The sequence below is a fragment of the Lederbergia ruris genome, assembly GCF_018332955.1.
In the GTDB taxonomy this organism is placed as follows: domain Bacteria; phylum Bacillota; class Bacilli; order Bacillales; family Bacillaceae_C; genus Lederbergia; species Lederbergia ruris.
In genome coordinates, this window is the sequence record NZ_BORB01000032.1 from 1 (window position 1) to 54,730 (window position 54,730).

At 40.1% G+C, this 54,730-nt stretch carries 69 protein-coding genes, 1 rRNA gene and 1 other annotated feature; of the genes, 1 reads left to right on the plus strand and 69 read right to left on the minus strand.

The window, feature by feature from the left end:
* Positions 1–117: 117 nt before the first annotated feature.
* Entirely contained in the window at positions 118–492 is a 375-nt protein-coding gene (locus tag KI363_RS15755) for a tyrosine-type recombinase/integrase (protein WP_281414139.1), read from the plus strand.
* Positions 493–700: 208 nt separating this feature from the next.
* Here the strand turns inward: KI363_RS15755 and KI363_RS15760 are convergent, their stop codons facing one another.
* From KI363_RS15760 to rrf, 69 genes are all read right to left on the minus strand, one after another.
* Positions 701–970: a hypothetical protein gene (locus tag KI363_RS15760; protein ID WP_102414332.1), complete on the minus strand. Its 270-nt coding sequence runs from the start codon at positions 968–970 to the stop codon at positions 701–703.
* Between the two features lie 244 nt (positions 971–1,214).
* On the minus strand, positions 1,215–1,607 hold the full coding sequence (gene rpsI, locus KI363_RS15765; protein ID WP_158323176.1) for a 30S ribosomal protein S9: 393 nt from the start codon (positions 1,605–1,607) through the stop codon (positions 1,215–1,217).
* Positions 1,608–1,625: 18 nt separating this feature from the next.
* The gene (gene rplM / locus KI363_RS15770; protein WP_212966950.1) at positions 1,626–2,063 is read right to left on the minus strand and encodes a 50S ribosomal protein L13; all 438 of its coding nucleotides are present in this window, start codon (positions 2,061–2,063) and stop codon (positions 1,626–1,628) included.
* Between the two features lie 393 nt (positions 2,064–2,456).
* Positions 2,457–3,209, minus strand: a complete 753-nt coding sequence (gene truA / locus KI363_RS15775) for a tRNA pseudouridine(38-40) synthase TruA (RefSeq protein WP_212966951.1) — start codon at positions 3,207–3,209, stop codon at positions 2,457–2,459.
* Positions 3,210–3,215: 6 nt separating this feature from the next.
* On the minus strand, positions 3,216–4,013 hold the full coding sequence (locus KI363_RS15780; RefSeq protein WP_212966952.1) for an energy-coupling factor transporter transmembrane component T family protein: 798 nt from the start codon (positions 4,011–4,013) through the stop codon (positions 3,216–3,218).
* Positions 4,010–4,879 carry an energy-coupling factor ABC transporter ATP-binding protein gene (locus tag KI363_RS15785; RefSeq protein ID WP_212966953.1) on the minus strand — a complete coding sequence of 290 codons (870 nt, stop codon included), beginning with the start codon at positions 4,877–4,879 and terminating at the stop codon, positions 4,010–4,012. Before KI363_RS15785 ends, KI363_RS15780 begins: the two co-directional genes overlap by 4 nt.
* On the minus strand, positions 4,855–5,703 hold the full coding sequence (locus KI363_RS15790; protein ID WP_212966954.1) for an energy-coupling factor ABC transporter ATP-binding protein: 849 nt from the start codon (positions 5,701–5,703) through the stop codon (positions 4,855–4,857). The genes KI363_RS15785 and KI363_RS15790 overlap by 25 nt, the downstream gene beginning before the upstream one ends.
* A 362-nt stretch (positions 5,704–6,065) precedes the next feature.
* The gene (gene rplQ, locus KI363_RS15795; protein WP_158323170.1) at positions 6,066–6,428 is read right to left on the minus strand and encodes a 50S ribosomal protein L17; all 363 of its coding nucleotides are present in this window, start codon (positions 6,426–6,428) and stop codon (positions 6,066–6,068) included.
* A 71-nt stretch (positions 6,429–6,499) separates the two neighbouring features.
* Positions 6,500–7,444, minus strand: coding sequence for a DNA-directed RNA polymerase subunit alpha (locus tag KI363_RS15800; RefSeq protein ID WP_057985590.1), 945 nt, complete (start codon positions 7,442–7,444; stop codon positions 6,500–6,502).
* Positions 7,445–7,606: 162 nt separating this feature from the next.
* Complete coding sequence (gene rpsK, locus KI363_RS15805) at positions 7,607–8,002, minus strand: 30S ribosomal protein S11 (RefSeq protein WP_158323169.1); 396 nt, start codon at positions 8,000–8,002, stop codon at positions 7,607–7,609.
* Positions 8,003–8,030: 28 nt separating this feature from the next.
* Positions 8,031–8,396 carry a 30S ribosomal protein S13 gene (gene rpsM, locus KI363_RS15810; protein WP_158323168.1) on the minus strand — a complete coding sequence of 122 codons (366 nt, stop codon included), beginning with the start codon at positions 8,394–8,396 and terminating at the stop codon, positions 8,031–8,033.
* Positions 8,397–8,416: 20 nt separating this feature from the next.
* The gene (gene rpmJ / locus KI363_RS15815; protein ID WP_003156543.1) at positions 8,417–8,530 is read right to left on the minus strand and encodes a 50S ribosomal protein L36; all 114 of its coding nucleotides are present in this window, start codon (positions 8,528–8,530) and stop codon (positions 8,417–8,419) included.
* Between the two features lie 34 nt (positions 8,531–8,564).
* Positions 8,565–8,783: a translation initiation factor IF-1 gene (infA, locus tag KI363_RS15820; protein ID WP_057985584.1), complete on the minus strand. Its 219-nt coding sequence runs from the start codon at positions 8,781–8,783 to the stop codon at positions 8,565–8,567.
* Positions 8,761–9,096, minus strand: a complete 336-nt coding sequence (locus KI363_RS15825; protein ID WP_158323167.1) for a KOW domain-containing RNA-binding protein — start codon at positions 9,094–9,096, stop codon at positions 8,761–8,763. The genes infA and KI363_RS15825 overlap by 23 nt, the downstream gene beginning before the upstream one ends.
* Before the next feature lie 15 nt (positions 9,097–9,111).
* Positions 9,112–9,858, minus strand: a complete 747-nt coding sequence (map, locus tag KI363_RS15830; protein WP_158323166.1) for a type I methionyl aminopeptidase — start codon at positions 9,856–9,858, stop codon at positions 9,112–9,114.
* Entirely contained in the window at positions 9,858–10,508 is a 651-nt protein-coding gene (locus KI363_RS15835; protein ID WP_158323165.1) for an adenylate kinase, read from the minus strand. The genes map and KI363_RS15835 overlap by 1 nt, the downstream gene beginning before the upstream one ends.
* A gap of 68 nt (positions 10,509–10,576) precedes the next feature.
* The gene (secY, locus tag KI363_RS15840) at positions 10,577–11,869 is read right to left on the minus strand and encodes a preprotein translocase subunit SecY (RefSeq protein ID WP_212966955.1); all 1,293 of its coding nucleotides are present in this window, start codon (positions 11,867–11,869) and stop codon (positions 10,577–10,579) included.
* A gap of 3 nt (positions 11,870–11,872) precedes the next feature.
* On the minus strand, positions 11,873–12,313 hold the full coding sequence (gene rplO / locus KI363_RS15845; protein WP_158323163.1) for a 50S ribosomal protein L15: 441 nt from the start codon (positions 12,311–12,313) through the stop codon (positions 11,873–11,875).
* Between the two features lie 32 nt (positions 12,314–12,345).
* Positions 12,346–12,528: a 50S ribosomal protein L30 gene (gene rpmD, locus KI363_RS15850; RefSeq protein ID WP_057985572.1), complete on the minus strand. Its 183-nt coding sequence runs from the start codon at positions 12,526–12,528 to the stop codon at positions 12,346–12,348.
* 13 nt (positions 12,529–12,541) lie between these two features.
* The gene (gene rpsE / locus KI363_RS15855) at positions 12,542–13,042 is read right to left on the minus strand and encodes a 30S ribosomal protein S5 (protein ID WP_158323162.1); all 501 of its coding nucleotides are present in this window, start codon (positions 13,040–13,042) and stop codon (positions 12,542–12,544) included.
* A 21-nt stretch (positions 13,043–13,063) separates the two neighbouring features.
* Positions 13,064–13,426, minus strand: a complete 363-nt coding sequence (rplR, locus tag KI363_RS15860) for a 50S ribosomal protein L18 (RefSeq protein ID WP_158323161.1) — start codon at positions 13,424–13,426, stop codon at positions 13,064–13,066.
* A 32-nt stretch (positions 13,427–13,458) separates the two neighbouring features.
* A complete protein-coding gene (gene rplF, locus KI363_RS15865; RefSeq protein ID WP_158323160.1) occupies positions 13,459–13,995 on the minus strand; it encodes a 50S ribosomal protein L6 in 537 nt (178 codons plus the stop codon).
* Positions 13,996–14,028: 33 nt separating this feature from the next.
* Positions 14,029–14,427, minus strand: a complete 399-nt coding sequence (rpsH, locus tag KI363_RS15870) for a 30S ribosomal protein S8 (RefSeq protein WP_158323159.1) — start codon at positions 14,425–14,427, stop codon at positions 14,029–14,031.
* Between the two features lie 29 nt (positions 14,428–14,456).
* Positions 14,457–14,642 (minus strand): 30S ribosomal protein S14, encoded by a 186-nt coding sequence (gene rpsN / locus KI363_RS15875; protein ID WP_057985563.1) that lies wholly within the window; start codon positions 14,640–14,642, stop codon positions 14,457–14,459.
* Between the two features lie 24 nt (positions 14,643–14,666).
* Entirely contained in the window at positions 14,667–15,206 is a 540-nt protein-coding gene (gene rplE / locus KI363_RS15880; protein WP_158323158.1) for a 50S ribosomal protein L5, read from the minus strand.
* 23 nt (positions 15,207–15,229) lie between these two features.
* Positions 15,230–15,592: a 50S ribosomal protein L24 gene (gene rplX / locus KI363_RS15885; RefSeq protein ID WP_158323157.1), complete on the minus strand. Its 363-nt coding sequence runs from the start codon at positions 15,590–15,592 to the stop codon at positions 15,230–15,232.
* 38 nt (positions 15,593–15,630) lie between these two features.
* Complete coding sequence (gene rplN / locus KI363_RS15890) at positions 15,631–15,999, minus strand: 50S ribosomal protein L14 (RefSeq protein WP_158323156.1); 369 nt, start codon at positions 15,997–15,999, stop codon at positions 15,631–15,633.
* Between the two features lie 43 nt (positions 16,000–16,042).
* A complete protein-coding gene (gene rpsQ, locus KI363_RS15895; RefSeq protein WP_158323155.1) occupies positions 16,043–16,306 on the minus strand; it encodes a 30S ribosomal protein S17 in 264 nt (87 codons plus the stop codon).
* 25 nt (positions 16,307–16,331) lie between these two features.
* A complete protein-coding gene (rpmC, locus tag KI363_RS15900; protein ID WP_057985553.1) occupies positions 16,332–16,538 on the minus strand; it encodes a 50S ribosomal protein L29 in 207 nt (68 codons plus the stop codon).
* Positions 16,528–16,962 (minus strand): 50S ribosomal protein L16, encoded by a 435-nt coding sequence (rplP, locus tag KI363_RS15905; protein ID WP_158323154.1) that lies wholly within the window; start codon positions 16,960–16,962, stop codon positions 16,528–16,530. The genes rpmC and rplP overlap by 11 nt, the downstream gene beginning before the upstream one ends.
* Before the next feature lie 2 nt (positions 16,963–16,964).
* Positions 16,965–17,621: a 30S ribosomal protein S3 gene (gene rpsC, locus KI363_RS15910; protein ID WP_158323153.1), complete on the minus strand. Its 657-nt coding sequence runs from the start codon at positions 17,619–17,621 to the stop codon at positions 16,965–16,967.
* Positions 17,622–17,624: 3 nt separating this feature from the next.
* Positions 17,625–17,966, minus strand: coding sequence for a 50S ribosomal protein L22 (gene rplV, locus KI363_RS15915; RefSeq protein ID WP_158323152.1), 342 nt, complete (start codon positions 17,964–17,966; stop codon positions 17,625–17,627).
* Between the two features lie 18 nt (positions 17,967–17,984).
* Entirely contained in the window at positions 17,985–18,263 is a 279-nt protein-coding gene (rpsS, locus tag KI363_RS15920; RefSeq protein ID WP_158323151.1) for a 30S ribosomal protein S19, read from the minus strand.
* 60 nt (positions 18,264–18,323) lie between these two features.
* Positions 18,324–19,157 (minus strand): 50S ribosomal protein L2, encoded by an 834-nt coding sequence (rplB, locus tag KI363_RS15925; RefSeq protein ID WP_158323150.1) that lies wholly within the window; start codon positions 19,155–19,157, stop codon positions 18,324–18,326.
* A gap of 34 nt (positions 19,158–19,191) precedes the next feature.
* Positions 19,192–19,476, minus strand: a complete 285-nt coding sequence (rplW, locus tag KI363_RS15930; RefSeq protein WP_158323149.1) for a 50S ribosomal protein L23 — start codon at positions 19,474–19,476, stop codon at positions 19,192–19,194.
* The gene (rplD, locus tag KI363_RS15935; RefSeq protein ID WP_158323148.1) at positions 19,476–20,099 is read right to left on the minus strand and encodes a 50S ribosomal protein L4; all 624 of its coding nucleotides are present in this window, start codon (positions 20,097–20,099) and stop codon (positions 19,476–19,478) included. Before rplD ends, rplW begins: the two co-directional genes overlap by 1 nt.
* A gap of 27 nt (positions 20,100–20,126) precedes the next feature.
* The gene (gene rplC / locus KI363_RS15940; protein WP_212966956.1) at positions 20,127–20,756 is read right to left on the minus strand and encodes a 50S ribosomal protein L3; all 630 of its coding nucleotides are present in this window, start codon (positions 20,754–20,756) and stop codon (positions 20,127–20,129) included.
* 37 nt (positions 20,757–20,793) lie between these two features.
* On the minus strand, positions 20,794–21,102 hold the full coding sequence (rpsJ, locus tag KI363_RS15945; protein ID WP_158323146.1) for a 30S ribosomal protein S10: 309 nt from the start codon (positions 21,100–21,102) through the stop codon (positions 20,794–20,796).
* Between the two features lie 345 nt (positions 21,103–21,447).
* Entirely contained in the window at positions 21,448–22,635 is a 1,188-nt protein-coding gene (gene tuf, locus KI363_RS15950) for an elongation factor Tu (RefSeq protein WP_212966957.1), read from the minus strand.
* A gap of 126 nt (positions 22,636–22,761) precedes the next feature.
* Positions 22,762–24,840, minus strand: coding sequence for an elongation factor G (gene fusA / locus KI363_RS15955; RefSeq protein WP_158323144.1), 2,079 nt, complete (start codon positions 24,838–24,840; stop codon positions 22,762–22,764).
* A 60-nt stretch (positions 24,841–24,900) separates the two neighbouring features.
* Complete coding sequence (gene rpsG, locus KI363_RS15960) at positions 24,901–25,371, minus strand: 30S ribosomal protein S7 (RefSeq protein WP_057985529.1); 471 nt, start codon at positions 25,369–25,371, stop codon at positions 24,901–24,903.
* Between the two features lie 53 nt (positions 25,372–25,424).
* Complete coding sequence (gene rpsL, locus KI363_RS15965) at positions 25,425–25,844, minus strand: 30S ribosomal protein S12 (protein ID WP_158323143.1); 420 nt, start codon at positions 25,842–25,844, stop codon at positions 25,425–25,427.
* Positions 25,845–25,944: 100 nt separating this feature from the next.
* Positions 25,945–26,193 (minus strand): 50S ribosomal protein L7ae-like protein, encoded by a 249-nt coding sequence (locus KI363_RS15970; RefSeq protein ID WP_158323142.1) that lies wholly within the window; start codon positions 26,191–26,193, stop codon positions 25,945–25,947.
* A gap of 149 nt (positions 26,194–26,342) precedes the next feature.
* On the minus strand, positions 26,343–29,939 hold the full coding sequence (rpoC, locus tag KI363_RS15975) for a DNA-directed RNA polymerase subunit beta' (protein WP_158323141.1): 3,597 nt from the start codon (positions 29,937–29,939) through the stop codon (positions 26,343–26,345).
* A gap of 55 nt (positions 29,940–29,994) precedes the next feature.
* Entirely contained in the window at positions 29,995–33,549 is a 3,555-nt protein-coding gene (gene rpoB / locus KI363_RS15980) for a DNA-directed RNA polymerase subunit beta (protein WP_212966958.1), read from the minus strand.
* A gap of 316 nt (positions 33,550–33,865) precedes the next feature.
* Positions 33,866–34,462, minus strand: coding sequence for a class I SAM-dependent methyltransferase (locus KI363_RS15985; RefSeq protein ID WP_212966959.1), 597 nt, complete (start codon positions 34,460–34,462; stop codon positions 33,866–33,868).
* A 413-nt stretch (positions 34,463–34,875) separates the two neighbouring features.
* The gene (rplL, locus tag KI363_RS15990; protein WP_057985517.1) at positions 34,876–35,241 is read right to left on the minus strand and encodes a 50S ribosomal protein L7/L12; all 366 of its coding nucleotides are present in this window, start codon (positions 35,239–35,241) and stop codon (positions 34,876–34,878) included.
* A gap of 76 nt (positions 35,242–35,317) precedes the next feature.
* Entirely contained in the window at positions 35,318–35,818 is a 501-nt protein-coding gene (gene rplJ, locus KI363_RS15995) for a 50S ribosomal protein L10 (protein ID WP_212966960.1), read from the minus strand.
* A 40-nt stretch (positions 35,819–35,858) separates the two neighbouring features.
* Positions 35,859–36,010: a sequence feature (ribosomal protein L10 leader region), on the minus strand.
* Positions 36,011–36,061: 51 nt separating this feature from the next.
* Complete coding sequence (gene rplA / locus KI363_RS16000) at positions 36,062–36,751, minus strand: 50S ribosomal protein L1 (RefSeq protein WP_158323137.1); 690 nt, start codon at positions 36,749–36,751, stop codon at positions 36,062–36,064.
* Positions 36,752–37,182: 431 nt separating this feature from the next.
* Positions 37,183–37,608 carry a 50S ribosomal protein L11 gene (gene rplK / locus KI363_RS16005; RefSeq protein ID WP_057985510.1) on the minus strand — a complete coding sequence of 142 codons (426 nt, stop codon included), beginning with the start codon at positions 37,606–37,608 and terminating at the stop codon, positions 37,183–37,185.
* A 159-nt stretch (positions 37,609–37,767) separates the two neighbouring features.
* The gene (gene nusG, locus KI363_RS16010) at positions 37,768–38,304 is read right to left on the minus strand and encodes a transcription termination/antitermination protein NusG (protein WP_158323136.1); all 537 of its coding nucleotides are present in this window, start codon (positions 38,302–38,304) and stop codon (positions 37,768–37,770) included.
* A 225-nt stretch (positions 38,305–38,529) separates the two neighbouring features.
* Positions 38,530–38,715, minus strand: coding sequence for a preprotein translocase subunit SecE (gene secE, locus KI363_RS16015; RefSeq protein WP_158323135.1), 186 nt, complete (start codon positions 38,713–38,715; stop codon positions 38,530–38,532).
* Between the two features lie 267 nt (positions 38,716–38,982).
* Complete coding sequence (rpmG, locus tag KI363_RS16020) at positions 38,983–39,132, minus strand: 50S ribosomal protein L33 (protein ID WP_158323134.1); 150 nt, start codon at positions 39,130–39,132, stop codon at positions 38,983–38,985.
* A 78-nt stretch (positions 39,133–39,210) separates the two neighbouring features.
* Entirely contained in the window at positions 39,211–39,888 is a 678-nt protein-coding gene (gene sigH / locus KI363_RS16025) for an RNA polymerase sporulation sigma factor SigH (RefSeq protein WP_158323177.1), read from the minus strand.
* Positions 39,889–39,930: 42 nt separating this feature from the next.
* Entirely contained in the window at positions 39,931–40,440 is a 510-nt protein-coding gene (locus KI363_RS16030; RefSeq protein ID WP_158323133.1) for an NYN domain-containing protein, read from the minus strand.
* Between the two features lie 3 nt (positions 40,441–40,443).
* The gene (gene rlmB / locus KI363_RS16035) at positions 40,444–41,187 is read right to left on the minus strand and encodes a 23S rRNA (guanosine(2251)-2'-O)-methyltransferase RlmB (RefSeq protein WP_212966961.1); all 744 of its coding nucleotides are present in this window, start codon (positions 41,185–41,187) and stop codon (positions 40,444–40,446) included.
* 7 nt (positions 41,188–41,194) lie between these two features.
* The gene (locus KI363_RS16040; RefSeq protein WP_246516908.1) at positions 41,195–41,599 is read right to left on the minus strand and encodes a Mini-ribonuclease 3; all 405 of its coding nucleotides are present in this window, start codon (positions 41,597–41,599) and stop codon (positions 41,195–41,197) included.
* A gap of 5 nt (positions 41,600–41,604) precedes the next feature.
* The gene (gene cysS / locus KI363_RS16045) at positions 41,605–43,002 is read right to left on the minus strand and encodes a cysteine--tRNA ligase (RefSeq protein ID WP_212966963.1); all 1,398 of its coding nucleotides are present in this window, start codon (positions 43,000–43,002) and stop codon (positions 41,605–41,607) included.
* Entirely contained in the window at positions 42,983–43,669 is a 687-nt protein-coding gene (cysE, locus tag KI363_RS16050) for a serine O-acetyltransferase (protein ID WP_158323129.1), read from the minus strand. The genes cysS and cysE overlap by 20 nt, the downstream gene beginning before the upstream one ends.
* 513 nt (positions 43,670–44,182) lie before the next feature.
* Entirely contained in the window at positions 44,183–45,640 is a 1,458-nt protein-coding gene (gltX, locus tag KI363_RS16055; RefSeq protein WP_158323128.1) for a glutamate--tRNA ligase, read from the minus strand.
* A gap of 101 nt (positions 45,641–45,741) precedes the next feature.
* Positions 45,742–46,221 (minus strand): 2-C-methyl-D-erythritol 2,4-cyclodiphosphate synthase, encoded by a 480-nt coding sequence (gene ispF / locus KI363_RS16060; RefSeq protein WP_158323127.1) that lies wholly within the window; start codon positions 46,219–46,221, stop codon positions 45,742–45,744.
* A gap of 32 nt (positions 46,222–46,253) precedes the next feature.
* Positions 46,254–46,937, minus strand: a complete 684-nt coding sequence (ispD, locus tag KI363_RS16065) for a 2-C-methyl-D-erythritol 4-phosphate cytidylyltransferase (RefSeq protein ID WP_158323126.1) — start codon at positions 46,935–46,937, stop codon at positions 46,254–46,256.
* Between the two features lie 19 nt (positions 46,938–46,956).
* Complete coding sequence (locus KI363_RS16070) at positions 46,957–48,054, minus strand: PIN/TRAM domain-containing protein (RefSeq protein ID WP_158323125.1); 1,098 nt, start codon at positions 48,052–48,054, stop codon at positions 46,957–46,959.
* Positions 48,055–48,163: 109 nt separating this feature from the next.
* Positions 48,164–49,534 carry a DNA repair protein RadA gene (radA, locus tag KI363_RS16075; protein WP_212966964.1) on the minus strand — a complete coding sequence of 457 codons (1,371 nt, stop codon included), beginning with the start codon at positions 49,532–49,534 and terminating at the stop codon, positions 48,164–48,166.
* 91 nt (positions 49,535–49,625) lie between these two features.
* The gene (gene clpC / locus KI363_RS16080; protein ID WP_158323123.1) at positions 49,626–52,061 is read right to left on the minus strand and encodes an ATP-dependent protease ATP-binding subunit ClpC; all 2,436 of its coding nucleotides are present in this window, start codon (positions 52,059–52,061) and stop codon (positions 49,626–49,628) included.
* Between the two features lie 11 nt (positions 52,062–52,072).
* On the minus strand, positions 52,073–53,146 hold the full coding sequence (gene mcsB, locus KI363_RS16085) for a protein-arginine kinase McsB (protein ID WP_158323122.1): 1,074 nt from the start codon (positions 53,144–53,146) through the stop codon (positions 52,073–52,075).
* A complete protein-coding gene (mcsA, locus tag KI363_RS16090) occupies positions 53,143–53,691 on the minus strand; it encodes a protein-arginine kinase activator protein McsA (protein ID WP_158323121.1) in 549 nt (182 codons plus the stop codon). Before mcsA ends, mcsB begins: the two co-directional genes overlap by 4 nt.
* A 19-nt stretch (positions 53,692–53,710) precedes the next feature.
* On the minus strand, positions 53,711–54,172 hold the full coding sequence (locus KI363_RS16095; RefSeq protein ID WP_158323120.1) for a CtsR family transcriptional regulator: 462 nt from the start codon (positions 54,170–54,172) through the stop codon (positions 53,711–53,713).
* Between the two features lie 440 nt (positions 54,173–54,612).
* Positions 54,613–54,728: ribosomal RNA gene (gene rrf / locus KI363_RS16100) — 5S ribosomal RNA — on the minus strand.
* Between the last annotated feature and the right edge of the window lie 2 nt (positions 54,729–54,730).

The following is a 54,730-nucleotide window of genomic DNA, read 5'->3' on the forward strand; positions in this document are numbered from 1 at the left end:
GGTCCAACGAGGAGTTTAAAGTTATTTGGGGGAGTTGGCAAGTGGCTCATTTAATTTATGTATGGCCCTACGGGCCATACATAAATTAAATGCCAAAACCTACATTATTAGTTTGCCATAAACAGGTATTTTCGGGGTGGCTTCAAAACGGAAGCTGGGACGAATAGGGTCATACCAATTCATAAAAAAATCCATAAATTAATTGAAAATCGTATGGATCCTAATAATGAATATCTGATTACAAATTTTGTGGGAAATAAGTTGAGTTATTATGTTTATTATCACGAGAAGTTTAAGAAGATTATGCAGCAACTAGAATTAAATCATAGACCACACGATTGCAGACATACCTTCGCAACCCTTATGGATAATGCTGATGCAAATAAATTATCAATCAAACGGATCATGGGTCACGCAGCTAAAGATATCACTGATAAAGTTTATACGCATAAAGATATCAAGCAGCTTCTTATGGCAATTGATAGGCTATAAGAAAGCTGCTTTTTGTAGCTTTGAAACAAAGTTTGATCAGAAAGGCATGACAAGCCCGGATAATACCCTAAACAAGACGAATCCATTTTGAAAAAAGGATTGATCAAAATGGATTCTCTCTTTGTGAAATGATATACAATTTTTATAAAAAGGTTTGACCATTTTCCTCCTTTTGTTGTTAAACAATCGCGCCCGATTCTGGCATAGTTTACAAACTTTGCTTATGTGATTGTAAAAGCGATAGAAACTTCTTTTTTGTATATGTATATACCGTTGGAATGGAGGTGTTTTCTGTCGCTACTTCATCTTCTAACTGTATATGATTGGCATTTATCTTTCTAATAACAAACATATTGCCTTCATACTCACCTTGACGGAAATTATCCAATGCAACAAAATCGTAAATGAGATTAAATGTTTCAATATCCATCATTTCGTCTTCGATAAATTTTTCAAACATACCTCCATCTTTACTCATCATTTCACCACCTTAGTGTATTTAACAAAATGGCCCGTTTGTTGCACTATCCCAATCCATCTTATCAATGTAATTGTATCAAACTTATTTTCAAAATCACAGCTTCTTTTTCTCTAAATTATTTGTCTGCTACTTGTATGTTACGTGTATGCTACGTGTGAATTTTCCCCTGTTTTTAAAGCACCGCATATACAGTAAAAACCCCCAACCATAGGTGGTTGAGGGATTTGTAAGTGTTGATTTATTAACGTTTTGAGAACTGAGGAGCTCTACGCGCACCTTTAAGTCCATATTTCTTTCTTTCCTTCATTCTTGGATCTCTCGTAAGGAGACCTGCACGCTTAAGTGGGCTACGGAACTCAGGGTCTACTTGGAGTAGCGCACGAGCGATTCCATGACGGATCGCGCCTGCTTGTCCTGTGTAACCTCCACCATTTACGTTTACTAAGATATTATAGCTTCCAAGTGTTTCAGTTGCTGCAAGTGGTTGTTTGATCACTTCACGCAATGTTTCAAATGGAATGTAGTCTTCTACTTCACGATTGTTGATTACGATACGGCCATCACCTGGTACTAAGCGTACGCGAGCAACGGAGCTCTTACGGCGACCTGTGCCATAGTATTGAACTTGTGCCAATCTATTTCCCTCCCTTTATTATCCGCGAAGCTCGTAAGTTTGCGGTTGTTGTGCTTGATGTGGATGCTCAGCTCCAGCATACACATGTAACTTTTTGAACATTTGACGTCCTAGAGTTCCTTTTGGAAGCATACCTTTAATAGCTAGCTCCAACATTTTCTCTGGATATTTTGTACGCATTTCATATGCAGTTCTTGTTTTTAATCCACCAGCATATCCTGTATGACGGTAGTAAAGTTTATCATTTAGTTTATTGCCTGTTAGTTCGATTTTTTCAGCGTTAATTAGAATAACATGGTCACCTGTGTCCACATGCGGTGTGAAAGTTGGTTTGTGCTTACCGCGCAAGATGGACGCAACTTCAGTAGCAAGACGACCTAGTGTTTTACCTTCGGCGTCAATCACGTACCATTTACGTTCAATCTCGCTGGCTTTAGCCATATACGTAGTACGCATTCATTACCCTCCTAAATTAAAAATTCCAAGTTCGTATTTATTTTCATCATAATAAGTTTCCGGGGCTTATCATGGAATTAAAACAATACCATAGGATATCTTACCGTTTTTCAGCCGTAAAGTCAAGAAAAAAATCAATACACCTGGTTAAGTTGTTAACAAGAAAAGCGGAAGGCGGTTGTTTAGGGGCGACAAGCAAATGTTCCTGAACCTAGGAAGGGCGGTTTTTCCCTTCCTAGGTTCAGGGTTATTTGACCTCGAGCCCCTACCGCCTGTAGCTAGACACCGAAGGATGAATCGATGTTGACTTACGCAAGCAGGTACCGAAAGTTTGCTAGGCGCTGGGCGCTGGAGCTGGACCAACACACTTTCCTTTCTAGAATACAAGCCTATCTATCCATTATATTCAACTTGCCATAAGTATAACCCTTGTGGTGGCGCTGTTTTTCCTGCAAGTTGTCGATCACGGCCTTGCAAGATTCCAAGCATATCGGAAGCTTTTCTTTTTCCAGATCCAACTTCTAATAATGTTCCTACGATGATTCGCACCATATTATGCAAAAAGCCATTCCCCGTAATGGTAAAGATGACCTCATCACCCTTGTTTTCCACCTTAATCTCACTTACTGTACGTACTTTATTCAATACTTCTGCCTTTGCTGAACAGAAACTTGTAAAATCATAAGTTCCTACCAAATGATTCGCAGCAAGTTTGACTTGATCCAAATCTAGCGAAAACGGATAATGTGTCGCGAAATGATGGCGAAAGGGATCTCTCGTCTTTTGGGTATATACCCTGTATTTATATGTTTTGTGACTTGCATCAAAACGAGCATGGAAATCTGAGCTAATCTTTTCGATATCCATTATCACAAGATCATCAGATAGTAATGCATTTAATCCCTTTTTCCATTGCTCTACGGAAATCTGCAAAGGAGAATCAAAGTGAATAACTTGTCCCTTTGCATGAACACCTGCATCAGTCCGCCCTGAACCTACAATCTTCACTATCTCACTCTTGTGCATCTTTGCTAAGGCTTTTTCCAATTCCGCTTGGATCGTGCGTCCATTTGGCTGAATTTGAAATCCCGAAAAAGCCGATCCATCATATGAAATTACTGCTTTATATCGTTGTAACTCCGCCATCCAATATCACGACCTTATTAAGACCAATAGAATTGCTAATACAATCAAAACGATTTCGATTAAAGTGTCTCTAGTTTGCCATTTCAAGACGCGATATTTCGTTCTACCTTCCCCACCCCGATAGCCTCTTGCTTCCATCGCTGTCGCTAGCTCCTCAGCACGTTTAAAAGCACTAACAAACAAAGGAACGAGTAAGGGAATAAAGGCCTGTATTCTTTGTTTCAGAGTTCCGCTCGAAAAGTCGACCCCTCTTGCCATTTGTGCCTTCATAATTTTGTCTGTTTCATCCATTAAAGTCGGGATAAAACGTAAAGATATGGACATCATCAAAGCAAGTTCATGAACCGGGAAACGAATTTTCTTCAAAGGGTGAAGCAAGCTTTCCAGCCCATCCGTCAAACTAATCGGTGTTGTTGTTAATGTTAATAATGACGTCATTAGAACAAGTAAAAAGAAGCGCAAGGAAATAAAGATACCCTGTCTAAGTCCTTCCTCATGAATCTTAATAAAACCAAGCGAAAATAGTACATCTCCCTCTTTATTAAAAAAGAGTTGTAAAAAGAAGGTAAACACGATTAAAAATAAAATCATTTTTAACCCATTAAATAAAAACCTAAGATTAATTTGTGATAAGAGGAGAATCGCCAAGACTAATAGTAGTACCACTCCATAAGTCGCTATGTTATTCGCAAGAAAGATAATACATATAAAGCCAAAGACAAATAGCAACTTTGCTCGTGGGTCAAGACGATGTAACAGAGAATTGCCCGGGATGTATCGTCCAAATATCATTTTCTCCATCATGAGAGAGCACCACGTTTCTGATATTCCTTTAGAGCCTCGGCTAGCTCCTCGATCGTCAAACATGTTCTGCCTAGCTTTTGTCCTGCTCTTTGTTCAAATAAATATTGAAACTTCACAACTTCTGGTACATCTAACCCCAATTTTAGTAAAGCTTGAGGATCCGAGAAGGTTGATCTTGGATCCGCCACTTGCTCGACTCTTCCATGGTTCATAATGACAATTTCATCCGCAAACTTAGAGGCATCCTCCATACTATGAGTGACGAGGATGGTCGATAAGTCCTTTTCTTTATGCAAACGGTAAAACATATCCATAATCTCTGTTCTGCCTCTTGGATCCAATCCGGCTGTTGGTTCATCCAAAACCAGAACATCTGGCTCCATCGCAAGTACTCCTGCAATCGCGACTCTTCTCATTTGACCCCCGGATAATTCAAAGGGGGATTTCTCTAGTATTTCCTTTGAAAGTCCTACTTCTGTAATTAAAGTTCTAGCACGTTCTTTCGCCTCTTCTTCAGGCACACCAAAATTGAGTGGCCCAAAGCAGATATCTTTTTCTACGGTTTCCTCAAATAATTGATGTTCTGGAAACTGAAAAACAATCCCTACTTTTTGTCTAATCGACTTTAAATTTTTTTCTTTCTTTTCTGCATCAATGACACGATCACCAATGATGACTTGTCCCTTTGTTGGTTGAATAAGCGCATTAAGATGTTGTAGAATAGTAGATTTTCCTGAACCTGTGTGGCCGATAATCGCGACAAAGATCCCCTGGGGGATAGATAGGTTTACATCCTGAATCGCAAGTCGTTCGAACGGAGTATTGATTTGATATTTATATTCTACTTGTCGAAGTGTAATGTCCATAATTCCTCCACCAATTCCGCATCTGTCAAATATTTCTCTGGTATAGTAAAGCCTTTTTGACGTAATGTGTGTGCCATCTTAATCGAAAAGGGCAGATCCAAGCCTAAATCAATTAATTCTTTGCCGAGCTGGAAGATATCATCTGGGCTACCTTCTTTGTATACCTCTCCCTTATTCATCACAATCATTTGATCTGCTTTTGCTGCCTCTTCTAAATCATGTGTAATGGAGATGACTGTTAAATCTTGTTCTTCTTTTAAGATACGAATGGTCTCTAATACTTCCTCTCGGCCAAGTGGATCAAGCATAGAAGTCGCTTCATCTAGTATAATCACTTGAGGTCGTAAAGCGATCACTCCAGCAATCGCCACTCTTTGCTTTTGTCCGCCTGAGAGATGATGTGGCTCTTGGTCAAGAAATTCCCCCATGGAAACACGCTCCAATGCATTTTGGACCCGTTCTTTCATTTCTAAAACTGGCACTCCATTGTTCTCCAGGCCAAAAGCCACATCATCTTGAACAGTAGAACCAACAAATTGATTATCAGGATTCTGGAACACCATACCGATTTGTCTCCGAATATCCCAGACTGTTTCATCACTTAATTGGTAGTTACCGACAAGAACCTTACCAGACTCAGGAAATTGTAAACCATTTAGAATTTTAGCAAGTGTTGATTTGCCTGATCCATTATGACCAACGATCGCAAGCCATTCCCCTTTTTCTACTGAAAAGGAAACATCATTTAATGCATACCTCTCTTGGCCTTCATATTTAAAAGAAATATTTTGAATCGAGATCACTGGTTCCTTTTCTTTCCCCATTCTTTTACTCCTCTCAACTCAACTATTGAAACAAACCGTAAGTTTCCTATTTAATCCATGCTCTAAGCTCTGTTACACCAGAATATTTTCAAAAAATCTGGAAATAGAAAAAAGCCTGCACCTCACTCCAGGAAACAGGTTTCTAGGTCCCCATTCCGATTCTTGAAGCACAGGGAGGAGGCGCATGAGCTAGACAGGACAAAGACAGTTCTCTGCCTATCGTAACGCTCCTTTTTAGCTTTATTAACATACAGAAATACTTATGATTGTTTCATAAAAGCAACGGTATTGGCCTTATTGTAAAAGTAAATCATCTTAAAAAAGGGAGAGGCGATATGTCTCTCCGCTTTATTAGACGTACATTAAACTAACTCAATAATCACCATTGGAGCCCCATCGCCACGACGTGGTCCAAGTTTCATAATGCGCGTATAACCGCCTTGTCGATCTGCATAACGAGGTGCAATATCAGCAAATAGCTTTTGTACAGCATCTTGTTTTGTTTCCTCATCCGCAATTTCATGGCGGACATATGCAGCAGCTTGTCTGCGTGCATGTAGATCCCCGCGTTTGCCTAGTGTAATCATTTTTTCAGCAACAGAGCGAAGTTCTTTTGCACGTGCCTCCGTTGTTTCTACACGTTCACTAATAATTAAATCAGTCGTTAGATCACGAAGCATTGCCTTCCGTTGTGAGCTAGTGCGACCTAATTTTCTATAAGCCATCTCGTTTTCCCTCCCTTGTTGAGTTCATTCTATTAGCATAAATTAAGCTGTAAAATTGGTGTGAAGCACGATCAATCGTCTTTACGTAAGCCGAGACCTAGATCATCCAATTTTGCTTTTACTTCCTCTAAGGATTTTCTTCCTAAATTCCGAACTTTCATCATATCTTCTTCAGACTTATTGGATAATTCCTGAACAGTGTTAATCCCAGCACGCTTTAGGCAGTTATAGGAACGAACGGAAAGATCAAGCTCTTCAATGGTCATTTCTAAGACTTTCTCTTTTTGGTCCTCTTCCTTTTCAACCATGATTTCCGCGTTTTGGGCTTCATCTGTTAGATTGACAAAGATATTTAAATGTTCGGTTAAAATCTTTGCACCTAAAGAAATAGATTCTTTTGGTCCAATACTACCGTCTGTCCAAACGTCCAAAGTTAATTTATCATAGTTTGTCATTTGACCCACACGAGTGTTTTCAACTTGATAATTCACTCTGGAAACCGGAGTAAAGATTGAATCTATTGGAATTACGCCAATTGGCAAATCTTCGCGCTTATTTTGATCAGCCGGTGTATAACCGCGTCCGCGTTTTGCAGACATACGTAAACGGAAATTAGCATTTTTTCCAAGTGTCGCAATGTGTAAATCTGGATTCAGAATTTCTACATCACTATCATGTAAAATATCTGAAGCTTTGACAACACCCTCACCTTGAGCATCAATTTCCAATGTTTTTTCTTCATCAGAATAGACTTTCATTGCGAGTTTCTTAATGTTCAGGATGATAGAGGTCACATCCTCCACTACCCCTTCAATTGTAGAGAATTCGTGTTGTACACCTTCCACTTGGATTGATGTTACAGCAGCACCTGGGAGAGAAGATAGCAGGATACGACGCAAGGAGTTACCCAAAGTTGTACCATATCCACGCTCTAGTGGTTCTACAACAAATTTTCCATATTTGGCATCATCGCTGATCTCAATCGTTTCAATTTTCGGCTTTTCCATTTCGATCATTCAAATATACCCTCCTTCAAAACGTCGAAATTTCGAAAGGTATTTTCGAAATTCCCCATGTTACATTCCCGTTTGTGCAACAACTGGATGAAGAATTGATTCTACTAGTCTAAATTCATATAGTACCCCAGTATACCCAAGGAATACGCTATTTATACAGAATCAAACACGACGACGTTTTGGTGGACGGCATCCGTTATGTGGAACAGGTGTTACATCTCTAATTGCTGTTACTTCAAGTCCTGCAGCTTGCAATGCACGAATCGCAGCTTCACGTCCAGCTCCAGGGCCTTTAACTGTTACTTCAAGAGATCTCATACCATGCTCCATTGAAACCTTTGCCGCTGTTTCTGCTGCCATTTGTGCTGCAAATGGAGTAGATTTACGAGAACCTTTAAAACCAAGTGCACCAGCTGAAGACCAAGAAATAGCATTCCCTTGTGCATCTGTAATCGTAACAATTGTATTGTTAAAAGTAGAACGAATGTGAGCAATGCCTGATTCTATGTGCTTTTTCACACGACGTTTACGAGTGGTAGTTTTTGTTTTACGAGCCATGTTAATCTGTTACCTCCTTTACGATCGATTATTTTTTCTTACCTGCAACTGTTTTACGTGGGCCTTTACGCGTACGAGCGTTGTTCTTTGTATGTTGTCCACGAACAGGAAGACCACGACGATGACGAAGACCACGATAAGAACCAATTTCCATTAGACGTTTTACGTTTAAGGAAACTTCACGACGAAGATCCCCTTCTACTTTCAAACGATCGACGATATCACGGATTTTACTTAGTTCATCATCAGTTAAGTCACGAACACGCGTATCTTCAGAAACACCTGCTTCAGCTAGAACTTTAGAAGCTGTGCTTTTGCCAATTCCAAAAATGTAAGTTAATGCGATGACTACACGCTTTTCACGTGGAATGTCTACACCAGCAATACGTGCCATTATTCACTTGCACCTCCTTGTTATCCTTGTTTTTGTTTATGTTTTGGATTTTCACAAATCACCATGACCTTGCCTTTTCTGCGAATAACTTTACATTTCTCACAGATTGGTTTGACTGATGGTCTAACTTTCATTGTTTAAAACCTCCTTATGTTCGGAGTGCATGATTTATTTAAAACGGTATGTGATTCTTCCGCGTGTCAAATCATATGGGGAAAGCTCTACAGTTACTTTATCACCAGGCAATATGCGAATATAATTCATGCGGATCTTGCCCGAAACATGTGCAAGTACCGTATGGCCATTTTCCAACTCTACCTTGAACATTGCATTTGGCAGAGTATCCACGACAGTCCCTTCCACTTCAATTACATCTTCTTTCGCCATCAAATCCGTCTCCCTTCTCTACAACATCCAGAATCTCTTCTACAAAATTGGTAAGTGCCCATCGCAATTTCCCGTTTGTTACTCTACCCGCCTCTGTTAAGCTGTCTCGAACTTCTGAAGAAACATAGTCGTAAAGTGTTAGATGTTGGATATTCTTCTTCTTGGGACGATCAAATTTCCTTCGATCGCCATCAGCAATAAGAACAAATTTCTCATCAGCCGCATTTATGATAATCGCGAATTGTCCTGCATCTCGCCCCTTATTAATAAGTACAATTTGACCTATTCGGGGTGTCGAATCAGAGTCATTCAACCAAATCACCTGCACTCAAATTTTAGTTAAAATCTCATAACCTGTTTCTGTAATGGCAACTGTATGTTCAAAATGGGTACATACTTTTCCATCAACTGTGACGACAGTCCAGTTATCCGCCAAAGTTTTGACGTAACGGGTTCCTGCGTTTACCATTGGTTCAACACAAAATACCATTCCGGGTTTCAAACGAGGGCCTTTATTGGGTGGACCAAAGTGAGGGATATCTGGGTCCTCATGTAAATCTTGGCCAATTCCATGCCCAACGTATTCACGAACGATAGAATAACCTTCAGATTCTACGTATTTTTGAATGGCATGGGATATATTAGAAAGACGAACCTCTGGCTTAGCCTCATTTAAGCCCATGTATAAGGACTTTTCTGTAACATCAAGAAGTTTCTGGGTTTCATCATCAATTTCGCCAACTGCATAGGTCCAGGCTGAATCGCCATGATAACCATTATATCGAGCCCCAATATCAAGACTGATTATATCGCCCTTTTCTAACACCCGTTTTCCTGGTATGCCATGCACCAGTTCATCATTAACAGAAGTGCAAATACTACCTGGAAATCCGTTATAACCTTTAAAAGAAGGATAGGCATCATGTTCCTTAATAAACTTCTCAGCTATCGTATCCAATTCCTTCGTCGTAACTCCAGGTTGGATATATTTCTTAAGTTCTTGGAACGTAAGTGCAACAATCTTTCCAGCATCTCGCATAATATCAATTTCGCGAGGGGTTTTGCAAATAATCATTATACCAAACCTTTTAGCAAAGAATCAATATCTGCGAAAACTTGATTAATATGCTGCCTGCCATTGATATTTTTCAAATAACCTTTTGCTTGATAGAAATCAAGAAGTGGTTGTGTTTGTTGAAGATTAACCTCAAGACGATTTTGAACAGTTTCAGCATTATCATCTGCTCTTTGATACAGTTTCCCACCACAGCGGTCACAAACACCCTCTTCTGCTGGCGGGTTAAATACAAGATGATAAGTGGTTCCACAATTTTCGCAAATTCGACGCCCCGTAAGACGCTCCATCAAAATCTCTTTATCCACTTGAATGTTAATGACAAAGTCAATTTTCTTGCCGATTTCATCGAGAATCGCCTCAAGGGCTTCCGCTTGTGCAACAGTTCGTGGAAAACCATCCAAGAGAAAACCATTCTCACAGTCTGGCTTATTCAATCGCTCTTGAACAATACCAATTGTCACTTCATCTGGTACAAGTGCTCCTTGATCCATAAAGGATTTAGCTTTTAGTCCAAGCTCTGTCCCTTCATTTATTGCTGCACGGAACATATCTCCAGTAGAAATATGTGGTGTCCCATATTTTTCTACAATTTTATCGGCCTGAGTACCTTTCCCGGCACCTGGAAGGCCCATTAAAACTAAATTCATCCGTAATGCCCCCAAGCATCTAAATGGAGACAGGAACAAAGGAAGCCTTGTTCCTAAAACCATTTCGATTATTTAATGAAGCCTTTATAGTGACGCTTCACCAGCTGGGCTTCCAATTGTTTCATCGTATCAAGTGCAACTCCCACAACAATCAATAGGCTAGTTCCACCTATTTGAACTGACTCTGGTAACCCCGCAAATTTAATAAAGAAGACCGGCAATATCGAAACCGCCGCAAGGAAAATCGATCCTACAAAAGTTAATCGATATAAAACATTTGTTAGATAGGTTTGCGTGTTTCTCCCAGGACGTATCCCTGGTATATAACCACCTTGCTTCTTCAAATTTTCGGCTACTTTTTCGGGATTCACTTGAACAAATGCATAAAAATAACTAAACGCAATGATAAGTGCGAAAAAGATGGTCATTCCTATTGGCTTTGTATGATCAAAAATATACTGAATGGTTCCAGCTGTTTTTCCGGAAGAGAAAAAAGTAGCAATGGTTTGCGGCGTAACCATAAAAGCACTGGCAAAGATGACAGGAATTACGCCCGCAGCATTTACTTTTAATGGCAAATGTGTATTCTGCCCTCCCACCGGATTGCGTCCATCTACTCTTTTGGCGTATTGAATAGGAATCTTGCGCAACGCCTGTTGAACGAAGACAACTCCTACTACAATCGCAATCACAACTAACACAAGCAGTAATAAAACGGTAATACGTAAGAAGAGCTGCTCGCCTGGACTTTCAAACTGCTGTGCATAAATTTGGTTTACAGAAGTTGGAATGGCAGCAACAATCCCAGCAAAGATAATAATGGAAATTCCATTTCCTACCCCTTTTGCTGTAATTTCTTCTCCAAGCCACATAAGAAATGCCGTACCAGCTGTAAGGACGATTGCAATGATTGCATATGTCATAATACTAGGATCCTTAATTAACTGTAGACCCGTCATTCGGTTGAATCCAAACGATAACCCAATAGCTTGAATGAGTGCAAGAACAATTGTGAAATAGCGCGTAAACTGTGCAAGCTTACGTCGACCCATTTCACCTTGCTTTGACCACTCTGTAAATTTGGGTACGACATCCATTTGTAGTAATTGAACAATGATAGACGCTGTAATATAAGGCATAATTCCCATCGCAAAGATAGAGAAGTTTTGCAGAGCTCCACCACCAAAGATGTTCATGAATCCAAATAGACTTGCTTGGTCCTGAAGTTTTAATACTTCAGGGTCTACACCGGGAACCGGAATAAAAGCTCCTAGGCGAAATACAACTAACATTAGTAAGGTGAATAAAATCTTTCTACGAATATCACCTACACGCATAAAGTTGGAGATTGTCTGAAACATGAATTAGATCACCTCAGTTTTACCGCCTGCAGCTTCAATTGCGTCTTTGGCAGCAGAGGAAAATTTATTCGCTTTGACTGTGAGCTTTTTCTCGATGTTGCCATTAGCAAGAATTTTAATACCTGACTTTTCATTTCGAACGATTCCCGACTCAATAAGAAGTTCCGGAGTTACTTCCGTACCATCTTCAAAACGGTTAAGAGTATCCAAATTTACAACGGCAAACTCTTTACGGTTAATATTGGTAAAACCACGTTTTGGTAAACGCTGGAATAATGGTGTTTGACCACCTTCAAATCCCAAGCGAACCCCTCCGCCTGATCGAGAATTTTGACCTTTTTGTCCTCTACCGGAAGTTTTTCCGTTTCCAGAACCAATACCTCGACCTACACGATTACGTGTTTTACGGGAACCTTCAGCAGATTTCAATTCATGAAGTTTCATAGTTGGCACCTCCTTATCTTAAAAAAATAAGATTATTGTTCTTTAACAGAAACTAGATGGGAAACCTTATGAACCATACCACGAATGGTTTCATTATCATCATGTTCAACTGTTTGGTTAACCTTTTTTAGTCCTAATGCTTTAACCGTTTCACGTTGACTTTCTGTACGGCCAATAAGACTGCGAGTAAGGGTAATTGCTAATTTATTTGCCATTATTAATCCCCCCTTAACCTAACAGTTCTTCTACTGTTTTATTACGTAATTTCGCAACGTCCTCAGCACGTTTTAAATTTTTGATTCCCTCGATTGTAGCACGAACCATATTGATTGGTGTGCTTGAACCAAATGATTTAGACGTAATATCTGCAATCCCAGCAAGTTCAAGTACCGCACGAACAGGTCCTCCAGCAATAACTCCAGTACCTTCGCTACCTGGTTTAAGTAAGATTTGTCCGCCACCAAAACGGCCAATGATCTCGTGTGGAATTGTCGTACCAACTAGAGGTACTTCCACCATGTTTTTCTTAGCATCTTCAATGGCCTTACGAATGGCATCAGGAACTTCCTGTGCCTTTCCAGTACCAAAGCCAACATGTCCGTTTTTATCTCCTACAACAACAAGTGCAGTAAAACGGAAGCGGCGACCACCCTTAACAACTTTTGCTACACGGTTAACTGTTACAACACGTTCTTCAAGTTCAAGTTTGTTAGCATCGAATTGACGCATCTATCGTTTCCCTCCTTCTTATTAAAATTCCAAGCCGTTTTCACGGGCAGCTTCGGCTAATGCTTTGATTCTTCCGTGATATAAATATCCGCCTCGATCAAATACAACTGATTTATAGCCTTTATCAGAAGCGCGTTTTGCAATGAGTGCTCCTACTTGCTTAGCACCTTCCACATTCCCTGCAGACTTTAAATTAAGTTCTTTATCAAGGGTAGATGCACTTGCTAATGTCACGCCTTTTTCATCGTCAATCAATTGTGCATAGATGTTCTGATTAGAACGATATACGTTCAAACGCGGACGCATTTCAGTACCACTCAATTTTGATCTTACGCGGGCATGTCTTTTTTTACGTACCTTGTTTTTATCTTGTTTGGTGATCAATATGAGTCACTCCTTTCAGTACCTAAGCGGCATTATTTACCAGTTTTACCCTCTTTACGACGAACCATTTCACCTTCGTAACGAATTCCTTTACCTTTATAAGGCTCAGGTGGACGAACGGCACGAATGTTTGAAGCTAATGCACCCACATTTTCTTTATGGTAGCCTTTAATGACAATTTTAGTGTTGCTTGGAACTTCGATTTCAGTTCCTTCCTCAGGTTCGAACTCAACTGGATGTGAGTAACCGACATTCAAAACAAGTTTATTGCCTTGTTTTTGAGCACGGTAACCAACACCCACAAGCTCCAAGCCTTTTTCAAAGCCTTTAGAAACACCATCAACCATGTTCGCAACTAGAGAACGGGTTGTTCCGTGCATAGAGCGGTGTTCTTTAGAATCAGATGGACGAGTTACGTTAATAACATTGCCCTCAATATTAATACTGATATCTGAATTAAATGTATTTGTTAATTCACCTTTTGGCCCTTTAACAATTAGGGTATCTCCGTTCTGTTCAACTGTTACGCCAGAAGGAATTTCGATTGGTTTTTTCCCTATACGAGACATATTGCTGTCGCACCTCCGTTCTTCAGAAGATTATTACCATACATACGCGAGAATTTCTCCGCCTACTTGCTTCGCTCTTGCTTCTTTATCCGTTAACACGCCCTGAGACGTAGAAACTATTGCGATACCAAGACCATTAAGTACTTTCGGTACATCATTAGCCTTTACATAAACCCGTAATCCGGGCTTGCTGATTCGCTTTAGACCTGTAATTACTCGCTCATTATTTGGACCGTATTTTAAGAAAATACGAATAATACCTTGCTTATTATCTTCGATGTATTCCACATCGCGAACAAATCCTTCTTGTTTAAGGATCTCAGCGACACCTTTTTTAATATTTGAAGCTGGAACTTCCAATTTTTCATGTCGTACCATATTCGCATTGCGGATACGTGTAAGCAAATCTGCAATTGGATCAGTCATAACCATTTACATTTACCTCCTTCCCAGTATCGGTCTTACCAGCTGGCTTTCTTAACGCCAGGAATTTGACCTTTATATGCTAGTTCACGGAAACAAATACGACAAAGTTTAAATTTACGAATGACAGAATGTGGACGACCACATCTTTCACAGCGTGTGTACTCTTGAACTTTAAACTTCGGTGTACGTTTCTGTTTTACGATCATTGATTTCTTAGCCACGTTTTCGCCTCCCTTATTTAGCGATTACTTTTGGAATGGCATTCCAAATGCAGTCAATAATTCACGAGCTTCTTCATCGGTTTTCGCCGTAGTGACGATCACAATGTCCATACCGCGAACTTTGTTCACTTTATCATAATCAATTTCAGGGAAGATTAACTGTTCTCTAACACCAAGTGTATAGTTTCCGCGACCATCAAATGCTTTCTTGGAAATTCCACGGAAGTCACGTACACGTGGGAGAGATACTGAAATTAATTTATCAAAGAAATCATACATACGCTCTCCACGAAGCGTTACTTTTGCTCCAATTGGCATCCCTTCACGTAGACGGAAACCTGCGATAGAGTTTTTCGCTTTCGTTACAACTGGCTTTTGACCAGTAATAAGACCAAGTTCCTCTACAGCATTGTCAAGCACTTTTGCATTTTGAACAGCATCCCCAACACCCATGTTGATGACGATTTTTTCAATCTTAGGGACTTCCATTACAGATTTATAATTAAACTTGCTCACTAGAGCTGGTGTAATATCTTTATCAAATTTTTCCTTTAGGCGGTTCATGTCGTGTACCTCCCTTCATCTGCTTACTTTATGATCTTTTTCTCAACATCTTTATCAAGGATTTCACCGGATTTTTTAGAAACACGGACGTTTACTTGTTTTTCAACGCCATCCTTGCCTTTAATGGTTACACGTTTATAACCGATTCTTGTCGGTTCATTTGTCTTTGGATCGATTACCATAACATTAGAAACATGGATCGCAGCTTCACGAGAATCAATTCCACCTTGTGGATTTTCTTGTGATGGCTTAGAGTGCTTCTTCACAATATTTACACCTTCAACAAGCACGCGGTCTTTTTGAGGGTAAGCAGCAAGCACTGTACCAGTTTTTCCTTTGTCTTTACCTGTGATAACCATTACTTTATCGCCAGACTTAATTTGCATTGCATCGCACCTCCTTGAGTAACCGTATCATGGATTTATTAAAGAACCTCTGGAGCCAGAGAGATGATTTTCATGAAATTCCTATCGCGTAGTTCACGTGCAACTGGTCCGAAGATACGCGTTCCACGAGGTGCTTTATCATCACGAATGATGACACAGGCATTTTCATCAAACTTAATATAAGATCCATCAGGACGACGTGCGCCACTCTTAGTGCGAACAATAACAGCTTTTACAACGTCACCTTTTTTGACAACGCCACCTGGTGTTGCGTGTTTGACTGTACAGACAACAACATCACCAATATTAGCTGTTTTACGACCTGAGCCACCTAAGACCTTAATGGTAAGTACTTCACGTGCACCAGAATTGTCAGCAACTTTCATTCTAGATTCTTGTTGAATCATCTAGTTTACCTCCCTTCGGAAAGCATGTATCCGAATCATGTCATTAAATAATGATTGCTTTCTCAACAACCTCTTCCAAACGAAAGCGTTTTGTAGCTGATAGTGGACGAGTTTCCATAATCCGCACTACATCACCGATTTTCGCTTCGTTGTGTTCATCATGAGCTTTAAACTTCTTAGAATACTTCACACGTTTGCCGTACAAAGAATGTTTTTTGTAAGTTTCAACCATAACAGTAATGGTTTTATCCATTTTGTCCGAAACCACTTTTCCTGTATAAACTTTACGCTGATTGCGTTCACTCATTTTCCGCTAACCTCCTCTCCGGTTATCAATTGTTAACTTCAGCCTCTAATTCTCTTTCACGAACGACAGTTTTCAATCGAGCAATTGATTTGCGAACTTCGCGAAGGCGGGCAGTATTTTCAAGTTGCCCAGTAGCTAGTTGGAAGCGAAGGTTAAATAATTCTTCCTTCAAGGATTTTACGTTTTGTTCAATTTCGGCAGTGGTTAGATCACGGATTTCTTTAGCCTTCATTTGGTTCACCACCAATTTCTTCTCGTTTTACAAATTTCGTTTTAATCGGAAGTTTATGTGCAGCTAGTCGAAGGGCTTCTCTTGCTACTTCTTCAGGAACCCCAGCAATTTCAAACATAATCTTTCCAGGTTTTACAACAGCTACCCATCCTTCAGGTGCCCCTTTACCAGACCCCATCCGAACTTCTAAAGGTTTAGCTGTATATGGCTTGTGAGGGAAAATTTTAATCCACACTTTACCGCCACGTTTCATATAACGAGTCATCGCAATTCTCGCTGCTTCAATTTGACGGCTTGTAATCCAAGAAGCTTCTGTAGCTTGTAGACCGTAATCTCCAAATGAAACTTCTGTTCCACCTTTAGCACGGCCACGCATTTTACCGCGATGTTCACGACGATATTTCACACGTTTAGGCATTAACATGGTTATTTTCCTCCTTCCACAGATTTTTTCTTTTCTGGAAGGATCTCTCCACGATAAATCCATACTTTCACACCAAGCTTACCATAGGTAGTGTCTGCTTCAGCATGAGCATAATCTATATCAGCACGAAGTGTATGAAGTGGAACAGTTCCTTCGCTGTAATGTTCAGCACGAGCTATATCGGCTCCACCAAGACGACCCGACACCATTGTTCTAATACCATCTGCACCTGCACGCATAGTACGTTGAATAGCTTGCTTTTGCGCACGACGGAAAGATACACGGTTTTCTAATTGGCGTGCAATGTTTTCTGCCACCAATTTCGCATCAAGATCAGCCTTTTTAATTTCAATAATGTTAATATGAACTCTTTTGTTTGTAAGTTTATTTAGAGCTTTACGTAAAGCTTCTACTTCACTACCACCTTTACCGATAACCATGCCAGGCTTGGCAGTGTGGACCGTGATATTTACGCGATTTGCAGCACGTTCAATTTCAACACGTGATACAGATGCATCAGCTAGACGCTTTGTAATATATTCGCGAATTTTAATATCCTCATGCAATAACGTTGCATACTCTTTGTCGGCATACCATTTTGATTCCCAGTCACGAATAACACCGATACGCATACCGATTGGATTAACTTTTTGACCCACGTATTACCCCTCCTTCTTTTCAGATAGCACAATTGTGATATGGCTTGTGCGTTTGTTAATTTGACTTGCACGACCTTGTGCACGTGGACGAAATCTTTTCATTGTTGGTCCTTCATCAACATAAGCTTGAGAAACCAATAGATTATTAATGTCCATATCATAGTTATGTTCTGCATTTGCGATCGCAGAATTTAACAGTTTTTCCACGATTGGGGAGGCAGCTTTCGGAGTTAGTTTCAAAATCGAAACTGCTTCGCCCACTTGCTTTCCTCGAATAAGATCAACGACGAGACGTGCTTTACGAGGAGCAATTCGTACTGTTTTAGCAACGGCCTTAGCTTGCATTATGTTGCCCTCCTCTCATTAGCGTTTAGTTTTTCTATCGTCCCCGGCATGACCTCTGTAAGTGCGGGTTGGTGCAAATTCACCAAGTTTATGGCCTACCATATCTTCACTAATATAAACCGGTACATGCTTACGACCATCGTAGACTGCAATTGTGTGTCCAACAAAGCTAGGGAAAATCGTTGAACGACGAGACCAAGTTTTCACAACTTGCTTTTTGTCACCTTCATTCAATTTTTCCACTTTTGCGAGCAAATGTTCATCTGCGAATGGGCCTTTTTTTAGGCTGCGTCCCATACTAGAACCTCCCTTCGTGATTGTGCTACGGCCCTATCTTCGAACCGTAGTTCAATCTCGTTATTTTTTACGACGACGTACGATGAATTTATCTGTTGTATGATTTTTCTTACGTGTTTTATAACCAATTGTTGGTTTACCCCAAGGTGTAACAGGTGATTTACGGCCAATTGGTGTACGTCCTTCCCCACCACCATGTGGATGGTCATTCGGGTTCATAACAGATCCACGAACGTGTGGACGTTTGCCTTGCCAACGTGAGCGTCCGGCTTTTCCTACATTCACAAGCTCATGTTGTTCATTACCTACTTGACCAACAGAAGCACGGCAAGTAGCAAGAATCATTCGAACCTCACCAGAATTCAAACGAACTAAAACATATTTTGTACCTTCTTTACCTAGAACTTGAGCAGAAGTTCCTGCAGAGCGAACCAATTGTCCACCTCTACCTGGTTTCAATTCAATATTGTGTACAAAAGTACCCACTGGAATGTTAGCCAATGGAAGGGCATTTCCGACTTTAATATCTGCTTCTGGCCCAGACATTACTTCCATACCCACTTTAAGGTTTTTAGGGGCAAGTATATAACGTTTCTCCCCATCATGATAATGAATTAATGCAATGTTTGCGGAACGGTTTGGATCATATTCGATTGTAGCAACGCGTCCTGGTATACCATCTTTGATTCGTTTAAAATCAATTACACGATACTGACGCTTATGTCCACCGCCGCGATGACGAACTGTCATTCTACCTTGATTGTTACGGCCGCCTTTTCTGTTAAGAGGCTCAAGCAAAGTTTTCTCTGGTTTGTCAGTCGTAATTTCAGAGAAATCCAAACCTGTCATATTACGACGTCCGTTTGAGGTAGGTTTGTATTTTTTGATCGCCATTTTGTTCCCTCCTCTTTCTATAATTTATGCCGGATTACACTTCGAAAAATTCAATTTCATTGCTATCTTCAGTTAGAGTTACAACAGCTTTACGGCGCTTGTTTGTATAGCCAACGAAACGGCCCATGCGCTTGAATTTCCCTTTATAATTAAGGACATTAACTTTTTCAACTTTCACGTCAAAAATTTGCTCTACAGCATTTTTGATCAGTGTTTTATTCGCCTTAACGTCTACTTCAAAAGTGTACTTTTTGTCAGCCGTTTGTTCCATAGAACGTTCTGTAATGATGGGGCGCTTAATAACATCACGTACATCCATTACCCAAGCACCTCCTCTACTTTTTCAACTGCAGCTTTCGTCAAGATCAATGTTTGATGATTGCTGACATCCAATACATTCAAGTTAGATGCATCGATAACAGTTACTCCAGGAATATTTCTTCCGGATAACTCAACATTCTCATTCACAGTGTCTGTAACGACTAAAGCTTTTTTACCAACTGGAAGATTTGCTAATACTTTAACAAATTCTTTTGTTTTTGGTGTATCAAAGTTAAGTGATTCTAGTACAACAAGACTTTCCTCACGAACCTTTGTTGATAATGCCGATTTAATGGCTAAACGACGAACTTTTTTCGGAAGTTTGTAGCTGTAGCTACGTGGAACAGGACCAAATACAGTACCACCGCCACGCCATTGTGGAGAACGAATAGATCCTTGACGAGCACGACCAGTACCTTTTTGGCGCCATGGTTTTGCACCGCCGCCACGTACTTCTGAACGATTTTTTACTTTTGCAGTTCCTTGTCTTAAGGAAGCTCTTTGCATAACAATTGCTTCAAACAATACACTATTGTTTGGTTCAATTCCAAAAACAGATTCATTAAGGTCAATATCCCCAACCTTAGAGCCTGCTTGACTATATAATGTTACTTTCGGCATTCTTGTTTCCTCCTTTCTATGAATGTATTACTTCACTTTAATTCCTGTTTTCACTTCTAGTAATGCTTTCTTAGGTCCAGGTACGTTCCCTTTTACTAAGATAAGGTTACGTTCTGCATCAACCTTTACAATTGGAAGGTTTTGAATGGTAATTCTTTCTCCACCCATGCGACCAGGCAATGCCTTTTGTTTGAAAACACGTGCAGGGTCAACTGCCCCCATTGAACCAGGTCTTCTATGATAACGAGAACCGTGGGACATAGGTCCACGAGATTGGCCATGACGTTTGATAGCACCTTGGAATCCTTTCCCCTTAGAAATCCCTGATACATCTACTAGATCGCCTTCCGCGAAAATATCTACTTTGACTTCTTGACCAACTTCATACTCATTTATATTTACTCCGTTAAATTCACGGATGAAGCGCTTAGGTGCAGTGTTTGCTTTCGCAACATGTCCTTTTTCCGGTTTGTTTGAAAGAATATCACGTTTCTCTTCAAAACCAAGTTGCACAGCTTCATATCCATCTGTTTCAATCGTCTTCTTTTGAAGTACTACGTTTGGGGCAGCTTCAATGACTGTAACAGGGATCAATTCACCATTTTCAGCAAAAACCTGCGTCATACCAATCTTTCTACCCAAGATTCCTTTGGTCATAAGTCACACCTCCTGATTTTCATTTAAAGTTTATTTATTATAGTTTAATTTCAATGTCAACGCCTGACGGCAAGTCTAATCTCATTAGTGAGTCTACTGTTTGTGGAGTAGGATTATTAATATCGATTAGACGTTTATGTGTACGCATCTCAAATTGTTCACGAGAATCCTTATATTTGTGCACCGCACGAAGAATTGTGTAAACAGTTTTCTCAGTTGGCAATGGAATCGGCCCTGAGACACTTGCACCTGAACGCTTTGAAGTTTCAACAATCTTTTCAGCTGATTGATCCAAAATTCTATGATCATAAGCTTTTAATCTGATACGAATCTTTTGTTTTGCCATTACTTTCCCTCCTTTTTCGCCTATTTTTAAAATAGACTTACTCCGTGAAAATTTCCCACACACTCGCCATGGCAAAGCGGCCGGGTGTGTCAGCAACCTTCCACATCATCGCAGTCAAAGACCAACATTATTCATTATACAGAAATTGAAACCTAGATGCAATAACAATCTATATAATTTCAATAATGATTCACCTAAATGATTATACAAAGTTTTTCACTAAGAAACAAGTTCGTAAATAATGGAAGAATTTAATTGAGGTATTTTCAAGTTTTCATTGAAAAAGAAGATCTTTCAAAAAGAAAAAAGAGCAAACAGATGATTTCTGTTTGCTCCATATTTCAATTATTTTTCAATAACAGTTACAACACCAGAACCAACAGTACGTCCACCTTCACGGATTGAGAAACGAGTACCGTCTTCAATCGCAATTGGAGAAATTAATTCAACTGTCATTTCGATGTTATCGCCAGGCATAACCATTTCAGTACCTTCTGGTAGAGTAACAATGCCAGTTACGTCTGTAGTACGGAAATAGAATTGTGGGCGATAGTTAGAGAAGAATGGAGTATGACGTCCACCTTCTTCTTTTGATAGTACATACACTTCAGCTTTGAAGTTAGTATGTGGAGTGATGGATCCAGGCTTAGCCAATACTTGACCGCGTTGGATATCTTCACGAGCTACACCACGTAGTAGTGCACCGATATTGTCTCCAGCTTCAGCATAGTCAAGAAGCTTACGGAACATTTCAACACCTGTAACAGTTGTTTTACCAGCTTCTTCAGCTAGACCGATAATTTCAACTTCATCACCGACTTTAACTTGACCACGTTCTACACGGCCAGTTGCAACTGTTCCACGTCCTGTAATAGAGAAAACATCCTCAACAGGCATCATGAAAGGTTTGTCAGTGTCACGTTCTGGAGTTGGAATATATTCATCAACAGCAGCCATTAATTCATCAATTTTTTCTTCCCATTCTGGTTCTCCCTCAAGAGCTTTAAGAGCAGAACCTTTAATAACAGGAATGTCATCACCTGGGAAGTCATATTCAGAAAGAAGGTCGCGAATTTCCATTTCTACTAATTCAAGCAACTCTTCGTCATCTACCATATCGCATTTGTTCATAAATACAACGATATAAGGAACACCTACGTTACGAGATAGAAGGATATGCTCACGAGTTTGTGGCATTGGGCCATCAGCAGCAGACACAACTAGGATTGCGCCGTCCATTTGGGCAGCACCTGTAATCATGTTTTTAACATAGTCAGCGTGTCCTGGGCAGTCAACGTGTGCATAGTGACGAGTTTCAGTTTCATATTCAACGTGTGAAGTAGAGATTGTAATCCCGCGTTCGCGCTCTTCTGGAGCGTTATCGATCATATCATAACCTTTTGCTTCTGCGCCACCACGTTTTGCCATAACAGTCGTGATAGCAGCAGTAAGAGTAGTTTTACCGTGGTCAACGTGACCAATTGTACCAATATTAGCATGTGATTTGGAACGATCAAATTTTTCCTTAGCCATTAGGAAATCCTCCTTTTAATTAGAAAATAGTAAGTATGAGAGACGCTATAAAAATACGGAAAGCATTTTCTAGCGAATCTATGCATATCTATTAGTAGTTATACTTGATTGTGCAAATAAAATCAATTATTCGCCGTTATTTTTTTTCGTGATTTCTTCAGCAATGGATTTTGGCACCTCTTCATAGTGATCAAAGAACATTGTGTAAACACCACGACCTTGCGTATTAGAACGAAGGGATGTTGCATAACCAAACATCTCTGAAAGTGGAACAAAGGCCTTAACTACCTGTGCATTTCCACGTGCTTCCATTCCTTCAACGCGACCACGACGAGAAGTAATATCTCCCATGATATCACCAAGATATTCTTCCGGGATGACAACTTCTACTTTCATAAGTGGTTCAAGCAAAACTGGATCACATTTCGCTGCTGCATTTCTTAAAGCCATAGAAGCAGCAATCTTAAACGCCATTTCACTTGAGTCAACATCATGATAAGACCCATCATAAAGTTTTGCTTTAATGTCAATCAAAGGATAACCAGCAATTACACCATTATCCATTGCATCTTCAAGACCCGCTTGAACAGCAGGAATATACTCACGAGGAACTACCCCACCGACAATCGCGTTTTCAAACTCAAAGCCCTTGCCTTCTTCATTCGGACTGAACTCAATCCATACATGACCAAATTGACCACGTCCACCAGATTGACGGATAAACTTCCCTTCAACTTGTGCACTTGTGCGGAATGTTTCACGGTAAGAAACTTGCGGAGCACCCACATTAGCCTCAACCTTAAATTCACGCTTCATACGGTCAACAAGAACATCTAAGTGAAGCTCACCCATTCCAGAAATGACAACTTGACCTGTTTCAGGATTTGTTTCCGCACGGAATGTTGGATCTTCCTCTTGCAATTTAGCAAGTGCCGTACTCATTTTGTCTTGGTCAGCCTTTGATTTAGGCTCAACAGCAACACTAATAACTGGTTCTGGGAATTCCATTGATTCAAGAATAACAAGTTCCTTTTCATCACATAGAGTATCCCCAGTTGCCGTATCTTTCAACCCAACAGCCGCTGCAATGTCTCCACTATAAACAGTGTTGATTTCTTCACGGTGGTTAGCGTGCATCAAAAGGATACGTCCAACCCGCTCACGTTTGCCTTTTGTTGAGTTTTGGACATAAGATCCAGAGTTTAATTGCCCAGAATATACACGGAAGAATGTAAGTCGACCAACATATGGGTCTGTCATTACTTTAAATGCTAGTGCCGAGAATGGTTCACTATCATCCGCATGGCGAGCAATTTCTTCACCAGTATCGGGTACAATACCTTTAATCGACTCAATATCCGTTGGTGCAGGTAGATAATCAACAACGGCATCCAATACCTTTTGAACACCTTTGTTTTTAAAGGCCGTACCGCAAAGCACAGGGTAGAATTCTACCTTTAATGTTGCTACACGGATCGCAGCTTTTAATTCCTCAACGGAGATTTCTTCACCTTCGAGATATTTCATCATAAGATCTTCATCAAGTTCTGCAACAGCTTCAATTAAGCTAGTACGCAACTCTTCTGCTTGCTCTTGAAGGTCTGCAGGAATCTCTCCCTCGATTGGATCTTGTGGATCATCACTTTCATAATACCAAGCTTTCATTTCGACAAGATCAATCATACCTTTAAAAGCATCTTCCGCGCCGATAGGCAATTGAATCGGATGAGCATTAGCTTGTAGACGATCACGAATCGTACTAACTGAGTAAAGGAAGTCAGCACCGATCTTATCCATTTTATTAACAAAAACAATACGTGGTACACCATACGTTGTTGCTTGGCGCCAAACTGTTTCAGTTTGTGGTTCAACACCAGACTGAGCATCAAGAACAGTCACCGCACCATCAAGTACTCTTAGTGAACGTTCAACTTCAACGGTAAAGTCTACGTGTCCAGGAGTGTCAATGATGTTCACGCGATGCCCTTTCCATTGTGCAGTTGTTGCAGCAGATGTAATCGTAATACCGCGTTCTTGCTCTTGCTCCATCCAGTCCATTTGTGAAGCACCTTCATGTGTTTCACCAATTTTGTGAATGCGCCCTGTATAGAAAAGAATACGCTCTGTTGTGGTTGTTTTACCGGCATCAATATGAGCCATAATCCCTATATTACGTGTCTTTTCTAAGGAGAAGTCTCTAGGCATTTCGTATTTCTCCTTCCTAGGATGATTAGTTTTACTATTATATATAATAGTTGGTTTATCTTACCAACGGTAGTGAGCAAATGCTTTATTTGCTTCTGCCATTTTATGAGTTTCTTCACGTTTTTTCACAGAAGCTCCAGTATTATTAGCTGCATCCATGATTTCGTTAGCCAAACGCTCTTCCATCGTTTTTTCTCCACGAAGACGAGCATAGTTCACTAACCAACGTAGTCCAAGAGTTGAACGGCGTTCTGGGCGAACTTCAACTGGCACTTGGTAGTTAGCACCACCTACACGGCGAGCTCTAACTTCTAAAACGGGCATGATATTTTTCAAGGCTTGATCAAATACTTCCATTGGATCTTTGCCTGTACGTTCTTGAATAAGGTCAAAAGCAGAGTAGAGAATACTTTGCGCCTTTCCTTTCTTACCATCAACCATTAACTTGTTCACTAAACGAGTGACAAGCTTTGAGTTGTGGAGCGGATCTGGCAATACATCTCTTTTTGCTACAGGTCCTTTACGTGGCATATTGTTTCCTCCTTTCAATTACTTCATTCATCGCTCTAATTGGCTTATCTTTATTACTTTTTAGCTTTAGGTTTCTTTGTTCCATATTTTGAACGGCTTTGAGCACGGTTTTCAACACCAGCAGTATCTAAAGCCCCACGAACGATATGGTAACGAACACCCGGTAAGTCTTTTACACGTCCACCACGGATAAGAACAACACTGTGTTCTTGTAGGTTATGTCCGATTCCTGGAATATAAGCTGTTACCTCGATTCCATTTGTAAGACGCACACGAGCATATTTACGTAGTGCTGAGTTTGGTTTTTTCGGTGTCATAGTACCTACACGTGTACATACACCACGTTTTTGTGGTGAAGATAAATCTGTATTGATTTTCTTAAAACTGTTATAGCCTTTATTAAGAGCCGGTGAGTCAGAAGTCGTTTCCTTTGACTTTCTGCGTTTACGTACTAATTGGTTAATTGTAGGCATTGATGGTTCCTCCTTTCATAGTTTGTTAAGCCCACACATCCAGGTGGTTCTTTTTGAAGCAAAAAACAAGTTTTTGCAGTTCATCATCTGCAAAAACATCTTAAATTAAGATTGCAGCAGCTGTAGCTCCAACTTCTATACCGCACGCTTTACCAAGGTCTCTCATTGAGTCAACCATAGTAATAGGTACGTTCGCTTCTTCTGCAGCCTGAATAATAGGATGGATAATTCGCGTCTCTGCATCCGAGGCGAGTAGAACCTCTAGGACAAGCCCTGATTTAAGAGCTCTCACTGTCTGTTTTGTTCCAATGATTACATTGTCAGCCTGTGAAACTTTTTCATAAGACAATTGGCAAATCCTCCAAAGTAACAGGTTAATGTAAGTTCACCTTGAATATAGTATCATTTGCTATTTTCATTGTCAATAACAATTGATAAAAATATCGTAAAAAGTGTTCCCGCCGAGGCGATCTCGACGGGTCACCCATTTAGATCTAGTTATTCTACTGATTCGAGTTGTTCTTCTTCTGAACGTGCTGCAACGGCAATCTTACGATAACGTTGCATTCCTGTTCCAGCAGGAACTAACTTACCAATAATAACATTTTCCTTCAAACCAAGAAGTTCATCTGTCTTACCTTTAATGGCTGCATCCGTAAGAACGCGAGTCGTTTCTTGGAAGGAAGCAGCAGACAGGAATGAGTCTGTCTCCAAAGAGGCTTTCGTGATACCAAGTAAGACCGGACGCCCGATTGCAGGTTGATTTCCTTCCATAAGCGTCTTCTTATTCGCTTCTGTAAACTGATGAATATCAAGAAGTGTTCCTGGTAATACATCCGTATGCCCAGCATCTGTCACTCTAACTTTTCTAAGCATTTGACGAACCATTACTTCTACGTGCTTATCTCCAATTTCTACCCCTTGCATACGGTAGACCTTCTGAACTTCACGCAGCAAGTATTCTTGAACGGCCGTTACATCGAGAATTCGTAGAAGTTCTTTAGGATCCACTGAACCTTCTGTGAGCTCCTGGCCTCGTTTCACTTCATCATTTACCGCCACTTTAAGGCGAGATGTGTAAGGTGCATTGTATGTCCGAGTTTCAATTTTTCCTTGGATCACAATCTCCAACTGACGGTCACGGCCCTCTGAAATAGAGGTTACGACACCGCCAATTTCAGTAATGATCGATTGTCCCTTAGGATTACGGGCTTCAAATAGTTCTTGGATACGTGGAAGACCTTGGGTAATATCGTCACCTGCAACACCACCAGTGTGGAAGGTTCTCATTGTTAATTGAGTACCTGGCTCCCCGATAGATTGTGCCGCTATGATGCCGACAGCTTCCCCAACATCCACAATCGATCCAGTGGCAAGGTTACGGCCATAACATTTTTTACAAACGCCATGACGAGTATTACATGTAAAGGCAGAACGAATCCATGCTTCTTCAACGCCCGCATTTTCGATTTCTTTTGCCATATCTTCGTTAATTAATTCGTTCTCGTGCGCAAGGACTTCTCCTGTTTCCGGATGAACAATTTTGCTTCTTGCAAAACGTCCAATCAAACGTTCTTCAAGCGTCTCAATTACTTCAGTGCCGTCTTTCAACGCCGCAACACGAAGACCACGGTCTGTACCACAATCATCTTCGCGAATAATGACATCTTGCGCCACATCTACAAGACGACGCGTTAAGTAACCTGAGTCAGCTGTTTTCAAGGCTGTATCAGCTAGACCTTTACGCGCTCCGTGAGTGGAAATAAAGTATTCTAGTACAGTTAGTCCTTCACGGAAGCTTGATTTGATCGGTAACTCAATAATTCTACCAGCTGGGTTAGCCATCAACCCGCGCATACCTGCTAGCTGTGTAAAGTTGGAAGCATTACCCCTTGCACCCGAATCACTCATCATAAAGATAGGATTTAATCGTTCTAAAGAGCCCATCAATTTATCTTGAATCGTATCCTTCGCCGCACTCCAGATTGAAATCACACGATCATAACGTTCTTCTTCTGTAATCAGACCGCGTCTGAACTGTTTCATAACGTTATCTACTTTTGTTTGCGCTTCTTGCAAAATAACTTCCTTCTCGGCAAGTACAACGATATCTGCAACACCCACTGTTATACCCGCTTTAGTGGAATATTTGAAACCAAGATTCTTCATACGGTCTAACATTTTGGATGTTTCCGTCACTTGGAATCTCTTGAATATTTCAGAAATAATATTCCCTAATATCTTTTTCTTAAATGGAAGAACAAGCGGTTGTTTCTTAATATGCGCTTTTACATCTTCAGTCGTATCAATAAAGTAGCGATCAGGTGTATTGTTAACAAGATTTTCATCTGTTGGTTCATTAATAAACGGAAACGATGGTGGAAGAATTTCGTTGAAAATAATCTTACCTACCGTAGTGATAAGTAATTTTTTCCTTTGTTCATCCGTAAAAGTTTCGTTTACTAATGAGTTGGCATGAATCGCAATACGTGAATGTAAATGTACATACCCAGTTTGATAGGCAAGTAAAGCCTCATTTGTGTCCTTAAAGACCATTCCTTCACCATCAGCATTTTCACGTTCTAATGTTAGATAATAGTTACCAAGTACCATATCCTGAGAAGGTGTAACAACTGGCTTTCCATCCCTAGGATTTAGGATATTTTGGGCTGCTAACATTAAGATACGTGCCTCAGCTTGCGCTTCAGCAGATAAAGGAACGTGAACGGCCATTTGGTCACCGTCAAAGTCTGCATTATACGCAGTACAAACGAGTGGGTGCAAACGAATGGCTCTCCCCTCAACGAGAGTCGGTTCAAATGCTTGAATTCCAAGTCTATGAAGAGTCGGTGCCCGGTTCAATAGAACAGGATGCTCACGGATGACATCTTCTAAGACATCCCAAACTTCTGGATGAACACGTTCGATCTTCCTTTTAGCACTCTTGATATTATGGGCAAGGTTCTTTTCGACCAGTTCCTTCATGACAAATGGCTTAAATAACTCTAGCGCCATTTCTTTTGGTAATCCACATTGATACATTTTTAAATGTGGACCAACCACGATAACAGAACGTCCTGAATAATCAACCCGTTTTCCAAGCAAGTTTTGACGAAAACGCCCTTGCTTCCCTTTTAGCATATGAGACAAAGATTTTAATGGTCGATTTCCAGGTCCTGTAACAGGTCTTCCTCTTCTTCCATTATCAATCAAAGCATCAACAGCTTCTTGAAGCATACGTTTCTCGTTTTGAACAATAATACTTGGTGCTCCAAGGTCTAATAATCTTTTTAGTCGATTATTACGGTTAATGACCCGACGATACAGATCGTTTAAATCAGAAGTAGCAAAGCGTCCGCCTTCTAATTGAACCATTGGACGTAATTCTGGTGGAATGACAGGAAGAACATCTAAAATCATCCAGTCAGGATTGTTTCCAGAATGACGGAATGCTTCTAGAACCTCAAGGCGTTTAATAGCACGAGTACGGCGTTGTCCTTGTGCAGTCTTTAATTCTTCCTTCAGGTGGTCTACTTCCTTTTCTAAGTCAATATCTTGAAGAAGCTTTTTAATAGCTTCTGCTCCCATGGAAGCTTGAAATTTCGTGCCGTATTTTTCGCGGTATAAACGATATTCCTTTTCAGACAAAAGTTGTTTTTTATCTAGTGTTGTTTCTCCTACATCCGTTACAACGTAGGAGGCAAAATAAATAATTTCTTCAAGGGCACGAGGGGACATGTCTAAAACAAGTCCCATCCTGCTTGGTATTCCTTTAAAGTACCAAATATGAGAAACAGGTGCCGCTAATTCAATATGGCCCATTCTTTCTCTTCGTACTTTCGTACGCGTTACTTCTACGCCACAGCGATCACAAACAACACCCTTGTAACGAACACGTTTATATTTTCCGCAATGACATTCCCAATCTTTAGAAGGTCCAAAAATTCTTTCGCAAAATAAACCGTCTTTTTCAGGCTTTAATGTACGATAATTAATCGTTTCTGGTTTCTTGACTTCTCCGTATGACCAAGAACGGATTTTGTCCGGTGAAGCAAGGCCTATTTTCATATACTCAAAATTATTAACATCCAGCAAGGGGCCTACCTCCCTTTTCGTCTACAGGTTTTTACCCTTTTTGCTAACATAGAAATTATTCTCTTGATCCTGCAGTTTCTTCTACATTTGTATCTGGCGCAATATTTAATGTGTCAGCTTGTTGTGTATCTTCTTCATCGTCTAAATCACGCATCTCAATCTCCTCTTCATCACCAGATAGGATTTTCACATCCATACCTAAGCTCTGAAGCTCCTTAATGAGGACTTTAAATGATTCTGGTACACCAGGATCAGGAACATTATCACCTTTGACAATGGCTTCATAAGTTTTCACACGACCGACAACATCATCCGATTTAACAGTCAATATCTCTTGAAGTGTATAAGCTGCCCCATAGGCTTCTAGTGCCCACACTTCCATCTCACCAAACCTTTGGCCACCAAATTGGGCTTTACCACCAAGCGGTTGCTGTGTGACAAGTGAATAGGGACCAGTGGAACGCGCATGCAATTTATCGTCAACCATGTGAGCCAATTTGATCATGTACATGACTCCGACAGATACCCTATTATCGAATGGTTCACCTGTTCGACCATCGTACAGGACTGTCTTAGCGTCTCTCGCCATTCCTGCTTCTTCAATTGTATCCCAAACATCTTCCTCCGTCGCTCCATCAAAAACAGGTGAAGCCATATGAAGCTTAAGTCCTCTTGCAGCCATTCCAAGATGCAATTCTAGAACTTGACCAATGTTCATACGGGAAGGAACACCTAATGGGTTCAACATGACATCGACAGGAGTACCGTCTGGCATATAAGGCATATCTTCTTCCGGAAGAATACGAGAAATTACCCCTTTGTTACCATGTCGTCCAGCCATCTTGTCCCCTTCGGAAATCTTCCGTTTTTGGACAATATACACACGAACAAGCTGATTCACACCTGGTGGTAGTTCATCTCCATCTTCACGGTTGAAAATTTTCACATCAAGGACAATCCCTTCTCCCCCATGGGGAACACGTAGAGAAGTATCTCGAACTTCACGTGCCTTTTCACCGAAAATAGCATGCAATAATCTTTCTTCAGCTGTAAGTTCAGTAACGCCTTTCGGTGTTACTTTTCCTACAAGCAGATCACCGTCTTTTACTTCTGCTCCAACTCTGATAATGCCTCGTTCATCCAAATTGCGTAGAGCATCTTCGCCAACATTCGGGATATCACGTGTCATTTCTTCAGGTCCAAGCTTTGTATCACGCGCTTCTGATTCATACTCTTCTATGTGAATAGATGTATAAACATCATCTTTTACTAAGCGTTCACTCATGATGATCGCATCTTCATAGTTGTAACCTTCCCAAGTCATGAAGGCAACAAGCACATTTCGTCCAAGAGCCAGTTCACCTAGATCCATGGAAGGACCATCACCGAGGATTTCTCCTTTCGTGACGCGGTCGCCGACACTAACGATTGGCCGTTGATTATAGCAGGTTCCTTGGTTAGAACGAATAAACTTCTGCATCCGATATTTACGCAAGTCACCTTTTACTTCTTGTCCGTCCACTACCTGTGTATTTCGAACCCAAACTTCACGGGCTTCAACATGTTCAACAATTCCATCATGCTTACAAATTACCGCAGCTCCAGAGTCTTTAGCGGAGACATACTCCATTCCAGTTCCAACTAGAGGTGCTTCAGGTTTCATAAGCGGTACAGCTTGCCGTTGCATGTTCGCTCCCATCAAAGCACGGTTTGAGTCATCATTCTCAAGGAATGGTATACAAGCAGTAGCAGCAGAAACAACTTGTTTTGGTGAGACATCCATATAGTCGATGCGTTCTTTCCTCACTACTGTGTTTTCACCACGGAAACGAGCAATAACCTCATCATTTATAAACGCACCTTCATCAGAAAGTGGGGCATTGGCTTGTGCAACGACATAATTATCTTCTTCATCAGCAGTCAAATAATCGATTTGATCTGTGAGCAACCCTGTCTCAGGATCAACTCGACGATATGGTGTTTCGATAAAACCAAATCGATTCACCTTTGCGAATGTTGATAAAGAGTTAATTAACCCAATATTTGGACCCTCTGGTGTTTCAATTGGACACATACGTCCATAGTGAGAGTAGTGAACGTCACGCACTTCCATTCCCGCTCTTTCACGGGTTAAACCACCAGGTCCTAGTGCTGATAAACGACGCTTATGCGTTAATTCAGCAAGTGGATTGGTTTGGTCCATAAACTGAGAAAGCTGGGAGCTTCCAAAGAATTCTTTTATAGATGCGATCACAGGACGAATATTAATTAATTGTTGTGGAGTGATTGTATTCACATCTTGAATGGACATACGTTCTTTTACGACTCTTTCCATTCGGGAAAGCCCAATTCTAAATTGGTTTTGCAGCAATTCCCCTACAGAGCGAAGACGACGATTTCCTAAATGATCAATATCATCTGTATTTCCAACATCATATAACAAGTCAAAGAAATAACTAATGGAAGAAATAATATCAGCAGGTGTAATGTTTTTAACCTCTTCTTCCACATAAGCATTTCCAATTACTTTAATGACTTTATCATCCTCTTCATTAGGTGCATAAATTTTGATCGACTGTACAACAATATCTTCATCTAAAACACCAGATTGTTGGCTGTAAGTCTTAAATCCTGCTCCATTTTCAAGACTTGGAAGAATTTTATCTAAAGTCCGACGATCTAACACTGTACCTTTTTCCGCGATGATTTCGCCTGTTTCGGGATCAGCCAATGATTCTGCTAGTCTTTGACCGAACAGACGGTTCTTAATATGCAACTTTTTATTTATTTTGTAACGACCAACGTTTGCTAGGTCATAACGTTTTGGATCAAAGAAACGCGATATTAGCAAATTACGTGCATTCTCGACAGTTGGAGGCTCTCCAGGACGAAGACGCTCATATATTTCTAATAAAGCTTTCTCAATACTTTCTGTATTATCTTTTTCTAATGTATTTCTAAGATATTCGTTATCACCAATTAAATCGATGATTTCTTGATCAGAGCCAAAACCAAGTGCACGTAACAGCACTGTTACAGGCAATTTTCTCGTGCGATCGATGCGGACGTATACAACGTCCTTCGCATCTGTTTCATATTCTAGCCAAGCCCCTCTGTTTGGGATAACAGTAGCGGTAAATCCCTTTTTACCATTTTTATCAAGTTTCCCACTATAGTAAACACTTGGTGAGCGTACTAATTGTGATACGATGACACGTTCAGCCCCATTAATAATAAATGTGCCCATTTCTGTCATCAATGGAAAATCTCCCATAAAAACATCTTGATCTTTTACTTCCCCTGTTTCCTTATTCACTAGACGTAATTTTACTCGAAGCGGAGCAGAGTATGTTGCATCTCGCTCTTTTGACTCTTCAACAGAATACTTGGGATCACCTAAACTGTAATCAATAAATTCCAATGATAGATTTCCGGCAAAATCCTCAATTGGAGAAATATCTTGGAACATTTCCTTTAAACCCTCATCAAGAAACCATTGATAAGAAGAAGTTTGGATTTCGATAAGGTTCGGCAGCTCCAATACTTCACTAATACGAGCAAAGCTCCTACGCTGGCGGTGCCGTCCGTACTGAACTAGTTGACCTGTCAACTGATTCACCCCTCAAAATAGTGCATTTTAATAGGTTGTTCAAAATGTCCGGTAAAAACGGTCCTTTTTACCCTCCTTTTTGAACACTCATTCATAGCGACATTTTCTCAAGTGATTCCAGAAAAAATGCAATATCCTTAGACAAAAAGAAAAAGGGTTTTGCTTTGAAAACCACATTTTTCATATTACGAACTATTATTTTATAATCTTTTCCAACTTTGCCCAAATCCATACTTCTATTCATTATTTAGGCAATAAATTAGAAAACACTATATTAGCATTATACAACGTTACCACAAAAGTTCCTGAAGGTCAATCATTTTCTTGCTTTCAAAATATAGTAGCCTTTTCTTTTTGCCAGGATTTCCACATGGCGGAATAACTCCTCCAATTTGGCTTTTGCAGATGGTGCCCCCTGCTTTTTCTGAATGACAACCCAAAGTTCACCGTCTGCCTTTAAATGTTGAAAACTCTGTTCAAACATTCGATGGACAATCTGTTTGCCTGCGCGGATTGGCGGATTGGTTACAATCGCCGAGAAATTCCCTTCCTTTACATTTAAAAGCCCATCACTTTCATAGATATTAACGTTATGGACCCGATTGATTTCAGCATTTTCTTTCGCCAATTCAAGTGCCCTTTGATTAATATCTACCATGTGAATCAGTCGATCTGGGTATTCTTTTGCTAAGGTGAGCCCAATCGGTCCATAGCCACAACCGACATCTAAAATCGTTCCTTCGTTCGGCGCTTGAAAAGCTTCGATTAAGAACCGCGATCCAAAATCAACTTCTTTTTTTGAAAAGACCCCTTGGTCCGTTTTAAAATGCAATAAATGATCCCGCAAGGTCGCATCCCAGTAAATTGGATTACTCGCAATTTCTGGTTGCCGTGAATAATAATGATCCACCAATCACCGCAGCCTCCTTTTTAAACCTAATAGTTGATGATACATAACAAGACTTTCCTCTATAACAATAGGTTTACTTAGATGGAATCAAGAAGTATGGTGTTCGAAACATCATATTCTAGCTAACGTTATCCCCTCAAAGAAAAGCTTAGGCAAAAAAGCTCGCCATTAAACAGCGAGCTTTTTATTTAGGTAAGTATTCAAAAAGGAGGATAAAAAGGACCAAGAAGTTCGAGGCGGCGCAGTTTCGAGCAGCAGACTTGTACAGGATGTACTGACTTCTGCGTTGCCCACAGGACGTGGGCGGCTTTAGCAGAAGAACCTTTATCCAGATACATGAGCAGCACAGAAACAAGCCAACGAAGAAATTCGAAGTGTCATTTTTACCGGACTTTTTGAACATCCCCAGCAGATTCTTACTTAACTTCGACTTCTGCTCCAACCTCTTCAAGTTTACCTTTGATTTCTTCCGCTTCCTCTTTAGAAGCACCTTCTTTGATTGGCTTAGGAGCGTTATCAACAAGTTCTTTTGCTTCTTTCAAGCCAAGACCTGTTACTTCACGTACAACTTTAATAACTTTAATTTTTTGACCACCTGCACCAGCAAGGATTACGTCAAATTCAGTTTGTTCTGCAGCAGCTTCGCCACCAGCAGCACCACCAGCTACCGCTACAGGAGCTGCAGCTGTTACACCAAATTCTTCTTCAATTGCTTTAACAAGATCGTTTAGTTCAAGAACTGTCATTTCTTTGACAGCATCGATGATTTGTTCTTTTGTCATGATTTATTTTCCTCCATTTATTGTTTTTTAATAATCTATACGTTTCCGTTATAACCTTGCATTGCTCATTTACCGATTAAGCACCTTGTTCTTCTTTTTGATCAGCAACTGCTTTTGTAGCAAGAGCCAAATTACGCATTGGCGCTTGAAGAACACTAAGCAACATAGAAAGCAAACCTTCGCGAGATGGAAGTTCAGCAAGAGCCTTCACTTCTTCAACAGAGGCAATATTGCCTTCAATCACTCCAGCTTTGATTTCTAGTGCTTCATTCTTTTTCGCGAATTCGTTAAGAATTTTCGCTGGAGCTACAACATCTTCCGTACTGAATGCAATCGCATTTGGTCCTGTAAGGGCATCACCAAGTCCTTCTAGGTTAGCTGCTTCTGCTGCACGACGAGTCATTGTGTTTTTATAAACCTTAAACTCAATTCCTGCTTCACGAAGTTGTTTACGAAGTTCAGTAACTTGCCCTACGGTCAAACCACGGTAATCAACTACAACTGTCGAAACACTAGATTGAAATTTCTCTTTAATTTCATCTACAAGTTGTTTCTTTTGTTCAATAATTGCGCTCATCCTTACACCTCCTAATTCAAAATGACATTTATACCCGTATATATGAAGCAAAAAACCTCCATACATAGACATGGAGGTTTTTTGCTCTCAATTCAAACAATTGAGTTTTATCGCAAGAACCTCGGCGGGAAATTAAGCTAGTTATGAATTCACACTAGCACCTGCTGTCTACGGTACAAATGTATTATTATATTTTCAACAGCTAATATCTTAACAGATTATATCACTGTAAGTCAATATTTTTTATAAAGAAGCGGATTCTACGCGCAGTCCAGGACCCATTGTTGTAGAAACGGTAATATTTTTAAAGTATTTACCTTTTGAAGAAGCTGGTTTTGCTTTTGTTAATGTATCAAGGATAGTATTATAATTTTCAACTAGTTTTTCATCGTCGAAAGAAGCTTTCCCGATCGGTACATGAACAATACCTGCTTTATCTGCACGATATTCTACTTTACCTGCTTTGATTTCATTCACAGCTTTTTCTACATCAAATGTAACAGTACCTGTTTTAGGGTTCGGCATTAAACCTTTAGGTCCAAGAGTACGACCTAGTTTACCAACTTCCCCCATCATGTCTGGAGTTGCTACTACTACATCAAAATCGAACCAGCCTTGGTTAATTTTATTGATGTATTCTGCATCTCCAACATAATCAGCACCAGCAGCTTCTGCTTCCTTCGCTTTTTCACCTTTCGCAAATACAAGTACACGTTGTGTTTTACCAGTACCATTAGGTAGAACAACTGCGCCACGAATTTGTTGGTCAGCTTTTTTCGTATCAATTCCTAAACGGAAAGATACATCAACGGTTGCATCAAATTTAGTGAAATTTACCTTCTTCGCAAGTTCAATTGCCTCTGCGATTGGGTAAGATTTTGAACGATCAATTTGTTTTAAAGCTTCAATATATTTTTTGCCTTTTTTAGCCATTTTATTTCCTCCTGTAATGTGGTTTTAGCGGAATGACCTCCCACGTCGAAAAGCGCGAGCACCTGTCCAGCGACGTACAAATTTCAGATGAAGGATGAACAGCTAAATTCGCGCCGTCCTGGCGCAAAGCTGTTCTGACCAACATCCTGTGGCCTAAGATAAAGGAACCACGATGAGCTTGAAAAGCGAATCGATGTTGACTTATCGTAGGAAGAAACCGTAAATTTGCTAGTCGCTAGGTGCTGGAGCTAGATCAAGAAAAGCGCTAATGCTAATGGTTATAGTTGCGTCATAACCATCACACTAGGAATCCCGTCTTTTACAGACAGAGTGTAAAACCTTGCTATACAGCTTGGTTTTAAGCAATAAAGGAAGGCTGAACGGTCCCAGCCTTCCCTCTACAGTAACCTTGTTTATGCACTGGAAATCGATCAGTCTTCGATTTTGATACCCATGCTACGTGCTGTACCTTCAACCATTTGCATAGCAGCTTCAACGCTGGCAGCATTTAGGTCGGGCATTTTTGTTTCTGCAATTTCGCGCACTTTGTCACGTTTAACAACAGCAACTGTTTTTTTGTTAGGTTCACCAGAACCTGAATCAATTCCAGCTGCTTTCTTTAGAAGAACTGCAGCGGGTGGAGTTTTGGTGATAAATGTAAAGGAACGATCCTCAAATACTGTGATTTCTACAGGGATAATTAATCCTGCTTGATCTGCAGTACGAGCATTGAATTCTTTACAGAATCCCATAATATTTACACCTGCTTGACCGAGTGCCGGTCCTACTGGTGGAGCTGGATTCGCTTTACCTGCAGGAATTTGTAATTTTACAAGTTTGATTACTTTTTTAGCCACGAGACGCACCTCCTTAAAGTCCGTGATGTGGTAATGGGGTTGTTACACCCTCCCACTCATTATAAAAATAGCCAATAATCAACATCTTTCAAATAGAAATTAAAGATACTATTGACCTAAAAGATATTATCACTTTTTACGAGTAATTTCAAGTTGTTGTTAGTTTAATTTATCAATTTGTCCAAAGTCGAGTTCAACAGGGGTTTCTCGACCGAACATATTGACCATAACTTTTACTTTTCCTTTTGTTGCATCTAAATCTTCCACTTTTCCTGTGAAATTAGCAAACGGTCCTTCCTTCACTGTAACCGTTTCGCCAATTTCAAAATGAACATCTAGATGTTTGTCTTCTAATCCCATACGCTTTAGAATAAAATCGATTTCTTCGGGAAGTAGAGGAGTTGGCTTAGAGCCTGATCCTGAGGAACCAACAAATCCCGTTACACCTGGTGTATTGCGAACAACATACCAAGAATCATCTGTCATAATAATTTCCACTAATACGTAACCTGGAAAGACCTTCTTTTTTACAACTTTCTTTTTTCCATTCTTTATATCCGTTTCTTCATCTTCAGGAACGATCACCCTAAAAATTTTATCTTCCATTCCCATCGTCTCTACGCGCTTTTCAAGATTTGTTTTCACTTTATTTTCGTAGCCAGAATACGTATGGACAACATACCAGTTTTTTTCCATTGATTAGGACGCCTGTCCTTCCCTCCCTATCACTTAAAAACTTACGTTTAAATACTCTTCTCATAGTGCCTATCTATAACGACTAACAAATTTACGCCGCTGAACAGACGCTTTCGCATTTCTTACTAAACTCAAAAAACCCGGGAACCGGGCTTGAAAAAAGTAATATATAATTCCATTATAACATGAGTTCATAAAAGTTATACAAATAACTAAATATCTATTTTAATTTCCAATAATAAAACGCATAAAATATGAAATGATATAATCTACGCCAGCAAAGAATAGTGCTAACAAGGCAACAGTGGTAACAACAGTAATGGTATAACTAGTTAATTCCTTTCGGCGTGGCCAACTGACCTTCCTCATCTCTGAGCGAACATTGCGAAAGAATTGCATTACGCTTGACATGATCGTACCTCCAAAATTTTACTAATAATATGGGCTCAAAAGGAGGATAAAAAGGACCCAGCGGCTAATTACGCTGATTCACAGTATCATTTTTACCGAGGTCTGCAGGACGCAGGTCACAAAGGCATAGCGATTGTTGTCGCGAATTTAGGCCAACAGGATGTTGGTCAAAACGGCGTTTCCACAGGAAGTGGCGCCTTTAGCCGTTTATCCTTTGTTCATCCATTTGATCCTTACTTTTGAACATCCTCTAATATATGAAAATGGTTATTTTGTTTCTTTATGAATGGTATGAGCTTGACAGTTCTTACAAAATTTCTTCAATTCCAAGCGATCTGTCGTAGCTCTAGTACTTTTATCGGTTGAATAATTACGTGATCCACAATCTACACAGGCTAATGCGACTTTATTTTTCACATTTCACACCCGCTCTCTAGGCATTCTTATATCTTTTAAAAAATATCACGTAAGTCGATATCTGTCAATATAACACCATTACCAAACGCCGAACTCTCGCAGTTCCAGATAACGTTCTAGCTTTCTTTTCACCCTTTGTAAAGCGTTATCAATTGATTTTACGTGGCGATCCAGCTCTTCGGAAATCTCTTGGTAAGATCTACCGTCTAGATAGAGAGCTAATACTTTTCTTTCTAAATCACTTAATAATTCCATCACTTTTGATTCTATATTATGAATCTTTTCCCGATTGATTAAAAGCTCTTCAGGATCCAAAATCTTTGCTCCTGAAATCACATCCATTAATGTTCGATCAGATTCTTCGTCGTAAATAGGCTTGTCCAAAGAAACATAAGAATTAAGCGGGATATGTTTTTGACGGGTGGCTGTCTTAATAGCCGTAATAATTTGCCTTGTGATGCAAAGCTCTGCAAAAGCTTTGAAAGAAGCCAATTTATCTTCTTTGAAATCACGAATCGCTTTGTAAAGTCCGATCATGCCTTCTTGTACAATGTCTTCGCGATCAGCACCTATTAAAAAGTAGGCCCTCGCCTTCGCCCTAACAAAATTACGGTATTTTTTTATGAGGTAATCCAGTGCTTCACTTTCTCCTTCTTGAATCAGTTCGATCAACTCTTCATCTTCCAATAAATCATAATTGATGCCGCTGTCTAACCTGATATTCGAGGTCACTCTATCCCCCACCCTTAGATCCATCGATAGAATCATTATACATAACAGAATTTTCATACGTCAACCTTATTTTAAACCACGTCGCCATTTCTCAAAGATTTCAGCAACTTCTGTACTTAAGGGAATTTTGGCGGCCGGCACTTTTTCTCTTGTGGTTTTTAGGCTTTTACCAATGTTTTTATCAATAGCTTGAACTTCTATTAAAAGCTCACGAGCAGATAGTCTTAATGCCCCTTGACCGAAAATTGCCCATTGTTCGGTATAATCGGATGTAGCAACATAAATTTGCGTGCGTCTATTACTTAATTCAATGGCTAACTTTTCAATTCTTTCATCTGCTGTTTCTTCTATTTTGGTAAAGATGACTTCTACCTTATGGTTTTGGTACCTTTTTTCAATCCCCTTTACTTCATAGGCATCAAAGACAATGATCACCTTTTGCCCAGTAAATCCTTGATAATCAGCCATAATTTCAATAAGGCGGTCACGTGCTGAAGCAAGGTCTTTCATCTTTAGTTCGATTAATTCTGGCCAAGCACCGATGATGTTGTAGCCATCTACAATCAGGATATCCATAATCTACCCCTCAATAGGCGAACGTTTCCGCAGCACTTCATACATCAACAAAGAGGCCGCTACGGATGCATTAAGTGAAGTGACATGTCCCATCATTGGCAAATGGATGAGAAAATCACATTTATCCCGAACTAATCGCCCCATCCCTTTTCCTTCATTCCCAATTACTAATGCTAGAGGCATTGTGGCATCCATTTTTCGATAATCCTCACTACCCTTTGCTTCCGTTCCAAAAATCCAAACACCACGCGTTTTTAATTCATCGATCGTTCTTGGGATGTTGGTTACTCTTGCAACGGGTACATATTCAATAGCTCCAGTCGATAGTTTGGCTACAGTAGCCGTTAGTCCTACAGAACGATGTTTCGGAATAATAATACCATGAACCCCTGCCGCATCCGCTGTACGTAAAATAGAACCAAGATTATGAGGATCCTCCAGTTCATCTAAAATAAGAAAAAATGGATCTTCTCCTCTCTTACTAGCCATTTCGAAAAGGTCATCTAGTTCCGCATATTGGTGGGCCGCAACCTGTGCTACAACTCCTTGATGATTTGTACTGACTAATTGGTCTATTTTCTGCTTCGGAACAAATTGAACCAATATATTCCGTTCCTTCGCAAGCTTCATAATCAGCTGCATCGAGCCCTTTTGCGAACCTTCAGCTATCCAAATTTTATGAATGCCTCTCTCCGATTTTAAAACTTCTATAACAGGGTTTTTGCCGGCAATCCACTCTTTACTCATGTTTGTTTCACTCCCCTTTTTCAATTTTCCGGATTGATTCTTCCATAATTTCATCTAAACGTTCTTGATCATTGGATAAATAAACCCAGCCGATTACAGCTTCGAAGGCTGTACTATGTCGATAAGTTTGCACATCTGTATTTTTGGGTATCGTTCCAGATTTTGCATTTCTCCCTCGTCTCATGACAGCTAACTCTTCTTCCGTTAAAAAGTTTTCATCCAACAGTTGTTTTAATATAGCGGCCTGCGCTTTGGCCGATACGAAATGGGTCGCTTCGATATGAAGCTTATGTGGCTTTGTTTTACCTTTTTGTAAGAGGTGATGCCGAATATAAACCTCAAACACGGCATCCCCCATATAGGCAAGTGCTAAGCCATTCAATTGTCGAAAGTCCTTCACATTTGGCTCCATTGCCGTTATCCTCTTTTCCATCTTGTACCTTGTCGGGTATCCTCTAAAATGATGTTCATTTCCTTTAGTTGATCTCGTATTTGATCAGCTAAAGCAAAATCTCGATTCTTCCTCGCTTCCAATCTTTGTTCTATCAGTTCGTCTATTTCTTCGTCAAGCAGTTCATTTTGCTCGATTCTCAATCCGAGCACAGAGAAAAGCTCTTCAAATGTATTTAAAAATGCTTCAATCACTTTAGTAGATGTGTTCTCTTCCCGTAAATATAGATTTCCTTGTTTGGCTAACTCAAAAAGTACGGCAATCCCGTCAGCTGTATTAAAGTCATCATCCATTTCTTTTTCGAACGTGCTCACGAGTTGGTTAATCTTTTGTAGCCACTCTTGATCATGATCAGCTAAATTAGCACTTGCTTGCAAACGATGCTTTAAGTTCTGATAAGATGTGCGCAACCGTCCGAGTGCTACTCCTGCATTTTCAAGGAGCTCATCATTGAAATTAATGGGATTGCGATAATGAACAGATAGCATAAAGAAACGGAGAACCTGTGGGTCGACCTTTTTGAGAATATCATGGACTAACACAAAATTACCCAGTGATTTTGACATTTTCTCATTATTGATATTGATATAACCATTATGCATCCAGTAATGGGCAAACGGTTCTCCCGTCAATGCCTCAGATTGAGCAATTTCATTTTCATGATGAGGAAAGGCTAAATCTTGCCCACCAGCATGAATATCAATCGTATCTCCAAGGTATTTTTTGGCCATTGCGGAACATTCAATATGCCAACCTGGTCTTCCCCTCCCCCATGGGCTATCCCAAGCAATTTCTCCTTCTTTCGCTGCCTTCCAGAGTGCAAAATCTAAAGCATCTTCCTTTTTCTCACCTACTTGTATCCGAGCTCCTACTTTTAAATCGTCAATCGACTGATGAGAAAGTTTTCCGTAATCAGTAAATTTCCTTGTCCGGTAGTACACATCTCCCTGGGATTCATAGGCATAGCCTTTTTGTATCAATGTATCGATAAACTCGATAATTTCATCCATATTTTCCGTAACGCGTGGATGTATATCCGCTTCTTTACAGCCAAGGGCTGAAACATCCTCAAAATAAGCTTGGATAAACTTTTCAGCAATTGTAGGCACATCGGATTCAAGTTCTCTTGCTGTTTTAATTAATTTATCATCCACATCCGTAAAATTTGAGACAAATTGGACTTCATACCCTCTATATTCTAAGTAGCGGCGGACGCTATCAAACACAATAGCAGGTCTTGCATTCCCGATATGAATATAATTATAAACGGTCGGACCACAGACATACATTTTAACCTTTCCCGGTTCGATCGGTTGAAATGTTTCCTTTTTTCTTGTTAATGTATTATAAATTTGAATGGTCATGTACCGAAGACTCCTTTCGATTGGTTAAATCCTCCGTTTTTAAACGCGTAAGTTCTTCTTGCAAATTTTTTATTTCCCGTTCCATTTCTGTCACTTTATCTAACATCGGATCCGGTAAATCACAATGGTTTAAATCTTGGTTCAGCCGCATACCATCTTGGACAACAACCCTTCCTGGAATCCCTACAACGGTAGAATTGGCAGGTACATTCTTTAAAACAACGGATCCCGCTCCAATTTTGGAATTTTCGCCAATGACAATGTTTCCCAATACCTTTGCTCCCGCTGCAATTAAAGTGTTATTTTTAAGCGTAGGGTGCCGCTTTCCCTTTTCTTTTCCGGTCCCTCCCAATGTCACACCCTGATAGACAATGACATCATCACCGATCTCACATGTTTCTCCAATGACTATCCCCATGCCATGGTCCATAAAGAAGCGGCGACCAATGACAGCACCTGGGTGAATCTCAATCCCTGTAAAAAAGCGACTAACCTGCGAAATCATTCTTGCTAGAAAAAACAACTTTCTTTTATACAAAGCATGTGCAAGACGATGAGCCCAAATCGCATGCAATCCTGAGTATGTCAAGAGAACTTCGAATGTGCTACGTGCCGCAGGATCTTGGTCAAACACTGTCTTAATATCTTCTTTCATATGTTTGAACATGCGTGATGACCCCTTTCTAAAGTGAACCTGTTTTTTCTAAAACCCTTATCAAGACATACATCCCAACCTAAAGTTCAGTTAACTAGTTAACTTCCTAACAACAAAAAAAGACGCCCCTGAATCAATCAGAGACGCCTTAGCGCGGTTCCACTCTGCTTGGATGTAATAAGAAAAGCGCAAGCGCCTTGACCAGCCCCGACAAGCAAATGTTCTGAGTCAAGAAAAGTCCGGTTTTGACTTTTATTGGCTCAGGTTATTTGACCTCGAGGGGCTAGGCGCTGGAGCTAGATCTGGAAAAACATCCCGGCTTGATCTTGGTAACGACAAGAGGACCGCTTAGGCCTAGTAAGAATACTCCGTTCAGCGTAAGACTCAGAGGGGCATTTTCAAAAAACGAGAGGCTGCAACCACTCTCAGCCTATGGTGGTTTTCTCTGATCAGCTTCGTTTTTTTACTTTTCCTCATCAACGTTCTTGATTATATTCTTTAATATATTATATTTTATTCATTTTGTTAACCCAACAAACGCTCGATTCGGCGAATAACTTTTTCCTTGCCAAGTAATTCGATCGAATTCGGTAGTTCTGGTCCATGAGATTGGCCTGATACAGCAATTCGAATCGGCATAAATAATTTTTTCCCTTTATGCCCTGTTTCCTTTTGAACAGCCTTGATCGCTTTTTTAATTTCCGGAGCTGCAAATGGCTCGAGGTCCTGGATAATATTCTTGAAAGAAGCTAATACTTCCGGCACTTGTTCCTCTTCCAAGACGGCTTTTGCTGCTTCATCATATTCGATTTCGTCTTGGAAAAACATTTGTGAAAGTTCTACGATTTCTGCACCATAACTCATTTGCTCCTGGTACAAACCGATTAAACTCCGTACCCACTTTTCCTCTTCTTCACTCATTTCTTCGCGAACTAAACCAGCTTTCACAAGATGTGGCAGGGATAATTCCACCACTTTATCTAGATCTAACTCTTTCATATATTGATTATTCATCCAAAGAAGCTTTTGCTTATCAAATAGAGCAGGAGACTTGGATAAACGCTGGGCATCAAATATCTCGATAAATTCTTCTTTTGAGAAGATTTCCTCCTCACCTTGCGGAGACCAGCCAAGGAGCGTAATAAAGTTAAACAAAGCTTCAGGCAAATAACCCAGATCTGCGTATTGTTCAATAAACTGGATAATCGATTCATCCCGTTTACTTAATTTTTTGCGACTCTCATTGACAATCAATGTCATATGCCCATAAATAGGAGGAGTCCAATCGAATGCCTCAAAAATCATCAACTGCTTCGGTGTATTGGAAATATGATCATCACCTCGAAGCACATGCGTCATTTCCATAAGATGATCGTCAATCGCAACAGCGAAGTTATACGTTGGTATACCATCTTTCTTTACGATGACAAAATCCCCAATTCCATCTGAATCAAAAGAAACATCATCTTTTACCATATCTTTAAAAGTATATGTTTTTCCCGCGGGAACTCTAAAGCGGATGCTTGGCTTTCTTCCTTCCGCTTCAAGCTTCTTTTGGTCTTCTTCGGTTAAATGTGCGCATTTCCCTGAATAACGTGGCATTTCCCCACGTGCCAATTGAGCTTCTCTTTCCGCTTCAAGTTCATCTTCTGTACAATAACATTTATAAGCTAAACCACGATTCAGAAGATCTTCGTAATATTTTTTATAAATATGGTTTCGCTCGGACTGACGATAAGGTCCAAAATCGCCGCCTTTATCAATACTTTCATCCCAATCTATACCAAGCCATTTCAGATAAGCTAATTGACTCTCTTCTCCGCCGGCAATATTTCGCTTCTGGTCTGTGTCCTCAATTCGTATAATAAATTTCCCACCTGCATTTCGGGCAAATAAATAATTGAATAATGCTGTACGCGCATTCCCAATATGTAAATGGCCTGTCGGGCTTGGCGCATAACGCACTCTTACTTCACTTGACATCCAGCATGCCTCCTAAAGACTAAAATTCACAAATTCTATTGTACACTATTTTTATCCATTTTCCTGTCTGAACTATATTCATAAAAAAGGAATAACTACTATTATGATTGCTTTTGAAGGAGAACAACCGCCATAGAGGCGACACCTTCTTCTCTACCAACAAATCCAAGTTTCTCTGTTGTAGTAGCTTTTACATTAATTTGTTCTTCATTCGCTTCTAGCAATTGCGCAATCCGCTTTTTCATTTTCTTAATATGAGGAGCCATTTTTGGCTTTTGAGCCATAATGGTACAATCAAGATTAACAAGGGTATATCCACGATCAGTCACAAACTTCCATACCTGTTCCAACAATTTTGCCGAATCAGCATCTTTAAAATCGGGGTCTGTATCAGGAAAATGATGACCAATATCCCCTTCGCCAATTGCTCCTAAACACGCATCCGCTATCGTATGTAATAGAACATCCGCATCTGAATGACCTATCAGCCCTTTTTCATGCGGAATGGTAATACCTCCGATAATAAGCGGGCGATCCTCTGCAAATTGATGGACGTCAAATCCTTGTCCAATTCTAAACATGTCTTCTCCCTCTCCCTATTCAACAATATCCCTTAAATTTTAAGTCGTTTTTCCATAATTGCCTTGGCAAAGAATAGATCCTCTGGCGTAGTCAATTTAATATTATCATAATCACTCTGAACAATTTGCACCGAATGCCCTAGCCGCTCCACAAGGGAAGAGTCGTCTGTACCAAGGAACTGATCCTTTTTAGCCTGTTTATGTGCTTGATATAGAAGTGAAAAACGAAAAGCTTGTGGGGTTTGTACTTGCCACAAGCTAGAGCGATTAATAGTTTCAACCACATGAAGACCTTCCGTTTTTTTAATCGTATCTTTAACCGGAACGGCCGCTATAGCCGCTCCGCTTTGAACCGCACTTTGTACCAATTGGGCAATGACAGCCTTTTGAACAAAGGGGCGAGCGCCGTCATGCACAAGTATGACGCCTTCAGGATCAGCTACTTCTAAACCATTTAAAACGCTATATTGTCGCTCTTCTCCCCCTTTAGCGAGGGTGATCTTTTCCCACTGGTGTTTTTGTAAATGATCTTCAAAGAAATGCTGGTCACTTTCATTGATCACTACTATGATTTTTTGACAATCCGGATCTTGAATAAAAGTGTCTAGTGTATGCAAAATAATCGGTCGATCTTCTAATTTTAGAAGAAGTTTATTGATCCCAGCCCCCATTCTCTTTCCTAATCCGGCGGCCGGAATGATTACTTGATAATTCATCGCTTTAAAATCCCCTGTCTTACAATGCCGTCTCCATTAATTTCGGTTTCGCAAAAATCATTCGTCCTGCAGAAGTTTGCAAGACACTTGTAACAATCACATCTATTCTTTTGCCGATATAATTTCTACCTTCTTCGACAACAATCATGGTGCCATCATCTAAATAAGCGACACCTTGGTTATACTCTTTTCCGTCTTTAATTACCTGAACATTTAATTCCTCACCAGGGAGAACAACAGGCTTGACCGCATTCGCTAAATCGTTAATATTTAATACCTTCACATTTTGAAATTCACAGACTTTGTTTAAGTTAAAATCATTGGTTACAACCGTTCCGTCTATGAGTTTCGCAAGCTTAACTAATTTACTATCCACTTCTTGGATATCTTCAAAGTCTCCCTCATACATTTCCACATTGATATTTACTTCTTTTTGGATTCGATTCAATATATCCAGACCACGTCTTCCTCGATTACGTTTCAAAGAATCCGATGAGTCCGCAATATGTTGTAACTCTTCTAATACAAAAAGCGGGATGACAATAATACCGTCTAAAAAGCCTGTTTGGCAAATATCAGCAATCCTTCCATCGATTATAACACTTGTATCCAAAATTTTCATACGACTTGAGAGTTGTTCCTTTTTCGCTTCTTGATTTTCCTCTCCTCGTTTTTTTCCTCCTCGACTTTGTGAGAAGAAGCTTGTCAATTCATCGCGTTTCTTAAAGCCAACTTGAAAACCGAGATAACCAAGCAATAATGTTAATAAAATCGGAACAAACGTGTCAAGAATCGGGATTTGCATCTGATTAATCGCTAGACCCATTAAAAAGGCAAGCAATAAACCAAAACCGAGACCAAGGCTTCCGAATAGAATATCCGTGATCGGGGCCTTCACAAGCATATCCTCAATTCGCTTTACAAAATTCACAATCGGATTGATCGTCCAAAAAGTAATAAGATAAAAAATAATAGCACCCAGTAAAGCCGTTATATACGGATTATTAATCATAACGACATGATCAAAATGGATCAATTTTAGTAATAAAGGTAATAGGAAAATTCCAAGTGTTCCGCCCAACAGTAAAATGCAGGCTTGCACAATTCTCTTTAACATACTTTCACCTCCTTTTAATCATTATAAACAATAAGCACGCTTTAAAACCAAAAAGTTCTGTATTCCTCCCATGAACTATAAAATAAAGATCGATAGTAGATGTCACTCACTAAAATATTTGTTGCAAAGCATCTCCTACCGTCTTCACACCAATGACTTCCACCCCACCCGGAATGGTCCAACCACCTAAATTATTTTCAGGAATAATAATCCGTTCAAATCCTAATTTTGCTGCTTCTTGCACCCTTTGCTCAATTCTCGAGACACGACGGACTTCACCTGTTAAACCAACTTCTCCTATCATACAATCTGTTGCCCGAGTAGGTTGGTCACGGAAACTAGAAGCAATACTAATCGCAACGGCTAGGTCAATTGCAGGTTCATCTAATTTCACGCCACCAGCTGCTTTTAAATAGGCATCTTGATTTTGCAATAATAACCCTACTCGCTTTTCCAAAACAGCCATTAATAATGACACACGATTATGGTCAATCCCTGTCGCCATTCGGCGCGGATTCCCGAAACTGGTTGGTGAAATTAAAGCTTGAATTTCGACTAACACTGGCCTTGTTCCCTCCATAGAGGCAACGACTGTAGAGCCTGATGCTCCTTTTGAACGTTCTTCAAGGAAGATTTCCGACGGATTTTCCACCTCTGTAAGGCCTGATTCCTTCATTTCGAAAATACCCATTTCATTTGTGGACCCAAATCGATTTTTCACAGCTCGCAAAATTCTATAGGTGTGATGACGTTCACCTTCGAAGTATAGAACGGTATCTACCATATGCTCTAGCAATCGCGGACCGGCAATCGCCCCTTCTTTTGTTACATGTCCAACTATAAAAATCGCGATTCCTTTTGTCTTCGCTATTCTCATCAACTCAGACGTACATTCTCGTACTTGAGAGACACTTCCCGGAGCAGATGTTACTTCAGGATGATAGACGGTTTGAATCGAGTCAATCACTACAAATTGTGGTGAAATTTCATCAATCGTTAAATGGATCGCTTCTAAATTAGTTTCTGCATAAATATAAAGCTCTGGCGAGGAGACATGCAATCGATCGGCTCGCAACTTCGTTTGCCTGATTGACTCTTCTCCGGAAATATACAATACCTTTTGTTCTGTTTTAGCTAACTGAGCCGATACCTGGAGCAATAAAGTTGACTTTCCAATTCCTGGGTCACCGCCAATCAAAACAAGGGATCCTGCAACAACTCCCCCACCTAAAACACGATTTAATTCTTTCATTTGAGTTGTGACTCTTGGTTCTCTTTTCGTTGCAATGGATGTAATCGAAGTCGCCTTCGATTGATGATTTGGATCAGTATGCTGAAATGAGTGTCTCGGTTGCTTACCAACAATATTCACTTCTTCTACCATTTGATTCCATTCCCCACACCCCGGGCAACGTCCCATCCATTTAGCAGATTCATATCCACAAGATTGACATATAAACTTTGTTTTCTTCTTAGCCATCCATTTCCCCTTCTCATGTATATAATCTAAAAGAAACGGGGTACTTTCAAAAACTGTACCCCGTTTTATGTAGATACTGGGAACGGTCGGATTAAGAAATAGTTTTCTCTGTGGCTTTGACCGTTAATTCTCCCTTCTCTACATCTACTAAAATATGTTGTCCTGGAGCAATGCCCCCTTTTAGCAATTCTTCCGATAGACGATCTTCCACTAATTTCTGTATAGCTCTTCTTAACGGTCTTGCTCCGTATTCAGGATCGAACCCTTCCTCCGTAATCTTATCCTTTGCTGCTTCTGTTATCTCAAGATGCATATTTTGCTCCTCCAAACGTTTGACTAGTTGATCTGCTAGTAAAGTCACAATTTCTTTTAATTGTGGTTTTTCTAGAGCATGGAAAACAATAATTTCATCAATTCTATTTAAAAACTCTGGTCGGAAGGCCTTTTTCAGTTCCTCCATTACTTTACTCTTCATATCCTTATAGTCTTGTTCGCCATCTTGAATACTGAACCCGACATATTTATTTCTTCTTAGCGCTTCAGCCCCCACATTAGAGGTTAGAATTAATACTGTGTTGCGAAAATCAACCGTTCTTCCCTTCGAATCAGTCAAACGGCCATCCTCAAGGACTTGGAGTAAAATATTAAATACATCTGGATGGGCCTTCTCAATTTCATCAAGTAATATTACCGAATAAGGTTTCCTTCTAACCTTTTCCGTTAGCTGTCCCCCCTCTTCAAACCCGACATAGCCTGGAGGTGAACCAACAAGTCGTGAAGTAGAATGCTTCTCCATGTATTCGGACATATCGATACGAATCATTGCATCTTCATCACCAAACATAGCTTCAGCAAGGGTTCTACCTAATTCTGTCTTTCCAACACCTGTTGGCCCGAGGAAAATAAAGGAGCCGATCGGTCTTTTCGGATCTTTTAATCCAGCTCTCGCTCGTCTTACAGCTTTTGCTACAGCTTTCACTGCTTCCTCTTGCCCAATTACTCTAGAATGAAGAATTTCTTCAAGCTTCAGCAGTTTTTCCGTTTCAGTAGCGGCAATTTTTGAAACAGGAACCCCGGTCCAGCTGGATACAACTTGAGCGATATCTTCCATCGTTACTTCGCTGTTTTCCTGGCCTTGCTTTTCCTTCCAAGTTTTCTTCGTTTTTTCAAGTTTTTCACGGAGTCGCTGCTCTGTGTCTCGTAACGAGGCTGCTTTTTCAAACTCCTGACTTTGAACAGCAGCATCTTTTTCCTTGCGAGTCGTTTCAAGCTGTATTTCAAGTTCTTTTAAATTTGGTGGTGTTGTGTAAGAACGGAGTCTTACTTTGGATCCAGCCTCATCAATCAAATCAATGGCTTTATCCGGTAAGAATCGGTCAGAAATATATCGATCTGATAATTGTACAGCCGCTTCGATCGCTTCATCTGTAATGGTGACACGATGGTGAGCTTCATAACGATCACGAAGGCCTTCCAATATTTGTACAGATTCTTCAATGGTTGGCTCATCGACTTGAATCGGTTGGAAACGCCGTTCTAAAGCAGCGTCTTTTTCGATATATTTACGATATTCGTCTAGCGTTGTTGCACCAATACATTGTAATTCTCCACGAGCAAGGGATGGTTTTAAAATATTTGAAGCATCAATCGCCCCTTCTGCTCCTCCTGCACCGATTAACGTATGAAGCTCATCGATGAATAGAATGATATTACCTGCTTGGCGAATTTCATCCATCACCTTTTTTAAGCGATCTTCAAATTCACCTCGATACTTAGTACCTGCTACAACTGTGCCCATATCTAATGTCATGACTCGTTTGTCACGCAAAATTTCCGGTACTTCATTTTGGATAATTTGTTGCGCAAGCCCTTCGGCAATCGCTGTCTTCCCAACACCTGGCTCTCCTATAAGAACGGGATTATTTTTTGTTCTTCTACTTAGAACTTCTATTACCCTTTGGATTTCCTTACTTCTCCCTATAACTGGATCAAGTGTGCCTTCTTTAGCAATCGCAGTTAAATCACGGGCCAAACTATCAAGAGTTGGAGTGTTTGCATTAGAAGAAGAACTGGAGCCATGGGCATTGGCTTCATTATTTCCCAACAATTGCAGAACTTGTTGCCGCGCCTTATTTAGACTAACACCTAGATTAGTCAAAACCCGGGCTGCTACGCCTTCTCCTTCTCGAATTAAACCTAACAATATATGTTCCGTTCCTACATAGGAATGACCTAATTTCCTCGCCTCATCCATCGATAATTCAATCACCTTTTTTGCACGGGGTGTATAGTGAAGGTTTTGCGATTGCTCATTTCCTCTGCCAATTAAATTCTCTACTTCCTTTTGAATCTTTTCAGGGCTTAGCGCAAGTCCATATAAGGCCTTAGCTGCAATTCCTTCTCCTTCTCTTACAAGCCCTAACAATATATGTTCTGTTCCAATATTGCTATGCCCAAGACGCAATGCCTCCTCTTGGGATAAGGCTAAAACCTTTTGTGCTCTTTCTGTGAAACGTCCAAACATCATATAATCTCCTCCTAACTATCCTTCTCTTCCATTTTCAACCGTTCTCGGATAAAGGCAGCCCTTTTCATATCTCTCTCAACAGGTCGTAACGGGCCACCAGCATATTGTTGAAGAAAACCTGGTTGTGTTAAAATCATTAATTCATTTAATATATTTCTTGATAAATGTTTTATATATCCTAAATCTATGCCCAATCGTACATCAGATAAACGTTCAGCAGCTTCCTTCGTTTCGATAACTCGACTATTCGCTAAAATTCCATAAGAACGAAACACTCTATCCTCTAATTGTATGTTCGATGTTTTAAGTAATGCTTTCCTAGCGGATCTTTCCTGAGTGATAATTTGCTGAACGATGCTAACTAAATCATCCACAATATCTTCTTCTGATTTCCCCAATGTAATTTGATTGGAAATTTGGAATATGTTTCCTAATGCCTCTGTCCCCTCACCATAAATGCCTCTCACTACTAAGCCAAGCTGGTTAATAGCTGGAACGATACGAGACATTTGTCTTGTTAAAATTAAGGCGGGCAAGTGAACCATCACAGAGGCTCTTAAACCAGTGCCCACATTTGTTGGACAGCTAGTCAAATAACCTAAACTTTCGTCAAAAGCATAATCAACTTGGTCTTCCAATAGGTCATCCACAACATTGGCCTTATCCAAGGCTTCTTTGATTTGAAGGCCAGAGAATAGGCATTGAATTCGGATATGATCTTCTTCATTGATCATAATGCTCAAATCTTCTTCTTCCGATAAGATGACTGCTCCATAAGGTGAATCTGTCGCTAAACGAGGGCTAATCAAATGCTTTTCCACGAGTACCTTTTTTTCCAATTGTTTTAATTGCTCAATCGGTAGGAACTCTACTCCCTTATAAGCTTGGAGATAGCCAGACTGAACAATGCCATCCAATCTACTAGCAATTTCCCTTGCCTCTTCATTTTCAAACAAGGTGGGGAATTTATAATTCTTCAAGTTTCTTGCAAGGCGAATACGAGAACTAAGAACAATATCTGCCTCTGGTCCTTCTGCACTCATCCATGAGCTGACAGCCTTATTAAGAAATCTTTCTAGACTCATCCTTGATTTCCCTCCTCATCTTGATATTTTTTTTCTAAGGAGCGGATTTGATCCCGTATTTTAGCGGCCTGCTCAAATTCTTCATTCGCAATTAGAGATTGTAATTCTGCTTTAAGCTTTTGCACCTGCTTTTTGATATGAAGAGATCCACCCATTCTTTTTGGTAGCTTCCCCCCATGTTCTATATTCCCGGTATGAAGTCTCTTTAAAATAGGAGTTAATTGTTCTCTAAATGTTTCATAACAGTGAGCACAGCCAAATCGACCGACTTTAATAAATTGCTGATAAGTCATTTTACAAACATCACATTGAAGGATAGAGTCAGGAGGAGAAGTGTTTGGTTTAGCTTGTTTTACAGCTGAATCAAAATTTAATAGACCTGCCAACAGATCATTGAATGAAAAAGCCCCAGTGCCTTCATTCATAAATAATTCCCCTTTTTCTTGAGCACATCTTTCACAAAGTTGAATAGTCGTTTTTTCCCCATTTACAACTTTTGTGAAATGCAATGTAGCTGGTCTCTCTTTACATTCCTGGCAAATCATTGCGCTCACCTTCCTTTATCTATTCGTATTTTATAGCTTGAAGCATTGCTTTTAGCATTCTAGCTCTTAACTGATCTCGAAGTGGAAGTTCCACATAAATAACAGAGCGGTCCACAACACTTAACATTAATTTTGCTTCTTTCTCCGTTACAATTCCCTCTTCTACTAAGCGAAGAATAATATCTTGAGCACTGGACTGCGAAATTTGACTTTCTGTTAAAGCGGATAATTGATCAATTAAATGGGATTTATCATGTGAACGCACTTTAGAAATGCGAATATAGCCGCCTCCCCCCCGTTTACTCTCCACAAGATATCCTCGCTCAATTGTAAAACGAGTATTGATTACATAATTAATCTGGGAAGGGACACATTGAAATTTATCGGCAACTTCACTTCTTTTAATTTCAACAATTTCTTTTTCACTTAATTCCAAAACCTTTTTTAAATAATTTTCAATAATATCCGATATATTCCTCATTGCCACGCCTCCTTCCCTTCTTATTACCTTAATTGACTTTGACTATATTTGACTTAATTATACATGAAAAGATAATAAAAAGGCAACGATCTTCCATCATCAATATTTTAGCCAGATTTGTATAGTTCAAAACGTCTTTTGGGAATATTTCCCTATAACGTTAAAACGCCCGCTTAGCGGCAAACATATGTCAATAAATTGCTTTTCCTTACCCTTTCATGAGTAGTAATGAATCAGTAAAGGAATAACCATTCAAAGGATTCTATTGGAGAAAGGGTTTATTAAATGAAAAAAGACATCCTTTAAGAAGAATGTCTTTTATAACTTATTAAAAAACCCTTATTTAGCTCGGCAGAGCGCGCGCTATTTGGCCGAATCTCTGCATCAGCTATACCTTCGATATAAAAAAGACACCCTCTTCATGAGGATGTCCTTCGTTTGCCTGGCAACGTCCTACTCTCACAAGGGGAAGCCCCTTATTACCATCGGCGCTGAAGAGCTTAACTGCCGTGTTCGGGATGGGAACGGGTGTGACCTCTTCGCGATTGCCACCAGACT

What these genes read in the sequence shown, in the direction of transcription:
- KI363_RS15835 (WP_158323165.1), bottom strand. Translation starts at nt 10,508, where the DNA reads ATGAATTTAGTTTTAATGGGCCTTCCAGGTGCCGGGAAAGGTACTCAG.
- rplD (WP_158323148.1), bottom strand. Translation starts at nt 20,099, where the DNA reads ATGCCGAAAGTAACATTATATAGTCAAGCAGGCTCTAAGGTTGGGGAT.
- ispF (WP_158323127.1), bottom strand. Translation starts at nt 46,221, where the DNA reads ATGTTTAGAATTGGACAAGGATTTGACGTCCATCAATTTGCAGAGGAT.
- KI363_RS16070 (WP_158323125.1), bottom strand. Translation starts at nt 48,054, where the DNA reads ATGTTAAAGAGAATTGTGCAAGCCTGCATTTTACTGTTGGGCGGAACA.
- KI363_RS16030 (WP_158323133.1), bottom strand. Translation starts at nt 40,440, where the DNA reads ATGGATATCCTGATTGTAGATGGCTACAACATCATCGGTGCTTGGCCA.
- rplB (WP_158323150.1), bottom strand. Translation starts at nt 19,157, where the DNA reads ATGGCGATCAAAAAATACAAACCTACCTCAAACGGACGTCGTAATATG.
- nusG (WP_158323136.1), bottom strand. Translation starts at nt 38,304, where the DNA reads ATGGAAAAAAACTGGTATGTTGTCCATACGTATTCTGGCTACGAAAAT.
- rplJ (WP_212966960.1), bottom strand. Translation starts at nt 35,818, where the DNA reads ATGAGCGCAATTATTGAACAAAAGAAACAACTTGTAGATGAAATTAAA.
- rpmD (WP_057985572.1), bottom strand. Translation starts at nt 12,528, where the DNA reads ATGGCAAATAAATTAGCAATTACCCTTACTCGCAGTCTTATTGGCCGT.
- secE (WP_158323135.1), bottom strand. Translation starts at nt 38,715, where the DNA reads ATGTCAAGCGTAATGCAATTCTTTCGCAATGTTCGCTCAGAGATGAGG.
- rlmB (WP_212966961.1), bottom strand. Translation starts at nt 41,187, where the DNA reads ATGAGTAAAGAGTGGATTGCCGGCAAAAACCCTGTTATAGAAGTTTTA.
- KI363_RS16040 (WP_246516908.1), bottom strand. Translation starts at nt 41,599, where the DNA reads ATGGAGCCAAATGTGAAGGACTTTCGACAATTGAATGGCTTAGCACTT.
- mcsA (WP_158323121.1), bottom strand. Translation starts at nt 53,691, where the DNA reads ATGATTTGCCAGGAATGTAAAGAGAGACCAGCTACATTGCATTTCACA.
- rpsM (WP_158323168.1), bottom strand. Translation starts at nt 8,396, where the DNA reads ATGGCACGTATTGCTGGTGTAGACATTCCACGTGAAAAGCGTGTAGTC.
- cysE (WP_158323129.1), bottom strand. Translation starts at nt 43,669, where the DNA reads ATGTTCAAACATATGAAAGAAGATATTAAGACAGTGTTTGACCAAGAT.
- sigH (WP_158323177.1), bottom strand. Translation starts at nt 39,888, where the DNA reads ATGGATCTAAGGGTGGGGGATAGAGTGACCTCGAATATCAGGTTAGAC.
- rpsK (WP_158323169.1), bottom strand. Translation starts at nt 8,002, where the DNA reads ATGGCTCGTAAAACAAAAACTACCACTCGTAAACGTCGTGTGAAAAAG.
- rpsH (WP_158323159.1), bottom strand. Translation starts at nt 14,427, where the DNA reads ATGGTTATGACTGATCCAATTGCAGATTTGCTTACACGTATCCGCAAT.
- rplW (WP_158323149.1), bottom strand. Translation starts at nt 19,476, where the DNA reads ATGGATGTACGTGATGTTATTAAGCGCCCCATCATTACAGAACGTTCT.
- KI363_RS16095 (WP_158323120.1), bottom strand. Translation starts at nt 54,172, where the DNA reads ATGAGGAATATATCGGATATTATTGAAAATTATTTAAAAAAGGTTTTG.
- KI363_RS15780 (WP_212966952.1), bottom strand. Translation starts at nt 4,013, where the DNA reads ATGATGGAGAAAATGATATTTGGACGATACATCCCGGGCAATTCTCTG.
- rpsL (WP_158323143.1), bottom strand. Translation starts at nt 25,844, where the DNA reads ATGCCTACAATTAACCAATTAGTACGTAAACGCAGAAAGTCAAAGGAA.
- rplQ (WP_158323170.1), bottom strand. Translation starts at nt 6,428, where the DNA reads ATGGCTTATAGAAAATTAGGTCGCACTAGCTCACAACGGAAGGCAATG.
- KI363_RS15790 (WP_212966954.1), bottom strand. Translation starts at nt 5,703, where the DNA reads ATGGGGAAAGAAAAGGAACCAGTGATCTCGATTCAAAATATTTCTTTT.
- rpsG (WP_057985529.1), bottom strand. Translation starts at nt 25,371, where the DNA reads ATGCCACGTAAAGGACCTGTAGCAAAAAGAGATGTATTGCCAGATCCG.
- KI363_RS15800 (WP_057985590.1), bottom strand. Translation starts at nt 7,444, where the DNA reads ATGATCGAAATGGAAAAGCCGAAAATTGAAACGATTGAGATCAGCGAT.
- infA (WP_057985584.1), bottom strand. Translation starts at nt 8,783, where the DNA reads ATGGCGAAAGAAGATGTAATTGAAGTGGAAGGGACTGTCGTGGATACT.
- KI363_RS15785 (WP_212966953.1), bottom strand. Translation starts at nt 4,879, where the DNA reads ATGGACATTACACTTCGACAAGTAGAATATAAATATCAAATCAATACT.
- mcsB (WP_158323122.1), bottom strand. Translation starts at nt 53,146, where the DNA reads ATGAGTCTAGAAAGATTTCTTAATAAGGCTGTCAGCTCATGGATGAGT.
- radA (WP_212966964.1), bottom strand. Translation starts at nt 49,534, where the DNA reads ATGGCTAAGAAGAAAACAAAGTTTATATGTCAATCTTGTGGATATGAA.
- rplA (WP_158323137.1), bottom strand. Translation starts at nt 36,751, where the DNA reads ATGGCTAAAAAAGGCAAAAAATATATTGAAGCTTTAAAACAAATTGAT.
- gltX (WP_158323128.1), bottom strand. Translation starts at nt 45,640, where the DNA reads ATGTCAAGTGAAGTAAGAGTGCGTTATGCGCCAAGCCCGACAGGCCAT.
- rpmC (WP_057985553.1), bottom strand. Translation starts at nt 16,538, where the DNA reads ATGAAGGCTAAAGAAATCCGTGATCTAACCACTGCCGAAATTGAACAA.
- rplO (WP_158323163.1), bottom strand. Translation starts at nt 12,313, where the DNA reads ATGAAACTTCATGAATTGAAATCTGCTGAAGGTTCCCGTAAAACACGT.
- clpC (WP_158323123.1), bottom strand. Translation starts at nt 52,061, where the DNA reads ATGATGTTTGGACGTTTCACAGAAAGAGCACAAAAGGTTTTAGCCTTA.
- secY (WP_212966955.1), bottom strand. Translation starts at nt 11,869, where the DNA reads ATGTTTCAGACAATCTCCAACTTTATGCGTGTAGGTGATATTCGTAGA.
- rplL (WP_057985517.1), bottom strand. Translation starts at nt 35,241, where the DNA reads ATGACAAAAGAACAAATCATCGATGCTGTCAAAGAAATGACAGTTCTT.
- rpsQ (WP_158323155.1), bottom strand. Translation starts at nt 16,306, where the DNA reads ATGAGTGAACGCAATCAGCGTAAAGTTTATACAGGAAAAGTGGTTTCG.
- rplM (WP_212966950.1), bottom strand. Translation starts at nt 2,063, where the DNA reads ATGCGTACTACGTATATGGCTAAAGCCAGCGAGATTGAACGTAAATGG.
- fusA (WP_158323144.1), bottom strand. Translation starts at nt 24,840, where the DNA reads ATGCCTAGAGACTTCTCCTTAGAAAAGACACGTAATATAGGGATTATG.
- rplV (WP_158323152.1), bottom strand. Translation starts at nt 17,966, where the DNA reads ATGCAAGCTAAGGCCGTTGCTAAAACAGTACGAATTGCTCCTCGTAAA.
- cysS (WP_212966963.1), bottom strand. Translation starts at nt 43,002, where the DNA reads ATGACCATTCAAATTTATAATACATTAACAAGAAAAAAGGAAACATTT.
- tuf (WP_212966957.1), bottom strand. Translation starts at nt 22,635, where the DNA reads ATGGCTAAGGAAAAATTTGATCGTTCCAAATCACATGCTAATATTGGT.
- truA (WP_212966951.1), bottom strand. Translation starts at nt 3,209, where the DNA reads ATGGCGGAGTTACAACGATATAAAGCAGTAATTTCATATGATGGATCG.
- rpsJ (WP_158323146.1), bottom strand. Translation starts at nt 21,102, where the DNA reads ATGGCAAAACAAAAGATTCGTATCAGATTAAAAGCTTATGATCATAGA.
- rplF (WP_158323160.1), bottom strand. Translation starts at nt 13,995, where the DNA reads ATGTCTCGTATAGGGAAAAAACCAATCGAAATTCCTTCTGGCGTAACA.
- rplC (WP_212966956.1), bottom strand. Translation starts at nt 20,756, where the DNA reads ATGACCAAAGGAATCTTGGGTAGAAAGATTGGTATGACGCAGGTTTTT.
- rplP (WP_158323154.1), bottom strand. Translation starts at nt 16,962, where the DNA reads ATGTTAATGCCTAAACGTGTGAAATATCGTCGTGAACATCGCGGTAAA.
- rpsE (WP_158323162.1), bottom strand. Translation starts at nt 13,042, where the DNA reads ATGCGTCAATTCGATGCTAACAAACTTGAACTTGAAGAACGTGTTGTA.
- rpmJ (WP_003156543.1), bottom strand. Translation starts at nt 8,530, where the DNA reads ATGAAAGTTAGACCATCAGTCAAACCAATCTGTGAGAAATGTAAAGTT.
- ispD (WP_158323126.1), bottom strand. Translation starts at nt 46,937, where the DNA reads ATGAATTATCAAGTAATCATTCCGGCCGCCGGATTAGGAAAGAGAATG.
- rplE (WP_158323158.1), bottom strand. Translation starts at nt 15,206, where the DNA reads ATGAACCGCCTAAAGGAAAAATTTGATAAAGATATTACACCAGCTCTA.
- map (WP_158323166.1), bottom strand. Translation starts at nt 9,858, where the DNA reads ATGATTATTTGCAAAACCCCTCGCGAAATTGATATTATGCGAGATGCT.
- rplX (WP_158323157.1), bottom strand. Translation starts at nt 15,592, where the DNA reads ATGCAAATTAAGTCTGGCGATAAAGTAATGGTTATCACAGGTAAAGAC.
- rpsS (WP_158323151.1), bottom strand. Translation starts at nt 18,263, where the DNA reads ATGGGACGCAGCCTAAAAAAAGGCCCATTCGCAGATGAACATTTGCTC.
- rplN (WP_158323156.1), bottom strand. Translation starts at nt 15,999, where the DNA reads ATGATTCAACAAGAATCTAGAATGAAAGTTGCTGACAATTCTGGTGCA.
- KI363_RS15760 (WP_102414332.1), bottom strand. Translation starts at nt 970, where the DNA reads ATGAGTAAAGATGGAGGTATGTTTGAAAAATTTATCGAAGACGAAATG.